The organism is Psychromonas sp. KJ10-5 (genome assembly GCF_055808325.1).
Window position 1 is genome coordinate 1,153,430 of the sequence record NZ_CM147864.1, and the last position, 57,671, is coordinate 1,211,100.

Annotated in this window: 50 protein-coding genes and 1 other annotated feature (1 of these 51 cut by a window edge); of the genes, 23 read left to right on the forward strand and 27 right to left on the reverse strand. The window is 35.5% G+C overall.

The annotated features are described in order from the left end of the window. Positions 1 to 26 precede the first annotated feature (26 nt). From AC0L3W_RS05235 to AC0L3W_RS05255, 5 genes are read left to right on the forward strand one after another with little or no spacing between them, the layout of a single operon-like run. On the forward strand, positions 27 to 485 hold the full coding sequence (locus tag AC0L3W_RS05235; RefSeq protein WP_290038164.1) for a nuclear transport factor 2 family protein: 459 nt from the start codon (positions 27 to 29) through the stop codon (positions 483 to 485). Further along, on the forward strand, positions 485 to 1,201 hold the full coding sequence (locus AC0L3W_RS05240; protein WP_409440423.1) for an SDR family NAD(P)-dependent oxidoreductase: 717 nt from the start codon (positions 485 to 487) through the stop codon (positions 1,199 to 1,201). Before AC0L3W_RS05235 ends, AC0L3W_RS05240 begins: the two co-directional genes overlap by 1 nt. Positions 1,202 to 1,205: 4 nt before the next feature. After that, entirely contained in the window at positions 1,206 to 2,480 is a 1,275-nt protein-coding gene (locus tag AC0L3W_RS05245) for an NAD(P)/FAD-dependent oxidoreductase (RefSeq protein WP_290038162.1), read from the forward strand. 4 nt (positions 2,481 to 2,484) lie between these two features. Further along, positions 2,485 to 3,279 carry a DUF1365 domain-containing protein gene (locus tag AC0L3W_RS05250; RefSeq protein ID WP_409439489.1) on the forward strand — a complete coding sequence of 265 codons (795 nt, stop codon included), beginning with the start codon at positions 2,485 to 2,487 and terminating at the stop codon, positions 3,277 to 3,279. Between the two features lie 35 nt (positions 3,280 to 3,314). Next, positions 3,315 to 4,553, forward strand: coding sequence for a class I SAM-dependent methyltransferase (locus AC0L3W_RS05255; protein WP_409439488.1), 1,239 nt, complete (start codon positions 3,315 to 3,317; stop codon positions 4,551 to 4,553). A gap of 99 nt (positions 4,554 to 4,652) precedes the next feature. Here AC0L3W_RS05255 and hisA read toward each other — a convergent pair whose 3' ends face one another. The 10 genes from hisA to AC0L3W_RS05305 form a co-directional block, all read right to left on the reverse strand. Then, positions 4,653 to 5,390: a 1-(5-phosphoribosyl)-5-[(5-phosphoribosylamino)methylideneamino]imidazole-4-carboxamide isomerase gene (hisA, locus tag AC0L3W_RS05260; protein WP_290038158.1), complete on the reverse strand. Its 738-nt coding sequence runs from the start codon at positions 5,388 to 5,390 to the stop codon at positions 4,653 to 4,655. A gap of 2 nt (positions 5,391 to 5,392) precedes the next feature. Continuing rightward, positions 5,393 to 5,992 (reverse strand): imidazole glycerol phosphate synthase subunit HisH, encoded by a 600-nt coding sequence (gene hisH / locus AC0L3W_RS05265; protein ID WP_290038157.1) that lies wholly within the window; start codon positions 5,990 to 5,992, stop codon positions 5,393 to 5,395. Further along, the gene (gene hisB / locus AC0L3W_RS05270) at positions 5,989 to 7,059 is read right to left on the reverse strand and encodes a bifunctional histidinol-phosphatase/imidazoleglycerol-phosphate dehydratase HisB (protein ID WP_290038156.1); all 1,071 of its coding nucleotides are present in this window, start codon (positions 7,057 to 7,059) and stop codon (positions 5,989 to 5,991) included. Before hisB ends, hisH begins: the two co-directional genes overlap by 4 nt. 10 nt (positions 7,060 to 7,069) lie before the next feature. After that, positions 7,070 to 8,140, reverse strand: a complete 1,071-nt coding sequence (gene hisC / locus AC0L3W_RS05275) for a histidinol-phosphate transaminase (RefSeq protein ID WP_409439487.1) — start codon at positions 8,138 to 8,140, stop codon at positions 7,070 to 7,072. Between the two features lie 57 nt (positions 8,141 to 8,197). Next, positions 8,198 to 9,487: a histidinol dehydrogenase gene (hisD, locus tag AC0L3W_RS05280; protein WP_290038330.1), complete on the reverse strand. Its 1,290-nt coding sequence runs from the start codon at positions 9,485 to 9,487 to the stop codon at positions 8,198 to 8,200. A 14-nt stretch (positions 9,488 to 9,501) separates the two neighbouring features. Next, on the reverse strand, positions 9,502 to 10,398 hold the full coding sequence (gene hisG, locus AC0L3W_RS05285) for an ATP phosphoribosyltransferase (protein ID WP_290038154.1): 897 nt from the start codon (positions 10,396 to 10,398) through the stop codon (positions 9,502 to 9,504). A 23-nt stretch (positions 10,399 to 10,421) separates the two neighbouring features. Continuing rightward, positions 10,422 to 10,537, reverse strand: a sequence feature (His leader region). 166 nt (positions 10,538 to 10,703) lie between these two features. After that, a complete protein-coding gene (locus tag AC0L3W_RS05290) occupies positions 10,704 to 11,249 on the reverse strand; it encodes a hypothetical protein (protein ID WP_409439486.1) in 546 nt (181 codons plus the stop codon). Beyond that, complete coding sequence (locus tag AC0L3W_RS05295; RefSeq protein WP_290038150.1) at positions 11,249 to 12,481, reverse strand: flagellar assembly protein T N-terminal domain-containing protein; 1,233 nt, start codon at positions 12,479 to 12,481, stop codon at positions 11,249 to 11,251. The genes AC0L3W_RS05290 and AC0L3W_RS05295 overlap by 1 nt, the downstream gene beginning before the upstream one ends. Before the next feature lie 10 nt (positions 12,482 to 12,491). Beyond that, the gene (locus tag AC0L3W_RS05300; protein WP_290038147.1) at positions 12,492 to 13,259 is read right to left on the reverse strand and encodes a flagellar basal body L-ring protein FlgH; all 768 of its coding nucleotides are present in this window, start codon (positions 13,257 to 13,259) and stop codon (positions 12,492 to 12,494) included. Between the two features lie 386 nt (positions 13,260 to 13,645). Then, positions 13,646 to 13,810, reverse strand: a complete 165-nt coding sequence (locus AC0L3W_RS05305; RefSeq protein WP_290038146.1) for a DUF2986 domain-containing protein — start codon at positions 13,808 to 13,810, stop codon at positions 13,646 to 13,648. Between the two features lie 266 nt (positions 13,811 to 14,076). On the opposite strand from AC0L3W_RS05305, the gene AC0L3W_RS05310 reads away from it, so the two are divergent. From AC0L3W_RS05310 to AC0L3W_RS05340, 7 genes are all read left to right on the forward strand, one after another. Further along, positions 14,077 to 15,999, forward strand: a complete 1,923-nt coding sequence (locus tag AC0L3W_RS05310; protein WP_409439485.1) for an ATP-dependent DNA helicase — start codon at positions 14,077 to 14,079, stop codon at positions 15,997 to 15,999. A 119-nt stretch (positions 16,000 to 16,118) separates the two neighbouring features. Beyond that, positions 16,119 to 16,835 (forward strand): tRNA (adenosine(37)-N6)-threonylcarbamoyltransferase complex dimerization subunit type 1 TsaB, encoded by a 717-nt coding sequence (gene tsaB / locus AC0L3W_RS05315; RefSeq protein ID WP_409439484.1) that lies wholly within the window; start codon positions 16,119 to 16,121, stop codon positions 16,833 to 16,835. Between the two features lie 51 nt (positions 16,836 to 16,886). Next, positions 16,887 to 17,186 (forward strand): hypothetical protein, encoded by a 300-nt coding sequence (locus tag AC0L3W_RS05320; RefSeq protein ID WP_290038142.1) that lies wholly within the window; start codon positions 16,887 to 16,889, stop codon positions 17,184 to 17,186. Positions 17,187 to 17,228: 42 nt separating this feature from the next. Beyond that, positions 17,229 to 18,116 (forward strand): hypothetical protein, encoded by an 888-nt coding sequence (locus tag AC0L3W_RS05325; RefSeq protein WP_290038141.1) that lies wholly within the window; start codon positions 17,229 to 17,231, stop codon positions 18,114 to 18,116. 266 nt (positions 18,117 to 18,382) lie between these two features. Next, complete coding sequence (gene pyrD, locus AC0L3W_RS05330) at positions 18,383 to 19,393, forward strand: quinone-dependent dihydroorotate dehydrogenase (protein ID WP_290038140.1); 1,011 nt, start codon at positions 18,383 to 18,385, stop codon at positions 19,391 to 19,393. Between the two features lie 26 nt (positions 19,394 to 19,419). Then, the gene (locus AC0L3W_RS05335; protein ID WP_290038139.1) at positions 19,420 to 19,974 is read left to right on the forward strand and encodes a cell division protein ZapC domain-containing protein; all 555 of its coding nucleotides are present in this window, start codon (positions 19,420 to 19,422) and stop codon (positions 19,972 to 19,974) included. A 276-nt stretch (positions 19,975 to 20,250) separates the two neighbouring features. After that, positions 20,251 to 21,645: a sodium-dependent transporter gene (locus tag AC0L3W_RS05340; protein WP_409439483.1), complete on the forward strand. Its 1,395-nt coding sequence runs from the start codon at positions 20,251 to 20,253 to the stop codon at positions 21,643 to 21,645. 68 nt (positions 21,646 to 21,713) lie between these two features. On the opposite strand, the gene AC0L3W_RS05345 is transcribed toward AC0L3W_RS05340, so the two are convergent. Next, positions 21,714 to 21,995: a peptidylprolyl isomerase gene (locus AC0L3W_RS05345; protein ID WP_290038136.1), complete on the reverse strand. Its 282-nt coding sequence runs from the start codon at positions 21,993 to 21,995 to the stop codon at positions 21,714 to 21,716. Between the two features lie 165 nt (positions 21,996 to 22,160). Here AC0L3W_RS05345 and htpX point away from each other — a divergent pair, with 165 nt between their 5' ends. The 7 genes from htpX (at position 22,161) to AC0L3W_RS05380 (ending at position 33,796) form a co-directional block, all read left to right on the forward strand. Next, complete coding sequence (htpX, locus tag AC0L3W_RS05350) at positions 22,161 to 23,036, forward strand: protease HtpX (protein WP_290038134.1); 876 nt, start codon at positions 22,161 to 22,163, stop codon at positions 23,034 to 23,036. Positions 23,037 to 23,170: 134 nt separating this feature from the next. Beyond that, positions 23,171 to 24,139, forward strand: a complete 969-nt coding sequence (locus AC0L3W_RS05355) for an ABC transporter substrate-binding protein (protein ID WP_409439482.1) — start codon at positions 23,171 to 23,173, stop codon at positions 24,137 to 24,139. After that, positions 24,132 to 25,838 (forward strand): PAS domain-containing protein, encoded by a 1,707-nt coding sequence (locus AC0L3W_RS05360; protein ID WP_290038131.1) that lies wholly within the window; start codon positions 24,132 to 24,134, stop codon positions 25,836 to 25,838. The genes AC0L3W_RS05355 and AC0L3W_RS05360 overlap by 8 nt, the downstream gene beginning before the upstream one ends. A gap of 300 nt (positions 25,839 to 26,138) precedes the next feature. Then, on the forward strand, positions 26,139 to 27,857 hold the full coding sequence (tamA, locus tag AC0L3W_RS05365; RefSeq protein ID WP_409439481.1) for an autotransporter assembly complex protein TamA: 1,719 nt from the start codon (positions 26,139 to 26,141) through the stop codon (positions 27,855 to 27,857). Continuing rightward, positions 27,854 to 31,783 (forward strand): translocation/assembly module TamB domain-containing protein, encoded by a 3,930-nt coding sequence (locus AC0L3W_RS05370; RefSeq protein ID WP_409439480.1) that lies wholly within the window; start codon positions 27,854 to 27,856, stop codon positions 31,781 to 31,783. Before tamA ends, AC0L3W_RS05370 begins: the two co-directional genes overlap by 4 nt. 346 nt (positions 31,784 to 32,129) lie before the next feature. Continuing rightward, on the forward strand, positions 32,130 to 32,540 hold the full coding sequence (locus AC0L3W_RS05375; RefSeq protein ID WP_409439479.1) for a LexA family protein: 411 nt from the start codon (positions 32,130 to 32,132) through the stop codon (positions 32,538 to 32,540). After that, a complete protein-coding gene (locus tag AC0L3W_RS05380) occupies positions 32,540 to 33,796 on the forward strand; it encodes a Y-family DNA polymerase (RefSeq protein ID WP_409439478.1) in 1,257 nt (418 codons plus the stop codon). The genes AC0L3W_RS05375 and AC0L3W_RS05380 overlap by 1 nt, the downstream gene beginning before the upstream one ends. Before the next feature lie 2 nt (positions 33,797 to 33,798). On the opposite strand, the gene AC0L3W_RS05385 is transcribed toward AC0L3W_RS05380, so the two are convergent. Further along, positions 33,799 to 34,164: a ribosome recycling factor family protein gene (locus tag AC0L3W_RS05385; RefSeq protein WP_409439477.1), complete on the reverse strand. Its 366-nt coding sequence runs from the start codon at positions 34,162 to 34,164 to the stop codon at positions 33,799 to 33,801. A gap of 219 nt (positions 34,165 to 34,383) precedes the next feature. Here AC0L3W_RS05385 and AC0L3W_RS05390 point away from each other — a divergent pair, with 219 nt between their 5' ends. Further along, entirely contained in the window at positions 34,384 to 34,539 is a 156-nt protein-coding gene (locus AC0L3W_RS05390; protein WP_290038122.1) for a hypothetical protein, read from the forward strand. Positions 34,540 to 35,450: 911 nt separating this feature from the next. Here AC0L3W_RS05390 and AC0L3W_RS05395 read toward each other — a convergent pair. The 5 genes from AC0L3W_RS05395 to AC0L3W_RS05415 form a co-directional block, all read right to left on the reverse strand. Beyond that, positions 35,451 to 35,849: a nitrous oxide-stimulated promoter family protein gene (locus AC0L3W_RS05395; protein ID WP_409439476.1), complete on the reverse strand. Its 399-nt coding sequence runs from the start codon at positions 35,847 to 35,849 to the stop codon at positions 35,451 to 35,453. A gap of 1,664 nt (positions 35,850 to 37,513) precedes the next feature. Beyond that, positions 37,514 to 39,598 (reverse strand): EAL domain-containing protein, encoded by a 2,085-nt coding sequence (locus AC0L3W_RS05400; protein WP_409439475.1) that lies wholly within the window; start codon positions 39,596 to 39,598, stop codon positions 37,514 to 37,516. Between the two features lie 30 nt (positions 39,599 to 39,628). Beyond that, the gene (locus AC0L3W_RS05405; RefSeq protein WP_409439474.1) at positions 39,629 to 42,439 is read right to left on the reverse strand and encodes a response regulator; all 2,811 of its coding nucleotides are present in this window, start codon (positions 42,437 to 42,439) and stop codon (positions 39,629 to 39,631) included. 10 nt (positions 42,440 to 42,449) lie between these two features. Then, complete coding sequence (locus tag AC0L3W_RS05410) at positions 42,450 to 42,992, reverse strand: YfiR family protein (protein WP_409439473.1); 543 nt, start codon at positions 42,990 to 42,992, stop codon at positions 42,450 to 42,452. Between the two features lie 20 nt (positions 42,993 to 43,012). Next, entirely contained in the window at positions 43,013 to 45,040 is a 2,028-nt protein-coding gene (locus tag AC0L3W_RS05415; RefSeq protein WP_409439472.1) for a TonB-dependent receptor plug domain-containing protein, read from the reverse strand. Between the two features lie 440 nt (positions 45,041 to 45,480). Here AC0L3W_RS05415 and AC0L3W_RS05420 point away from each other — a divergent pair, with 440 nt between their 5' ends. Continuing rightward, a complete protein-coding gene (locus tag AC0L3W_RS05420) occupies positions 45,481 to 45,807 on the forward strand; it encodes a hypothetical protein (RefSeq protein WP_409439471.1) in 327 nt (108 codons plus the stop codon). A gap of 657 nt (positions 45,808 to 46,464) precedes the next feature. Continuing rightward, positions 46,465 to 46,770 carry a cytochrome c family protein gene (locus AC0L3W_RS05425; protein WP_290038112.1) on the forward strand — a complete coding sequence of 102 codons (306 nt, stop codon included), beginning with the start codon at positions 46,465 to 46,467 and terminating at the stop codon, positions 46,768 to 46,770. 73 nt (positions 46,771 to 46,843) lie between these two features. On the opposite strand, the gene AC0L3W_RS05430 is transcribed toward AC0L3W_RS05425, so the two are convergent. The 9 genes from AC0L3W_RS05430 to AC0L3W_RS05470 form a co-directional block, all read right to left on the reverse strand. Further along, positions 46,844 to 47,176 (reverse strand): DUF202 domain-containing protein, encoded by a 333-nt coding sequence (locus tag AC0L3W_RS05430; RefSeq protein WP_473574721.1) that lies wholly within the window; start codon positions 47,174 to 47,176, stop codon positions 46,844 to 46,846. Continuing rightward, positions 47,173 to 47,541, reverse strand: a complete 369-nt coding sequence (locus AC0L3W_RS05435) for a YidH family protein (RefSeq protein ID WP_290038111.1) — start codon at positions 47,539 to 47,541, stop codon at positions 47,173 to 47,175. Before AC0L3W_RS05435 ends, AC0L3W_RS05430 begins: the two co-directional genes overlap by 4 nt. Positions 47,542 to 47,680: 139 nt before the next feature. After that, positions 47,681 to 48,259 carry a HupE/UreJ family protein gene (locus tag AC0L3W_RS05440; protein ID WP_290038110.1) on the reverse strand — a complete coding sequence of 193 codons (579 nt, stop codon included), beginning with the start codon at positions 48,257 to 48,259 and terminating at the stop codon, positions 47,681 to 47,683. Positions 48,260 to 48,463: 204 nt separating this feature from the next. Then, a complete protein-coding gene (locus AC0L3W_RS05445) occupies positions 48,464 to 50,617 on the reverse strand; it encodes a TonB-dependent siderophore receptor (RefSeq protein WP_409439470.1) in 2,154 nt (717 codons plus the stop codon). Positions 50,618 to 50,755: 138 nt separating this feature from the next. Beyond that, positions 50,756 to 51,625, reverse strand: coding sequence for a helix-turn-helix domain-containing protein (locus AC0L3W_RS05450; protein WP_409439469.1), 870 nt, complete (start codon positions 51,623 to 51,625; stop codon positions 50,756 to 50,758). A gap of 227 nt (positions 51,626 to 51,852) precedes the next feature. Then, positions 51,853 to 53,247, reverse strand: a complete 1,395-nt coding sequence (locus AC0L3W_RS05455) for an APC family permease (protein ID WP_409439468.1) — start codon at positions 53,245 to 53,247, stop codon at positions 51,853 to 51,855. Positions 53,248 to 53,284: 37 nt separating this feature from the next. After that, positions 53,285 to 54,580, reverse strand: coding sequence for an NAD(P)/FAD-dependent oxidoreductase (locus tag AC0L3W_RS05460; RefSeq protein ID WP_409439467.1), 1,296 nt, complete (start codon positions 54,578 to 54,580; stop codon positions 53,285 to 53,287). A 40-nt stretch (positions 54,581 to 54,620) separates the two neighbouring features. Then, positions 54,621 to 55,037 (reverse strand): Rid family hydrolase, encoded by a 417-nt coding sequence (locus AC0L3W_RS05465; protein WP_409439466.1) that lies wholly within the window; start codon positions 55,035 to 55,037, stop codon positions 54,621 to 54,623. Between the two features lie 115 nt (positions 55,038 to 55,152). Beyond that, positions 55,153 to 56,292 carry a tyramine oxidase subunit B gene (locus AC0L3W_RS05470; protein WP_290038103.1) on the reverse strand — a complete coding sequence of 380 codons (1,140 nt, stop codon included), beginning with the start codon at positions 56,290 to 56,292 and terminating at the stop codon, positions 55,153 to 55,155. A 226-nt stretch (positions 56,293 to 56,518) separates the two neighbouring features. On the opposite strand from AC0L3W_RS05470, the gene AC0L3W_RS05475 reads away from it, so the two are divergent. Beyond that, positions 56,519 to 57,352: a helix-turn-helix domain-containing protein gene (locus AC0L3W_RS05475; RefSeq protein ID WP_409439465.1), complete on the forward strand. Its 834-nt coding sequence runs from the start codon at positions 56,519 to 56,521 to the stop codon at positions 57,350 to 57,352. A 141-nt stretch (positions 57,353 to 57,493) separates the two neighbouring features. On the opposite strand, the gene AC0L3W_RS05480 is transcribed toward AC0L3W_RS05475, so the two are convergent. Continuing rightward, positions 57,494 to 57,671, reverse strand: the 3' portion of a protein-coding gene (locus tag AC0L3W_RS05480; protein WP_290038101.1) for a phosphatase domain-containing putative toxin. 317 nt of this gene lie beyond the right edge of the window; only the last 178 of its 495 coding nucleotides appear in the window; its start codon lies off the right edge, out of view; its stop codon occupies positions 57,494 to 57,496.

Consider the following 57,671-nt stretch of genomic DNA (forward strand, 5'->3'; position numbering starts at 1 on the left):
TAGGTGGATATATTTAAGGTAATACAATGGACAAAGATAGGTTAGCAGTAGTAAAGCAATATCCTGAGTGGTTAAATCGATTTATTTCTGTGTATCAGAAACTTTCAATTAATAACTTAGATTTATTAGATGAAATATACGCACAAGAAGTAACATTCATTGACCCTATCCATGAGATCAAAGGGCTGTCTAACTTACACGATTACTTTGATGGTCTATATAAAAATTTGAGTAGTTGTACTTTTACTATTAATGACGTCATTGTGAGTGGACAACAGGCCGCAGTTTATTGGGAAATGAACTATCAACATACCAAATTAAATAAAGGTGAAATAGTATCAGTTCAAGGTTCTTCTAAGTTGATTGCAAAAGATAATAAAATTGTATACCACCGTGATTTCTTAGATTTAGGTGCTATGTTATACGAGCAATTACCCTTGATTGGCAAATTGATTCACTGGATCAAAGTAAAGGCTGCACAATGATGACTGCTAAAAATATATTGATCACAGGTGCAACCTCCGGTATCGGCCATTCACTCTTCGACTATTATCATCAGCTGGGGAATAATGTCATCGCCTGTGGACGTAACCAAGAAAAGTTACAGGAAATGGCTGAGCAAGCATACATGACCGGTCAGTTTGATATGACTATTCCATCTGAAATTGAGGCTTTCTCAAAGTCCTTAGATAGCCTAGATATCCTAGTGTTAAATGCAGGCAATTGTCGTTATATTGATGATGCTAAACATTTTGATGGCGCATTATTTGCGGATGTTATACAAACAAATTTGATCTCTTTAGGTTGGTTATTACAGTATTTTTTACCAAAAGTACGTGAAGGTGGGCAAGTTGTATTTGTTAGCTCTAGTGCGACTTTAATGCCATTTCAACGGAGTGAAGCTTACGGCGCTTCAAAGTCTGGTGTTGACTACCTAGCCAACAGCCTAAGGTTAGATCTTATAAAATATAAGATTGATGTCACCTTAATACATCCAGGCTTTATTAAAACACCTTTAACTGAGAAAAATGATTTCCCGATGCCGTTTTTACTTACTAGTGAAGAAGCTGCTCAACATATCGCTAAAGCAATTGATAACCGTAGAGAGTATGCCCATTTTCCAAAGCGCCTAACAACGCTACTTAAATTTTTCTCAATTATGCCGAATTGGATTTGGCGTAAACTGATCGTCAAGGGATAACTTAATGAAAAATATTGCCATTATAGGTTCAGGAATCTCTGGATTAACAGCTGCTTACCTATTATCTAAAAAACACCAAGTTACTGTGTTCGAAAAAAATGATTATATTGGTGGGCATACAGCTACTGTCGATATTGAAAAAAATGGTATCCCTTATGCTATTGATACAGGCTTTATTGTATTTAATGATAAAACCTATCCAAATTATCTCGCTTTATTAGATGAAATAGGTATCGGTAAGCAAGCCACTGAAATGAGTTTTTCAGTACATAACTGCCAAACTGGGCTTGAATACAATGGTCATAATCTTGATACCCTATTTGCACAACGCAGTAATATATTTAAACCTAAATTCTGGGTATTAGTTAAAGAAATTTTGAGGTTTAATAAATTATGTAAAGCCATCTTTGAACAGAACAGTTATCAACCTGGCGATACACTTGGTGATTTCTTGAAATCGAATCATTTTAGTGCTTTTTTTGCTGAGCATTACATATTACCTATGGGCGCTGCTATTTGGTCAAGCTCCTTAGCGCAAATGGAAAGCTTTGAATTCAGATTTTTTGTACAGTTTTTTCATCACCACGGTTTACTAAATATAGCAGATAGGCCGCAATGGTATGTTATCCCCAATGGATCAAGAAGCTATATACCCCCTTTGTGTGAACCTTTTAAGCAGCGAATTCATTTAAATTCGAAACTCATTGGTATTACAAGACAAGAAGATAAAGTTCATATTCATTTTGAAGATGAAAATGAAATGCAAACCTTTGATGAAATAGTAATTGCATGTCATTCAGATCAAGCTTTAAAACTATTAAGTGACGCCACTGATGATGAACAAAGGGTGTTATCTGGGATGCCATATAGTGAGAACTCAGTTGTTTTACATACTGATATAAAGCTCTTACCTGATAGGGAAAAAGCCTGGGCTAGCTGGAATTATCAATTAAGTGATGACAGAGAAAAAGCCGCGAGTGTTACCTATAATATGAATATATTGCAGGGAATAGACAGTGATGAAACATTTTGTGTAACCTTGAATCAAAAAGAGGAGATAGACGCAGATAAAATATTAAGAGAGTTTACTTATTATCATCCAGTTTTTTCATTGCAGTCGATTCGATCTCAACAGCAAAGAGATACCATATGCGGTAAGCGACATACTCATTTCGCAGGTGCTTATTGGCATAATGGTTTTCATGAAGATGGAGTAAAAAGTGCGGTTGAAGTCGCACAACGTTTTGATTGCTACCTTGATGCCTTTGCAAGGAAGTAATGCTATGGAAAGTCAGGTCTTACACACTACAAGATTCGAGCATAGTGCAATTTATGTAGGTAATGTTATTCATCATCGCTTTGTACCTAAAAAACATCACTTTAATGCTAAGCTATTTATGTTGGCGTTGGATGTAGATAAATTAGCAGAAGAGGAACAAGGTGTTGGTGTTTTTGGTTATGCATGGTTCCATCCATTACGATTTGTAGAGAAAGATTACCTGAGAAGTGAACCGAACAAACTTTCACAACGTATTAGAAACAAAGTAAAAAGTCTTGATGGTCATGAAGATATTACACGTATCTTAATGTTAGTTCAGGTGCGTTGTTTTGGATTATACTTTAGTCCGGTAAATTTCTATTTTTGTTACGATGTAAATGACCAATGTACACAAATGTTAGCTGAAGTCAGTAATACACCATGGAATGAAAGACATTATTACCTGGTTGATTTAACGAAAGTTAAGCAACCAAAAATAACGAATAAGGTATTTCAAGTATCGCCATTTATGGACCTTAACATGAGTTATATTTGGCAAGTAAAAGCGCCAAGTGCTGAGACTGAACGTTTAATGGTTAAGATTGAAAACAGGCGCTATGAGCAAAACAATCAAGACTTTTTAAAATTATTTGAAGCAAGCCTATGTTTAAAAAAACAGGCTTTCAATAAGCAAAATTTATTTAAAATTTGGGCCCAAATTCCAATCATGACGGGCAAGATTGTATTAGGTATATATTGGCAAGCCCTCAAGTTATTTGTAAAACGAATTCCTTTTGTAGGTTATCAAAAAGCCACTTAGTATCTATTACAGGCTTTATATTTTAGGAGACATTAATGGAAGAAGTACAAAAGGTGGTAGCTGTAGAGACAAATAGTTGGTTTGATAAACGCTGTCGAGAACTTGTTCATTCTGTATTCTCAAAGTTAAGTTATGGTCAATTAGAGGTTGTTGAAGGTTCTCAACATTACTTTTTTCCTGAAGTAATTGAAGCAGAACATCAAGATAGTTTAATCAAAGCGAAAATTCATATCCATGATATTGCTGTTTATAAACAATTTGTTAAGGGAGGCAGTATTGGTGTCTCTGAAGCGTTTATTGCAGGAAAATGGACCAGTCCAAACTTAACTAATGTCATTAGGATTTTTGCTAAGGCACAGCAACAAACTGATCAATTAGATTCCAACAAGTCTTTATTCAATAAGATTAAAAACAGTTTTTCACATTGGCAAAATAGAAACACTCAGTCTGGTTCGAAGCGAAATATACTTGCGCATTACGATTTAGGTAATGAGCTCTATACGCGTTTTTTAGACCCAGAAATGATGTACTCATCTGCCATTTATCCATCTGAAACAACAACGTTACAATATGCACAACTTTACAAATTAAAAACAATTTGTGAACGTTTATCATTAAAAAAAGATGAGCATTTATTGGAGATTGGCACTGGGTGGGGTGGACTTGCTATTTACGCAGCTCAACATGTTGGTTGTAAAGTCACCACAACAACTATTTCAGATGCTCAATATGCTTATGCCGAAACACGTGTTAAAGCATTAGGGCTTGAAGATAAAATTACCTTATTGAAAAAAGATTATCGCGATTTAACTGGCACCTTTGATAAAGTGGTTTCGGTGGAGATGATCGAAGCGGTAGGTTATGAATTCTTACCAAGCTTTTTTGAACAGTGTAATGCAAGGTTGAAACCAGGTGGTAAATTACTAATACAGTCTATTACCATTGCGGATCAACGTTTTGAACACTACAAGAGTAATGTAGATTTTATTCAGCGTTACATATTCCCTGGAGGTTTTTTACCTTCTATTAATATTCTTTCACAACAGCTAACAAAAAGCAGTGAGATGGTGATTGAAGGTTTGCATGATATAGGTCTAGATTACGCAAAAACGCTAGCAGATTGGCGTACTAATTTCTTAGCATCTTGGAGTGAATTAACTCAGCATGGTTATGATGAAGAGTTTAAACGTTTATGGTTATATTACTTTTCTTACTGTGAAGGCGCATTCTTAGAACGTTCGATTAGCACAGTACACCTTGTCGCAAGAAAGTAGTTAATAAACACTGTGTTTTTTACAAAAAGGCGCTATTAAAAATAGCGCCTTTTTTTAGCTTTTCTTTTCATATAACAGAAAGAATATAACAAAAACTACTTAAGCGTTCTGCCAGCAATTAATTGCTTCTTCTACCGTAAATTTGCCTTCTAATAAAGCGCGTCCCACAATCATTCCTTGAGCACCTGAGCGGGCAACATCAGCAATATCGTCTAATGATCCGATACCGCCAGAAGCTTGCCAAGACACACTCGGAAAAGCGACAGCCATCTCTTTATACAAATCAACATTAGAGCCTGTTAATGTTCCATCTTTAGAAATATCTGTGCAGAGAACGTGTTTTAAACCAACTTTAAGGTAGATGTCCAATAGCGACTCAATCGTTTGGCCACTGTCTTCTTGCCAACCTGATACAGCAACAATTTTGTTACCCTGTTGATCAATATTAATGTCTAGTGCTAGTACAATATGCTCTGGTCCATATTTTTCCATCCATCCAGCAACCATTTCAGGCTCTTTAACAGCTGTTGAACCAATTACCACACGGTGAGCACCTGTATCTAAAAGACCTTTAACATCTTCTTCAGTGCGCACGCCTCCACCTACTTGTACTTTAGCAGGCGTATTTTTGATTAAGCTTTCAATGACAGATAGTTGACGCTTAGTAATATCTTTAGCACCATCTAAATCAACAAGGTGCAACCAGTTTGCACCTTGTTCGTTATAAATGGTGTATAAGCTTTGTGGGTCATCGCTGTAAACGGTTTTTTGATCGTAATCGCCTTGGTATAAACGAACGACTTTACCGTCAATTAGGTCGAGTGCTGGAATTATCATGTTTAAAGCTCCAAAAAGTTTTTAATAAGTTGTGCGCCTGCTTTCCCTGAACGCTCTGGGTGGAATTGAACACCATAAAAGTTATCTTTATTCACTGCTGCAGTGAAAGGTGTACCGTACTCACAGCTAGCAATAGTATTTTCATTCACAGGCAAAGCATAACTATGAACAAAATAGAAATAACTACCGGCAGGAATATCTTTGAATAAAGGTTCATCTAACTTAGGTGTAATTTGATTCCAGCCCATATGTGGTGAACGTAATGGAGCAACATCCATTTTTTCGACAAAACCGTCCACTAAACCAAGAGTGTTGATCACAGTTTCTTCAGCAAAACCTTCTTCGCTTCCTTCTGCTAACATTTGCATACCTAAACAAATGCCTAACACAGGTTGAGTTAACTTTTTAATTTCTTCTACTAAATCACGCTCAATTAAGTTATTCATCGCTTCTTTAGCAGTACCTACACCAGGCAAGAATAACTTATCTGCTTGTTGCAATACCGCTGGATCTTTACTGATGGTTACTTCGTAACCTAAACGTTCAATGGCAAATAATACCGAAGATAAGTTAGCGCAACCTGTATCAATGATAACTATCATAAAACACCTTTACTTGAAGGAAGATCTGTTCCAATAATTTGTATGCTTTGACGTAATGTACGACCAAATGTTTTGAATAATCCTTCAACCATGTGGTGTGCATTACCATTTTCAACTTCTAAGTGTAAAGTTGCACGCATTGCCTGTGATAATGAGTAGAAAAAATGTTCAACCATTTCAGTTGACATAGTACCCACTAACTCACGTGGAAAATCAGCTTTAAACTTCAGGAAAGGACGACCAGATAAATCTAAAGTACAACTGGCTTTTGTTTCATCCATAGGTAGTACGAAACCAAAACGGCCAATACCACGCTTATCACCTAATGCCTTATCTAGCGCATCACCTAGTGCTAATGCTGTGTCTTCAACACTGTGATGATCATCAATATGCAAATCGCCTTTAACACTGACATTCATTTGGAAACCACCATGAGTGGCAATTTGATCTAGCATATGGTCAAAGAATCCCATACCAGTATCAATCTTATTTTCACCCGTTTTGTCTAAATCAACGAATACGTTGATATCAGTCTCTTTTGTGGTACGAGTAACCGAAGCAGTGCGGCCACGTGACGTTAGTTGATGAACAATATCTTTCCAGCCATTAGTTTCTTTATTATAAAGAATTCCAGTAATCGCCATATTTTCAGCTAAACCAATATCGGTTTCACGGTCACCGATTACATAAGAGTTTTTATGGTCAATGCGGCCAGACTGTAAGTACTCTTTAACCATACCAAGGTGTGGTTTACGGCAATGACAGTTGTCTTCAGGAAAGTGTGGACATAACAAAGTAGATTCAAATTTAACACCTTGAGAAGCGAAAATATCCATCATTTTATTTTGTGGAATATCGAAGTCACTTTGTGGATAGCTGTCTGTTCCTAAACCATCTTGGTTAGATACAATGACCAAGATGAAACCGGCATCTTGTAATGCTAATAGACTTGGAATCACGAAAGGTTCAAAAACCAGTTTTTCAAGGCTATCTACTTGTTTATCACTGATAGGCTCATCAATTAATGTCCCATCTCGGTCGATGAATAGAAATTTTTGTGTACTCATAATGGGGTTCCTACAGTGCTCTTAATGTATTTAAAGTTTTGTTCATTTCTTCGCTAGTACCGATAGTAATGCGAATACAATTTTCTAAACGTGGTTTATTGGCAAAGTCGCGCATAATAATACCGTCATCTGCAAAAGCCTTAAACACTTTAGCTGAATTTTTAAAACGTACTAATAGAAAATTACCTGTAGTAGGGAATACTTCGGTGACGCAGTCTAGTTGATTGACTGCATTAGCAAGTACTTGTCGGTTATTATTTAATACGACTACTCTGTCACGCATCACTTCTAAACCCTGAGCAGAGAGTGCTTGTGCAGCAATCTGTGCAACGGGACCAGGTACTGGATAAGGAGCAATAACCTTAGCCATCATTTCGATTACACTTGCTTGCGCTAAGGTAAAACCACAACGAATTGATGCAAGTGCAAATGCTTTAGAAAGGGTACGTGTAATAACTAAGTTTTCATGTTTCGTAATTAAGCTGGTTTGGGTAAACTCAGGACAGAATTCGATATAAGCTTCATCGGCAACGATTAATGCTTTGCCTTCGGTTGCAGTTAATAGAGCGGCTAACTTCCGTTGATCTAGCATATTACCAGTTGGATTATTCGGTGCACAAAGGAAAACGATTTTAATGTGTCCTTCAGAGTCTAATACCGCTTGTTTAACTGCTTCATAATCAACATCATAATTAGTTTGTAGTGCAACTTCTTTAACACCTACACCACATGTTTCAGCGCTGATCGCATACATTCCATAAGTAGGAGGACAAATTAAGATGCTATCTAGATCTGCTTCGCAAAATGTTCTTATTAACACTTCGATACTCTCATCGGCACCGCGAGTTGTTAATATTTGGTCTGTATTAAGCTTGGAATAAGCTGCGTAGGCATTAATGATTTGAGGTGGTTGAAATTCTGGGTAACGATTGAGGTGTGATGAATCTAGTTGGTAGTCACTGCAGTCAGGAGCTTCATTCGCATTTAACCAAACATCTCCTTTGCCACCAATACGGCGGGCTGAAAGGTAAGGGGTTAACGCTTGTACGGTTTTTCTAGCAAGCTTTATTATATTACTCATCGTGATCCTTCTTCCCTAACGAATGCCTGAGCAGCGAACTACTCAGGCGATAGTCTATTACTTATCTAATTTTTCCATGCGAATGGTTACTGCACGTTTGTGTGCAGTTAATCCTTCAGCCGCTGCTAAGCGAGTTACTGCTGGCGCTAGATTACGCAAACCTTGTTGTGTTAGTTCTTGAACTGTGTAACGTTTTACAAAGTCAGCTAAGCCTAAACTTGAATAGGTTTTAGTGTAACCGTAAGTCGGCAATACATGATTAGTGCCGCTTGCATAATCACCTACTGATTCAGGTGTCCATGCGCCTAAGAAGATAGAACCCGCATTTTTAAGTTGCGGTTGAATCTCTCTTGGATTTTCAGTTTGTACGATCAAATGCTCAGGTGCATAACGATTTGAAATTTTAATCGCTTGCTGAATATCTTTGCAAACAATACTAACACTATTAGCAATGGCTTTTTCAGCGATCTCACGTCTCTCTAATACCGCTAATTGACTATCGATTTCAATCGCAGTTTGCTCTGCAATAAATGCACTTGGTGTGACTAAAATAGTTTGTGAGTCATGGCCATGTTCTGCTTGTGATAACAAGTCAGATGCAATGAAAGCAGGATCTGCATCTTCATCTGCAATAACTAATACTTCTGATGGTCCGGCAGGCATATCGATAGCTGCACCAGCAAAATCATTACTTACTTGACGTTTTGCTTCGGTAACAAATGAGTTACCTGGACCGAATATTTTATCAACCGCTTTGATTGTTTCTGTTCCGTAAGCTAATGCCGCAATAGCTTGTGCACCGCCTACAGAGTAGATTTCTGTAACACCACATAGTGACGCTGCATATAGTATCTCATCAGCTAATGGCGGTGGAGAACACAGTACTAAACGTGAGCAGCCTGCAATTTGTGCTGGTGCACCGGTCATAATTACTGTTGAAGGTAGCGGGGCACTTCCACCAGGGATATACAAGCCAACTGATTCAATTGCTTGCGTATGCATTTCACATACTACGCCTGGCATGGTTTCAACACGAATAACATCCTGCTGTTGTGCCTGATGAAATTTAACAACTTGTTGATAAGCTACTTTAATTGCATCTTTAATATCATCATCTAAACGTGCGGTTGCTGCTTCAATATCACTCGTGTTCAGGGTGATATTATCACCCTCTAATTTGTCAAAACGTTTAGTGTATTCCAATAAAGCTTGGTCACCTTGTTGACGAATATTAGCGATGATATCAGCAACAGTCCCCGTTAAACCTGATGAATCTGCCATTGCTGGTCGAGCAAGCAATTCTGCTTGCTGATCAGATGTTAATTGTTCCCAGTTGACTGTTTGCATTCCCATGGTTTGGACTACTCCATCATTTTTTCAATAGGTAATACGAGAATTGAACTTGCACCTAGTGCTTTCAATTGTTCCATTGTTTCCCAGAAAAGGTTTTCTTTACTTACTACATGCAGTGCTACGTGATCTGTGCTGCCTGCTAATTCCATTACCGTTGGTAAATCAGAACCAGGTAGTAGGTTAGTAATCTCAGTTAAATTCGCTTTTGGAGCATTAAGCATGATGTATTTTGATTCTTTAGCTGTTTGTACTCCGTCAATACGAGTAAGAATTCGGTTTACTAGTTCTTGCTTGTCATCACTCAGAGCTTCATCACGTTGCATTAATACTGCGGTAGAGCGATAGATGACTTCTACTTCTTTAAGACCGTTTGCTTCTAACGTTGCACCTGTAGAAACAAGGTCACAAATCGCATCAGCTAAACCAGCGCGCGGAGCAACTTCTACAGAACCTGTTAACATACAAGATGTGTAAGGTACGTTAGCTTCTTCCATAAAACGTTTTAGGATGTGAACGTAAGTAGTTGCAATACGCATGTTTGCTAATGATTGAACACCTTGGTAATCAAAATCATTGTCTACAGCTAGTGAGAAACGACATTCCCCAAAAGCTAGTTCTTTCACTACTTTATGAGCAGTTGGTTCATTAGCTACTTGGCGCATCATGCTTTCTTCTTCAAGTACATTTTGACCAATAAAACCTAAATCAACGACACCATCCATCACTAAACCTGGAATATCGTCATCACGAACACGAAGAATATCAATTGGCATGTTTTCACTGTGTGCAATTAAACGTTGAGTGTTCAGATTAACTTTGATTCCACATGCTTTTAATAATTTAACCGTATCATCACTTAAACGGCCTTTCTTCTGTATCGCAATTCTTAAACGTTGCTCTGGCATAACTATTTTTCCTTCCTTTTAAAACTAAAAAACCCCCGGGATTTTACTTCCGAGGGTTTGTATTTGGTTAACCACTGGAAGCACGTAACATCTCTTCCAAGAAAAAATCCTGAAAGATTAGGTAATATGATGATGATGTGCTTTCAGAATGTCATTATTCATTGTGATTTAAAACTCTTTAAAATTTAATTGCGATTAGAGTACCAATCTAAACTTTAAATGTGAACTGTTTTTTGTGTATATCTAAGATATATTTAATATAAAAGAGCAGTTTATAATTAAATCACTACTCATTGCATGCTCATCTATTTACCTTCCATGCTTTCACGCAGCTTTTCTTGCAACATTGAAATGGCATTTTTAGTCTCTGATTCAATTGAGATGCTATCAAGGGCTGCTGATTGTAAAGTGTCTACAGCATCATCTGCTGTTTGTTGAATATCTAATGCACTTAATTCTGATTCTTCAGCAGTTGTTTCATCTTGTTCAGAATCAGAATCAGAATCAGAAGCTAGTGCCTCAGAACTTTCCGTATTAGTAGCTTGTTCAAGCGTACTATCTGTTTTTGCTGTGTCAGTACTTTCTCCGGTTGATGTCGCGCTATCATCACCAGAAAGCCCAGCAACAAAAGAGGTGGCAATACCTAATTTTAGTTCATTAAATACACCTTCAAGGCTGTCTTTAATGTTACCTGTACTTGCTGTTAATAGTGATTCTTTACCTTGTATTTCCGAAGACAAGATGTTTTCAAAGTTCTCTCCAAGTAACTGACTAGCAGTCGCAGTACCTTTTGAATCTAAACTACTGGATAAGCTTTGCAGGCTGCTTGCTGCACTGTTGATTGTTGACATTAGTATACACTCCTGTTGGTAGGATTATTTGCCGTAATTTTGTGTTGCAAGCGCTGCAGCGTCATTTGATCTGCAGGGGTTAACATATCTCTTATTTGAATATTGCTCATATCAATAGGGTCGTTGGTTTTTAATATGGCACGATCTGCTTGTACTGATACAACAGACAATAATATGTCATCAGGCATAAAAATTGAGTTTGGAAGTTGTGATGTTTGATGAGAAAGAAATTGGCTACGGATTAGCTGAAATTTATCTCCTTTTTTAACACCATTGCGATGTCCTAGGTTCATCACTAGTTGATCGTTGTATTTAGCGATAATTGTCGCCATCGTTGGCTGACAATAAAGTGCTTGTCTCACATCCCTTACTGCTTCATTTATTTTAAGATCGATAGCATACCCATAATCTGTTTGCCAAAAAGATAAACTGTTAGGATCAAAACGTTGTGTTAATTCATAAGGCCATTGACTAATCGCTGCATATTCTTTTTGGAATAGAGTAAGCTGATTAATTGCATCAACTAAATAGACCTGCATTTTAAAGTTACGTTTATGTACCGTCTCTTCGCTGAATGTGTAAGTCGTTGTTTCATAGTAGTCTGACATATCTTTTAATACACCAAAGACCAGATATTGAACATCATATTTAGCGGCTACATCTTTGGCTACTTTTAATGTTTGTAATTCAACATCACCTTCACTGTTATTAGTAAAGGCGATTTGTTGTGTCATGACATGTCTAGGATCTAATTTATTTGATTCTCCTTTTAGCTCTTTAAATAGCCGTTTTGTAATGACTTCATCACTATTATAAATGGCACCTAGTTGAGCATCTTTGCGATCTTCTAAATTAAATGGGCCAACAAAAATGCTTTTTGCATATTTCTCTTGCGGGCAAGTCGAAAAAGGGTAGATATCAGCTTCTACTTCGACCGTATAATAACCACCAATGATCTCTTCGTGAACAATACGCATATCGTGGATTTCACCATTGGTCTTAAGCATTAGCTTATCAACTTCTAAAACACCTTCTTGTATTACTTGTACACTCTCTGCACTGGTGCCTGCCGAACGCAAAACCGTCACCATCGCATCAGAGATGGCATTGGTACGCGATTGGTCTATATCTTGTTCATTTAATACTGCTCTACCTTCACTTGAATACCATTGTGCATTAGCAGTAAAAGAGCTAAGTATAAGTAGCGGCAATAGTTTTTTAGTCAATTTCATTTAATTACCTCTAGATTGGCCATAAACTGCCGCTAAATAAAGATGATAACCAACCACGTGTTTGCATTTCAGCATGTTCCCCAGTTGCACTAAACTCTATCCGACTGTCTGCCACTTGATAAGAGTCGACGGAATTATCTTCCGTTACATCTCTTGGTCTTATAATGCCTGTAAGACGGATATATTCTTTACCGTTATTGATTAACAACCATTTTTCACCACGTACTAATAAATTACCGTTATTTAATACTTCAATTACCGATACCGTTATTTGCGCACTTAAACTATGGCTTTGACTGCTGCCCGATTCACCACCAAAGCTTTGGTCTTGGCTAACTCCTAACTCCACTTCTTTGTCATTGACCGTGAGGTTACCACCCGGTATTTTAATCGGATCAAGGTTGTAAGTATTATCATTAGAGAGGTTAGTGCTGGCCGATTTAGTGGCAACTGTTTCCTCTTCTAATACAACATTGATGATGTCACCCACGTTAAACTTTGGTGAGTAGCTATACAAGTCAGTAGAAGTACTGTCATTGAATAAAGAGCCTGTAATTTGTACTGGTATCGGTGCTTTGCTAGGCTCCACTGGAGAGTAATAGGGGTCACCGGGTACTGGCGTTTCGTCTTTATCTCTTTGTGTTATTTGACGGCCAGTTTCTTCTGGAATTATCTCTGTTGTTTCTGAGTTTTCATCTACAACCACCTCTTGTTGACCAAAGTTGGCACAACCAGACAAGATGGCGACAGATAATAAAGCTGTGATTTTTTTCATCATTAATCATCCATGCGTTTAGCATTGATAAGGATAATGCAAGCATTATCACTCTATGTATGCGTTAAATTCGCGACATCTTTAAAAACTATTTTAAAATAGGGTGACTTAAATTTGTCGTTATATATCTAACTAAATACTAGCAATTAACAAGCCAAAAATTAAAATTGATTGGTTTTTAGTTGAAAATGTGGATTATTTGTAAAATAAGAAGTGTCGATTTGGTGTTAAGCAATTTAAAAAAATAGCTTAAACATTATATGTAAGAAAAAATGGGTTTATTAACAAACAGGGGGGAATATCTAGAAGAGCCTTGATTGAAAAAGTTAATCATTCAATGAAAGCTCCCCAGCAAAATCTAGGTGGTATATCTGTGGCAACTATTGATGTTAATTAGCCGTTGCTTCAATGTCCGTAGTCGTTTGTTCTTCTGCTTCTAATTTAGCTCTCTCTGCTTTAGAGATATATTTCTCTTTGCTTGCAGGTGCATTTTTAGCATTAATTTTCTTCAGACGTTTCTTTAAAATGCTATTTATCTTCTTTTTACGGTTCATTGTGATTCCTCTTATCAATGACGGCTATTGTAAAGACTCTGAGAAAAAATAAAAAGCGTTAATCATCATGAATAAAGTATTAAAAACTAATTATTTACTGCGTATTATACGGTTTAAAATTAAAGTAATACTTTGAAGTAAATTATTTGTTAATACGTTGCAATAGATATTCAGTGAGGATGAAATAACGTAGAATCAAGTTTATTAATCTATGTTGAAAATTATAATCAACATTTTAAATCGCTATTACTGAAGAGCTTATTGATTTGATTGCATCATTTTTTTCACCTACAGGCGCGCTTGCCGCTATCTTGCCACATCTCCGAGGACGTGATGCACAAGTAAAAATGGCGGAATCCATTGATACTGCGATTAAACAAAAACAATCAGTGGTAGTTGAAGCTGAGACGGGGACAGGCAAAACCTTTGCTTATTTAGCTCCGGCTTTATTAAATCTTGATAAAAGCCTGTCACAAAAGTTAATCATTTCCACTGGAAGCAAAGCATTACAAGAGCAACTCTATTTTAAAGACCTGCCTACTTTATTAAAAGCGACTCAATTTACTGGTCATTGCACTTTGTTGAAAGGTCGTGGCAATTATTTATGTACTGAACGTTTAAATCGGTACATGCTTGAAACACGGTTTAAACAACCGAACCTTCACAGTGAATTAGTCGCCATTAAAGAATGGTCTGTGAGCACGGTTACAGGGGATATTGCTGAAGTAAATAATTTACCTGAAGATGCAATGATTATACCTTCAATTACTAGTAGTAATGACAACTGTTTAGGGCGTGAATGTCCAAGTTTTGAAGACTGTTTTGTAGTAAAAGCAAGGACCAAGGCTATGGATGCCGATGTAATCGTTATCAATCACCATCTGTTTTTTGCTGATCTTGCCGTTAAAGAAACGGGGTTCGGCAAGTTAATTCCGGATGCAGATACTTACATTTTTGATGAAGCGCATCAGTTACCTGATATTGCGAGTCAATATTTTGGCGAAATGCTTTCTAGTAAGCAATTAACCGAATTAGCTAAAGAGATTGATTTTGTTTATCGCACAGAATTAAAAGAAGCGAAACAAATGGCTAAAGCTGCTGAACAGTTAAGAGCCGCATCTTTGGATTTCAGATTAGCCTTTGCCATGGAGAAAGGTTCAGGAAGCTGGCGAGATAAAAGTAAAGATCGCGCGATGCAAATGCATGTAACGCGGTTACGCCAAGTTTTAACGTTTTTAAAGCAAGTAGTGACTGAGCGTTTGGGTAAGAGTGAAGTATTAGACCATTGCTTTGAAAAAATTAATCAATATATTTTGCTTTTTGAAAAACTAAACAGCACCAATGAAAGTGGATTCAGCTATTGGTACGAATGCACTAAACAACATTTTTCATTAAACATTACGCCTTTAAGTGTGGCACAACGTTTTCAATCTGAATGTCAGAAAAAACAAGCCAGTTGGATTTTTACGTCTGCGACTTTATCGGTAAAAGGGGAGTTTTCGCATTTTACAGAATTACTCGGTTTAACCGGAGCACAGTGTTTACAATTAGGCAGTCCTTTTAACTATCAACAGCAAAGCTTATTTGTCGTTCCTCGATTATTACCCGAGCCAGGGACTCCTGGTTTAGCAAATAAGTTAGCTGAAACTTTATCTCCGGTTATCAGGGCGAGTAAAGGGCGATGTTTTTTTCTGTGTACTAGTCACTCTATGATGAATCAATTAGCAACTGCTTTTAGGGAATCTTTAACCTTGCCAGTGCTACTCCAAGGAGAGAAAAGTAAACAAGCTTTATTAGATGAGTTTGTCAGTCACGGTAATGCGTTGTTAGTGGCCACGGGCAGTTTTTGGGAAGGTGTTGACGTAAGAGGACAAGCTTTGTCCTGTGTGATTATCGACAAAATTCCTTTTGCGTCACCAGAAGAACCATTACTAAAAGCGCGCATGGAAGATGCCGAGTTAAGAGGTAAAGACCCATTCTTTGACGTACAATTACCGCAAGCTGTAATTACCTTAAAGCAAGGTGTTGGACGTTTGATTCGTGCAGAGCAAGATAAAGGGGTATTAATCGTCTGTGATACACGATTAGTCAGCCGGAAATATGGCAATCTATTTCTTAATAGTTTACCTTGCATGCCGCGTACCAGAGATATTGATAAAGCGATCGATTTTCTAAGATTAATCGAATAATATACCCAGCCATTTCAAAGTTGGTTATTAATCACAAAGTCATTTTATGTTTAATTCTGCTATGCAATGACTTCTTATGAGTAACAATATTATTTTCATATTTATAAAATAGGCGATTTATGTCATCTTCATTAAACATTCTGTGTATCGACTCATCAACAGAAGCTTGCTCTGTTGCATTATCAACAAGTGATACAACGACCCATCACTTTATGTTAGCGCCTAGAGAACATACCCAAAAAATACTTCCAACAGTGAATGATGTAGTGAAACAAGCGAATCTAACTTTAGCCGATATTGATGTGATTGCGTATGGGCAAGGGCCTGGAAGTTTTACTGGTGTAAGAATTGGTATCAGTATTGCTCAAGGACTAGCTTATGGTCTAGAGAAAAAAATGGTCGGTGTTTCTACATTACAAGCAATGGCTCAACAAGCATTAGTCAATGATCCAACTTGTAATAACGTTTATGCAGCGATAGATGCACGCATGGGTGAGGTGTACTTTGCGCAATATTGTAACCAAGATGGTGTGATGACACTACAAGAAAAAGAAGTGGTGATAAAGCCCGAGACTTTAATAGAAACGTATCAAACACAAGGGTTAAGTGTACAAAAGGCTAGTACTTTAGTGGGTACCGGCTGGGTAGCTTATCCTGAGCTATTAACTTTCTTTGAAGGATGCCAACAAACTGAAATATTATATCCAGATGCACAATTTATGCTTAAGGCTGCAACATTATTGATTAATGATAACCAAGCAGTTGAACCTGAATCGGCAACGCCAGTGTATTTACGTGACACGGTGACGTGGAAAAAGCTGCCAGGAAGAGAATAATTGTCTATAATGTAAACTCTTATTTTAGTTTACTGTTAATGTGAGTGATAGATGGCTATATACAATAATCTTGCGACTAATAACATTCCTGCTAATACGGGGAATGTGTCGCAATTAAAAAAAAGTGATAAGCCATCACCTTCACAAGACATTGTACCTGTCAGTGCTAAAGAAAATACCTCATTTTCTTTAGCACTTTCTGAACAACAAGAGCAATCAATTAACGATACTATCGGCTATGACCAACCTTCAGCGAAAGAGCGTGATGCGCTTGATGCTTACCGCCAGGTTTCAACACAAGAAAAACGTGAGCGACTCATTGACAGTATGAGTTTTCATTTTGTTGTCTAGATAATTCCTTTCTTACTCCTTATTAACCAATTGATTAACTAAATGATTAAATATTTAGACTTATTGAACTTTCTCGATAGAGCTGCCTCTAATTTCAACTTATTAGTTAAATCAGGCTTTTTATCCGTGCGTATTTTGTTATTAATTTTGTCCCTTACGGCGCCACTTTTTATTTTCGTTCCAATGAAATTATTAGCGCAACAATATTCAATTACTCTTTCTAAATCGCAAATAGATAAGTTAGCGACCTTAATTTGGAAGAATGAAGGTGCTGGTAAAAAAGAGTACCTTACCGTATGGAATAGAAATGAAGCTTTTCCTTCTCTAGGAATAGGTCATTTCATTTGGTATCCAAGTGAAGAAAAAGGGCCTTATGTAGAGCAGTTTCCAGCCTTATTAAACTATTTAGTTGATAATAATATTGCCGTTCCTGATTGGTTATTAACAGCTAAAACTGCGCCATGGAAAAATAGGGCTGACTTTTATGAAAAATTTGATAATGAACAATTAACCGAATTAAGAGACTTAATGGAATCGACCCTATCCCTTCAAGCAACCTTTATTATAAAACGTCTTGAAAGGGGCGTTCCGGTTATCTTAGATTCAAGCACTGACACAGAAAAGCAAAAGATCAGTCAAATAGTAAATGAACTTAGTGCCACACCAGAAGGCACGTTTGCTTTATTAGATTATATTAATTTCAAAGGTGAAGGAGTGGCTGAAGATGAACGTTACCAAGGAGAAGGCTGGGGATTAAAACAAGTTTTACTGAACATGCCCGACCAACGTTCAGATTTGCTTCTTAACTTTGCCGTCTCCGCAGATCAGATGCTCACCAGAAGAGTGGATAATGCACCGCGTGATGAAAGTGCGTGGTTAAAAGGGTGGCGCGCCCGTATTTACCAATATCCTGCTTTAAGTATTAATTAACCTCCAACAACGTCTTCTTTTAGCAATAAACCTATTGAATAGGTTTATTTGCTTTTTTGATTTTTTTAAACCATTCAACTTATCTTTATTTAATCGTTTTCAATATGCACTATGGATTACTGTGACAGGTATTAATGCAGGAATATCACAAAGTTGTATGCTTAGCACATGGCTATTTGTTATTATGGCCCTACAATTTGCTAGTTTATGCTAGACAACGAGTTAAGTGTTAATCATCAGTTACCTACTACTTATAAGGCCTTACTATGTTATATCGAATTATGCGCAGTTTTTTATTCAAAATGAATCCAGAAAAGGCGCACGATCTTTCAATCAAGCAGCTTAAATTAACTCACGGTACCGTATTAGATCTTTTCTACCGACAACGAGTTCAACAACGACCTGTAACAGTAATGGGACTTACCTTTCCAAACTCAGTTGGCTTAGCGGCTGGTTTAGATAAAAATGCAGAGTGTATCGATGCTTTCGGTGCAATGGGGTTTGGTCATGTTGAAGTAGGTACAGTGACTCCCGTTGGTCAACCAGGCAATCCTTCACCGCGTTTATTCCGAGTATTAGAAGGTGAAGGGATTATTAACCGCATGGGCTTTAATAATGATGGTGTTGATAATTTAATCGAGAATGTTAAAAACAGCGAATTCAAAGGTGTTATTGGGATTAATATTGGTAAAAATATCCATACACCTGTTGAACAAGGTAAAGAAGATTATTTAATATGCATGGAAAAGGTCTATCCACATGCAGGTTATATTGCTGTAAATATTTCTTCGCCTAATACGCCTGGATTAAGAAGTTTACAATACGGTGAAGCATTAGATGATCTGCTTATGTCGTTAAAAGAACGCCAACAAGCTCTAGCTAAGAAGCACGAAAAATATGTACCTATCGCGTTAAAAGTTGCTCCTGACCTAAATGATGAAGAGATTGAATCTATTGCACAATCTTTACTAAAATATAAAATTGATGGTTTAATCGCAACCAATACAACCCTTGATAGGGAGATGATTAAAGGTATGTCACATGCAGCAGAAGCAGGTGGCTTAAGTGGTCGTCCAGTACAACATAAAAGCACTGAAGTTATCGCCAAGTTTGCTGCACACCTTAAAGGTGAAATTCCAATTATTGGTGTAGGTGGTATTGATAGCGTAATGGCAGCAAAAGAAAAAATAAATGCTGGAGCAAGCTTAGTACAAGTTTATTCTGGTTTTATTTATCAAGGTCCTGGCTTGATCAAAAATATCGTTAATCATATTTAATACGTTAACATAAAGAGGTAAACAAGATGGATTTTATTCCAAAGGCAGAGTGGCAATGGGTATTTGATCAAGAGCAGGGTAAATTGTCTGTTGTTGATCGTGACCGCACTTTTCCAATTGTTTATCAATCGAATATGCTGCGTTTACAAGAAAGCCAAGTTATCTCTTTTACGGTTGAGGATGTGACGCGCTATATCGAGTTATTTGAAAGTGATTCTTTAAGTCATTTTGAAGAATCACTTCGTTGTAAAATTATCTTACATTTAATTGCGATAGATGTGTTCCACAAACCTATTATGCCTAAAAGCTGGTTGTTTCAAACATCTGAACAGGCCATCAACCATTACAATAATGGTGAGTTGGCGATGTTAACCACAACAGGCGAAATGGAATCAGCAAAATATATGGTATTAGAACAACAAGATAATTTCTGCTTATGCATGTTATTTGACCAATGCCACCACTTTTCTAATGGTAAAGAGTTCAAACAATTTCAAATCATTAAGGTCACTGTAGATAAGTTAACGCCTTGCCTTTCTTCTCAACCTCAAGAGTGGGTATCGTTTCAAAACGCTGGGTAATGTTTCTACATAGTTAGCTTATTGCTCAACGAAATAAATGCAGCGATGATATATCCTATTTTGGTTACTATAATTATTTTTTATAAAATCAAACTGATGGCTTACTCATTCTGCGTTTTATTCGCTCAATAAGTTGAAAATATCTTCCTTTCTCCACTTTTTTACTTTAACGCCAGAATTTTTATGCTTTATTACCTTTAGTTATCCATACTCTACTTGTAATTGTTATTCGATATGTCTATAAAGGCCACCTTTTTAATTACATATGGTTTTTTGATGACTACTGCCTCAAATGTATCTAATCGATGGTCAAGTCGATACGCGTATATTCTTGCTGCTACAGGCGCAGCCGTTGGACTCGGTAATATTTGGAAGTTTCCATATATCATGGGAGAAAACGGTGGTGGTGCGTTTGTGCTGGTTTATCTACTTTGTATTCTGTTTATTGGTATACCTGTGATGATGGCTGAAGTGGTGATCGGGAAACGTGGTCGCTCTTCACCTGCTAATGCCGCAGCGCATTGTGCCATTGAATCACAAAGGTCTTCGTATTGGTCAATCATTGGTAGTATGGGCGTTGTTGCTGGTTTCTTGGTATTAAGTTTCTATGTCGTCATTGCAGGTTGGGCTGCTGCTTATGTTTATTTTGCAGCATCCGGTGAGTTAAGTGCTGCAGCGGCAAACCCAAGTACACATACTGACGCAATTCAACAACTATTTATTGGTTTGATTACTGATAGTCATCAATTACTGTTCTGGACTACCTTGATTGTGATTGGCGTGGTAATAGTTATTACTAGAGGTGTAAAAGCAGGTTTAGAGAAAGCGGTAAGCTATTTAATGCCTGCACTGTTATTCTTACTGGTTGGCATAATGATTTATTCATCGATAGTAGGAAACTTCAATGCAGCATTCTCCTTTATGTTTGATGTCGACTTTTCTAAACTAACCATTGAAGGTGTGTTAGTTGCTCTTGGACATGCGTTTTTCACCTTGAGCTTGGCTTCTGGTATCATGATGGTATTCGGTGCTTATTTACCTCAGGACGTTTCAATTGTTAAATCCTCAGTGATGATTGCCATTGCAGATACTATTGTTGCACTCATTGCAGGTTTAGCCATTTATCCAATTGTATTTGCCAGTGGATTAGAGCCCACTGCTGGCCCTGGTTTATTATTCCAATCTTTATCAGTGGCTTTTGGTAACATGCCTTTTGGCGATCTGTTTGGCACGCTATTTTTTATCATGATTGTGTTTGCTGCATTTACTTCAGCAATTGCAATGCTTGAACCCACTGCAGCTTATCTAGCAGAAAGGCAAGGACTTTCCCGTTTTAAAGCTGGTTGTGTTGCGGGTCTGTGTATTTGGTTGGTCTCGCTACTCACGATATTTTCTTTTTCAGGAGAAGACTGGACTAAAATATCTTTTGGTATGGGCAATAATCTATTTGAATTTTTAGATTATGTTACTGCTAACATCTTACTTCCTTTAGGCGGTTTATTTATTGCGTTGTTTGTCGGTTGGAAAATGAATAAAGAGATGGTTAAAGAAGAGCTCAATTTGAGTGGTGTTCAATTTACTATAGTCATTAATTTATTACGTTGGATCGCACCGGTTGCTATTTTATGTGTTTTTGTTAACTCTATTGGGTTACTTAATTTTGTTAACTAATACTTAGAATTTAATTTTATAAAAAAACCGCCAATGGCGGTTTTTTTATATTGCATATCCGATAAATATTAATCGTTACGTTTAGTTACTTCTAATAAGTGGTAACCAAATTGTGTTTTTACTGGACCTTGTACTTCACCAACTGGTGCACTAAAAACAACTTTATCGAACTCTGGTACCATCATTCCTGGACCAAATTCACCTAGATCACCACCTTGCGCACCAGATGGGCATGAAGAGTGTTGTTTTGCTGCTGAACCAAAATCAGTGCCTGCTTCAATCTCATTTTTTAATGCAATGCATTGTTCTTCTGAGCTTACTAAAATATGACGCGCTTGAGCTAAAGCCATGGTAATTCCTTAAGTATTAAAAAAGTGGGAAGGGATTGTAACGGCAGAATTTACAAGGTGCAAATTCCACTGACAAATCTGCGCATTTTTGATAAATATTTACTTGCATCTTTTTAATAAAGTCATATTATGTCGATAAATCGTTATTTATAAGTTGAGGTCAACATGAAACGTATTGCATTATTCCTATTAACTAACTTAGCCGTGGTATTAGTGCTAGGTATTGTATTAAGTATTGTTTTCTCTGTTACTGGATTAAACTCTAGAAGCATGGGCGGTTTATTAGTATTAGCGACAGTATTTGGTTTTGGTGGTTCTTTTATTTCACTTGCGATGTCAAAATGGATGGCGAAAAAAAGCACTGGTGCAGTAGTCATCACTAATCCAAGCAACGCGAGAGAGCGTTGGTTACTCGATACAGTTAAACAGCAAGCATCTAAAGCAGGCATTGCTATGCCAGAAGTTGCTATTTATCCTGCACCAGATATGAATGCATTTGCAACAGGAATGAAGAAAAATAGTGCATTAGTAGCAGTGAGTACTGGGTTGCTTGAGCAAATGACTCAAGATGAAGCTGAAGCGGTATTGGCACATGAAATTAGTCATGTTGCCAACGGCGATATGGTGACACTTGCATTAATTCAAGGTGTAGTAAATACCTTCGTTATCTTCCTAGCTCGTGTAATTGGTGGGTTTATCGATAACGCGATGCGTAGTAATGACGATGAAAGTTCTGGTCACGGTTTCTCTTACTTTATTATTGTATTCATCTTAGAGATGGTGTTCGGTATTTTAGCAAGTACCATTGTCATGTATTACTCTCGTAAACGTGAATTTAGTGCTGATTCAGGATCTGCTGCTTTGGTAGGTAAAGAAAAAATGATCGCGGCGTTAAAACGATTACAACTTAATTCAGAGCCTAAATTAGAAGGCAGTTTAATGGCCTTTGGTATTTCAGGTAAGAAGAAAAGTAGTTTATTTATGTCACATCCGCCTTTGGAAGATCGCATAAAAGCGTTGCAAAACAGTCAAATGATGTAATTATTCTCCATAACACGGTTTAACTCTCAATAATTTATTAAAATAGCGTGTAAATCTTTACACGCTATTTTTTATGCGCATTACTATGTAAAATCATCCTTCCTCTATTAAACATCTTTATTACTAATGGTTTTATGAACTTTATTACTTATAGATTAATCTCGACTTTTATTTTGTTTTTTACCTTGGTAAGTTGTGCTCCATATCAAAAGCCATTAACAGTGGGCGCAGCCCCTTGGCCAAATTTTGAATTTGCCTTTTTGGCAGATGAATTAGGGTACTTGGATGAGCGACAATATTCATTATTAGAATTAACTTCTTCTACTAGTGTGATTCAAGCATTTCAGACAGGAAAGTTAGACTTGGCTTTTTTATCTTTAGATGAAGTTTTAACTTTGGTTGCACTCGGTATCGATTTAAAAATAATATCAGTGATTGATCGTTCTAAAGGTGGCGATGCGATGATGGCCAAACCCCATATTAAATCATTAAACGATTTAAAATGGCATTCTATTGGTTATGAAAATAAAGCGGCTGGGGCATTGTTGCTTGATGAAGTGTTTACGTTGACAGACCTTAATAATCAAACTGTTCAACTCTATGAAGTTAAACAAAATGAAGTAAAAGATGCCTATTTACTCAGTAATATTGATGCACTCATCGTGCGAGAGCCAGTGAAGCAACAATTGATTAGTTTAGGAGCACATGAGCTGATTAATTCAAATCAATTATCTTTGCCAATAGTTAATGTACTGGTTGCACGTGGTGATCTATTTAATGAAAAAGAGCTACAAATTTCAGAATTCTTAAGGCAGTTTTATCGTGCACATCTGTTTTATCAAAAACATACAGCAGAAGCACTAACGTCTATGTCAGTTCGCTTACAGTTGTATCCTTATATTCTTAAAAATGCGTTGGCTAACACCCAATTTATTGATGCTAAACAAGCCTTATTCCGTTTATCAGGTTCCCCTTCAAGTATTGAATTACAAGCACAACAACTGAGCGATCTCATGATTGAAAAACGTATGCTTGGTAGTTTTAAAACAGATATCTCTAGCCTTATTTCAACACGTATTTTAGAGAGAGCGATTTATGAATAAATTACGTTCCCTTTCTTTGATTATTCTATTGCCAGCACTGTTAATTGTTATCTTTATTGTGCTACAGGGCAGTGTGTTGTTTATGGAGTATCGTCAACAACAAGCCAACCTTTATATAAAGTCAGAACAGGATTTAAAAGGCCTTGCCGGTCAGTTACAAACCTCGTTATCTAACTCATTAATGCGATTAGAAAAGTCTCAGGCACAAGATTTTGTTTCCACAGCAGCACTGAATGAAAACGTTAAAACCGTTGCTGTTGTTGATAACAATCAACAAGTAGTTTTGAGTAATCGTTTCCGTGAAAAATACATGTTTGCAAAGCTGCAACTGCAAGAATATCAAGGTGAGTTATTAGATCGGGTTATTAATAAAAATGAAATTATAGTTAAACTATTCAAAGAAAATGAAGAGTTAGTAGTATACGCACCACTACAGATGATATCCAAAGGTAATAGTTTAAACCGTAAATTTAATGGTGTGATATTTATTCGTTATTCTCTTAAAAGTGCATTCAGTGCCTTAGCATATGAGAGTATTTTAAGGTTAATTAAATTTACCTTGGTATTATTGGCGACCCTATGTTTATTTGTCTATCTCATTAATATTTTAGTGGTTACTCCATTAAAGCGTTTTATCGCTTCGGTTAATTCCATCGATATTAACAATCCAGGTAGTATCGATGTTTCCGGCTTAGGTGAAGTTGGCTTATTGCAACGTGCTTTTATACGGCTAGTGGCAGATGTTTCTAGTAATACTCACCGTTTAGAAGTTCGCGAACAACGTTGGGCGAATGCCTTAAATGGTGCAAGAGACGGCGTATGGGATTGGGATGTCGATAGTGGTGAAGTTTACTTTTCAAAACGTTGGAAGGAGATGCTTGGATTTCATAAAGAAAATATTTCTAATGATATTACAGAGTGGGAACATCGCGTTCATCCCGATGATTTATATAAAGTTTTTGAAGATTTATCTGCACACTTTTCAGGTTCTCATTCTTTCTTCGAAAATATCCATCGAATGAAATGTTACAATGGCGAATACCGTTGGATCCTAAGTCGTGGACAAACTGTATCATGGGATACTCAAGGTAACCCTAAACGTGTAATTGGTACGCATATAGATCTTTCTTTATACAAAGATATGTTAGCGGATATTAAAGTCGAGAGTGAAATCATTGAACAAAAATCTGACTTGCCTGATCGTGAGCAATTGTTGTTACATATTGAGGTAGAAAATAAACGTTTATACCAACAAGGACAGCAAGGGGTGTTAATTGCATTCAATTGTGACCGCTTTAAACATATTGCTCAACTGTCTGATTCAAATAAAATTAATGAACTTCTTTACCTTGTTGCACGTAGATTAGAAAAACATAAGCTAGATGGAAACTTTGTTGCTCATATTCAAGAATTTCAATTTGCCATCTTTTATGAAGATATTGCCACTGAATATGAAAAAGCGGCTGATGTTGCTTTAGCATTAACCAAGCAATTAGAGTTTGCTTTACAGATACCTTTTAAAGTATTGGATGAGCAATTTATTGTTAATTGTGCTTTTGGATTAACGTTACTCCCAAGTAAAGATCTTGAAGCCAGAACTATACTGCATCAAGCTGTTAGAGCATTAAAGTTAGTAGAACAGGGAAAGGACAATAACATTCAGTTTTATGATAAGTCATTATCAAAACTAGTTGATTGATCTTACGCCAAAGAAATTGTCATTAAGATATAGTTTCTGTCAAACTGCATTATAGATTTTGCAATAGTAAAAACTTTATGGATTGCTATTAGTCATAAGAAAACCAATAACACTAATAAAAATGTTCTAACTTACTTGTTGTAATGACTTACTAATTTTGTTGATAGTGAATGTAAAGCTGCACAGCTTACTCTTATTAACTTTATCCAGTAAGTTATTTTACAGTGCAACTTTTAGTTCATCTATTTTATGTTATGGATATATTCTAGCCACTCTGTCGACATGAAAATTAGAGAGTTAATGAAAAAATTACACAGACTATGCTTTTATAGCTTATTAATGTCTTCCTCTTTAGCTGCTAACGCAGCAGTTAATTATGATATTAAAGGAAGTGACGACGAACAAGCCACCGCAAACATAAAAGTCTATTTAAGCGGCATTTCTGCACCTGAAAGTATTGATAATGTAAGTTATTTGAGTGAAGTCATAGAGACCGCTAAAGAGAGTGTTACTGCGCTAGGTTATTATCAGTCACAATTTACAACCAGCATTAATGAAGATGGCGATAACCAGACGGTGACACTTAAAGTAGATTTAGGCGATCGAATTAAGATCACTGAAGTTGATCTACGTATTACCGGCGAAGCACTTCAAGATAAGAACTTCCAACAGTTTATGTTAAATTTCCCACTCAAAGAGGGGAGTTATTTAAATCACAGTGAATATGCCGCTGCTAAAAGTCGTTTTAATAGTTTAGCCCAACGTTATGGTTATTTTGATGCTGAATTTAGTAAATCTTCCGTAGAGGTGACACAAAAAAATAACACCGCAATCGTTCATCTATGGTTTGATAGTGGTATTCGCTATCAATTTGGTGAATTAATCTTTGACCTTGATACACCTGCAGAAAAATATATCCGTTCTTTAGTTAACTTTAATGTTAATGACCCTTTTGACACTAATATTCTGAACAGCTATAACCAAGAACTGAACCAAACCGGTTACTTTAAAAGTATTTCTATTTTACCTAATATGGAGAAGAAGCAAGGTAGAAGTATTCCATTACATGTTATTACCTATATGAACCCAGAAGATTCGTTTACTGCAGGTTTAGGCTTTAGTACTGATGAAGGGATAAGGGGCACATTTGGATGGAAACGGCCTTGGATTAATCAATATGGACACTCGATTGAAGCCAGCTTAACAGCATCAGAGCCAAAACAAGAAGCTTCTATCGTTTATAAAATGCCCATTGACGACCCGCTTTACAATTATTATTCCATTCAAAGTGGCTATAAAATGCTTGACCAAAATGACACTGATACTAAACAGTATGTAGTCAGCTTTAATCGCCATTGGCGATTAGATAATGACTGGTTACGTACTATTTATATTCGATACGATAATGAATCTGGTATACAAGGTCAGCAAGACTTTTCTACTGCTTTAGTACTACCTGGTATTAGCTTTAGCAAAACCAGGAGTCGTGGTGGAATTAATATCGATTGGGGTGATAAAAAATTGGTGTTCTTTGAATTTGCCGAAGATAGCCTGTTGTCTACAGATGATGTGGTTAAGGTTTATGGGCAAACTAAGTTTATTAGAACCTATTCTGGACATCAATTTGTTGCTTCGGCGGAGGTCGGAGCTATTCTTTCTGAGTCTATTTATGACGTTCCTTCATCTATGCGTTTTTTCACTGGGGGAGACCAAAGTATTCGTGGTTATGATTATGAAGAAATTGCACCAGAAGACTCCGATGGATATTTAATTGGTGGTTCTTATTTAGCAACAGCTAGTTTGGAATATCGTTTCCCTTTAACAGATAGTTGGAAATTTGCTGTTTTCTCTGATATCGGTACTGCAACAGATGATTTTTCAGAAGAACTTTCTAAAAGTGTAGGTGCTGGGGTTGTGTGGGCCTCGCCTGTTGGCCCAATTCGTTTATATGTTGCAGCTCCGCTAACCGATACCGGTGATTCCTATAAAATTCATTTCATGATTGGGCCTGAGTTATGAGTATTCTTTCTTCCTCTTTTAAAATATTTAAATATCTGTTTTTTATTACCTTTGTATTGATTGTTTTAGTTATTTGGTTATTGAATACACATTCAGGTAATAGTTTAATTATCAACATTGCACAAAAAGTTGAACCTCGTTTACAAGTAATACTCAGTGAAGGCAGCCTATTATACTCACCAACCTATGAATTAATTCGTTGGCAAGATGAACAAACGCTAATTGAATTAAACGATGTGAGTTATCAATTTGATTGGCAATGTATTATTGAAGAATTTTGTATAGATTCACTTAAAGTAGGTAGTGCAACAGTTAATATACCAGAATCGACTGATCCTGCTGTTGAAGAAGAAGCATCGGAGCCTTTAGTCGTTGAGTTTCCTATTCCCGTACATATTCGTGGTTTAGATATTAACAACACCTTGGTTAATGTGGCTGGCCTTAAGATAGAATTATCTAAATTACTCTTAGCCGTTGACGGTGAAAATAGCGATGTAACTATTGATACCATTATTGACGGTTTAACGGTTACTTTAGCTGATAGCGAAGAAGAACCGACGAAGGCTAACAGTCGCACGAATGAACCACTGGTTATTCCTGACACAATACCTGCTATTTTAAAAGAGGGCGACCTTCCCGAAGTTGTTTTACCCGTTAATTTATTAGTTAAGAAACTAGATGTTAATCGATTTACTCTGATTCAAAACCAGCAAAATCTGGCAAAGATTAACAGCCTGCAAAGTCAATTTGATTATATTGGATCAGCGATTTCAGTGCATAAGTTTGCATTAGACATACCAGAAGCCAATTTAGATTTAAAGGGTAATATTGACATCAGCAAACGCTATCCAATGGACTTGCAAGCTGCCATTGAAGTTAAGGAAGTGCAGCAATTAGATCCCGTTACCTTATTAAAGGGGCAGCAAGTCACTTTAACTTCAAAAGGGGACTTGAGCGATTTATCAACTCAGATTAATTTAAGCAACTTAATTAACGCTACTATCGATAATCAAGTAGATTTGTATAGCCCTGATTTACCACACAAACTTGAAGTGCAATGGGATAAATTAGCTTGGCCATTAACCGGAGAACCTCAAATTACCACAAATAATGGGCATATCTCCAGTCAAGGTAACTTGAATAATTACACTATCGATATTGCTGCCGATTATGCGATACCTGATTTACCCGAAGGTGATTTATCGCTAAAGGGCCAAGGGAGTCTTAGTGGTTTAACATTATCTCAACTATTGGTTGAAACTTTGCAAGGACAAGTCTTGTTAGCAGGCAAGTTAAATTGGAAAGAGCAAATAACTTGGTTAGGAGATCTTAACCTCAAAGGCCTCGATTTTAAAGAGTTAAGTAAAGATTACCCAGCTACGTTGAACGGTCATATTAAGCAATCTGTTAAGGTGTCTCTTGAAGATCCTACGCAATGGGTATTTGATTTTCCTATTATCGACTTAGCAGGAGAGTTTTTAGAACGACCATTAACTATTAATGGGGCTGCAAATGGGTCAGCATCTAATGGTATAAATGTTAACAATTTAAACATCATTAATGGAGATAATCGAATTTCAGCAAATGGTAAAGTTGCTGAAGTCAATGATTTAGCATTGACCTTAGATGTACAAGATTTAAGTAAAATATTGGTCGATAGCGCAGGTAAGATTCAAGGCCAAGTTAATTTAGCAGGTAGTTTCGATAATATTAAAGTCAATACCAACCTTACCGCTAAAAATCTAAGCTATTTAAAAGACAGTGTGGGAAATCTTACTGTACAAGGTGATGCAACCATTGCCGAATTGCCTTTTGCAAACTTAAAGGTAAGTGCTAATAATATTGTTGCTAGTGAGCAAAAAATTCAATCTGTTAATGTCTCTATCAGCCCTGAAAATGTGTCTAACAAAGCAGTCACACATAGTATAAATGTTGACCTTGAAAGCAGTATGGCGAACAGTGATTTAACACTGGCATTTACGCAACGCATTAATGATTGGCAAGCACAACTAAAAGAAGCAGTAATCGATAGCGAGCAGGGTAAATTAATACTTGAGTCTCCATTTATTGTGACAATAGAGCAACAAACAGTGAACGTGACAGAGCATTGTTGGTTAGCTAGTGATAAGGCAGAGTCGAAAAATGGTCAACTTTGTGTTAACAAACTAAGTGCCGGTGAAGACGGTGATATTGATATCAGTATTAATGAGTTCTTAATGGCTAGCATTAATCCATTCATACCAGATACTTTGACGCTTGAAGGTTCGTTAGACGCAGATGTTAATTTATCTTGGGTTAATAATGAGAAGCCAAATATTGATCTATCGGTCGATGGCAACAAAATAGCACTAAATATTCAAGATACAGAGGTACAGCAACAACCAATAAATTACCCTGTAGAGCAGTTACATATTGAAGTTAAAGCAGATCAAAAAAATGCTGATTTTTCTGTTCAAGCTATCTCTGACGGTTTAATTAATGCAAATATATCTGGTCAAGTGAGCCCTTATGACAGTTCACCTTCCATCGATGCTAAATTGAATCTACAAGTACCAAATTTTAATGCATTTTCGATATTGATTCCGCAAGTTGAACAACTATCGGGACATCTTGAGTCAGATATTAATGTAACTGGTACATTAGATAAGCCCGTTTTAGAAGGGCAGATATTAATTGCAGATACCGCCATGAAGGCACCGTCTTCACCAGTACAAGTATCTGACCTAAATACACAAATTAAAATTGAACAAAATAAGGCTGATATCGCTGGATTCTTTTTCACTAATAACCAAAAGACACCTAAGAAAAAATCTAATAGTTTCGTGGATACTTTAGTAGCCATTAAAGATACAGCCATCAAAAACACCATTAGCATTCCGCAACGTATTGCTAATATCCAAAACGATGACAAAAAAGAACAATCAAAGGGTCGCGTAGATATTTCAGGAGTATTAGATTGGGCAGATGAGTTTAAAGCTGATGTACATCTAGAAGCTGACCAAATGTTGATCCAAGATTATTCTCAAATTGAGTTGTATATTAGTCCTAATATTGACCTGATTTACGATAAAAGTATCAGCGTAGACGGTGTCATTAACATCGACAAAGGTAAGATAACGGTAAAAGAATTACCTGAAGGTGCAGTAAGTACTTCTAGTGATGTGATTGTTGTTGATGCAGAAGAAAAAACCGATAGTGCTGATCTACCTATGAAACTTAATGTAAAAATATCAATGGGGGATAAGTTACGTATTCAAGCACTAGGTTTAGACTCATTGATTAAAGGTGATTTACTAGTTCGTAAGGAACTAACCAAAGAGTTGACGGTAAATGGTGAATTAACTTTCTCGGAAGGGAGTTATCGTGCTTTTTCACAGGAGCTAGTTTTACAGAACAGTCGTGTTGTATTTCAGGGGCTAGCGGATGCACCCTATTTAAATATCGAAGCCATTCGAGATCCTTCAGATATCGAAGATAATGTCACAGCCGGCGTGCGTGTAACAGGTACTCCCGACGAAATTCAGTTAACGATTTTCTCTGATCCATCGATGTCGCAACAGAATGCACTCTCGTATATTACTCGTGGTTACTCCATTGAAAGTGCTTCGGGTGATGATAGTACCAGTCAACTAGCTGCGATATTAATTGACTTAGGCGCGGGACAAACAGACGGTGTGATGAATAATATTGGTGAAAGCGTCGGGATCAAAGATCTGTCTCTTGCATCCAGCGGCCAAGGTAGTGAACAATCAGTTGGTTTGAAAGGTACTATTGCACCTGGTGTGGAAGTAAGTTACGGCGTAGGCGTTTTTGACTCTTTTACTATATTTGCTATTCGTTATGAGTTATTCAAACAGTTCTATATTGAAGCATCAAGCGGGCTATCACAAGCCGTAGATGCTTACTATGAATGGGATTGGGACTAATCGAATAGTCGTTTTTGATTAAAAAATCACTAGCAAGATATTGTTTTCTTGCTAGTGAATAATCATTCAACTTATAACTACAACATGAATCAAACTCGCTACTACACAAAGTACTTACCTAGTAATTTTCTTTCTTAGTTAATATTTAATTACATTAAATATTCTATATTTTTCACACTTATATCGCTTAGTTTAAAGACTAAGTTATATAAGTGAATGATACTTTAATTAAAGTAATGAAAAATTTCCCATTTAAACCCACCATTTCATCTTCTACTTGTACTTATACTAAAGTCGCCTATAATTTAACTGTGTTTTTATACAGTTAAATTATATTAAGATAGTTATGAAATTTATCCCCATTACAGCAAGTGCCGGTATTACCGGATTCGAAAGTCCTGCAAGTGATTACTTACAGCTCCCATTAAGCTTGGATGCTTTATTAATAGAGCATCCAAGTGCAACTTTTATTGGCAAAGCAGATGGTCATTCTATGCAAGGTGTTGGTATATACAGTGGTGATATTCTGATTGTAGATAGGCACCTGACAGCCAAAAATAATGATGTGATCGTGGCAAATTACAATGGAGAGTTCATCTGTAAACTCATTGATATTGTCGGTCGCCAATTATTATCTGCCAATCCTAGATATAAAGCTATTGCGATAAATGAAGATGATCAATTTACCATAGAAGGGGTCGTCATTCGCTCTATTCGCTGTCACCGTGATAGCCTGTTATTAGCGACAACCTTTTAATGTTTGCCTTAGTCGATGCCAATTCCTTTTATTGCAGCGCAGAGCAAGTCTTTCGTCCGGAGTGGCGAGACAAAGCCATCATTGTTTTATCTAATAATGATGGCTGTATCGTTGCAGCCAATAAAGCTGCAATTGCATTAGGTGTTAAAAAGTTTCAACCTTATTTTAAAGCACGCGCTCTGTGCGAACGATCTGGCGTTATTGTTTGCTCCTCAAACTATGAATTATATGCCGATCTCTCGCATAAAATGATGCAAGTAATAGGACGGTTTGCTCCTGAGCAACATATCTATTCCATTGATGAAACTTTTTTAGATTTTAATCACTGCGTTCAAACAATACCAAACTTAGCGCTTCATGCACAAAAAATTCGCCGAGCCGTTTGGAAAGAAACACGATTACCTGTTTGCGTTGGTATAGGAAAAACCCTTACCCTAGCAAAAGTAGCGAACCACGTTGCTAAAAAATGGCCTGGGTTTCAAGGTGTATGTGTACTTGATGACTCTAGCTTTATACAACAAGTCTTTAATCAATTATCTCCTATTGATGTTTGGGGAATAGGTCGTAAAACTAATAAGAAACTCCTCGAACAAGGTATTAACACCATACAAAAACTCAGAGAAGCTAATCTAAAACGACTACCTAGATCCTTATTTAATGTAGAGTTACAAAGGACCATCAATGAATTGAATGGGATTCCTTGCAAGTTGTGGGATGGGATAAGAGCCGATAAGCTACAAATTTTTTCAACACGTAGTATGGGAAAACGCATTACGGATATCGAGGATTTACATCAAGCCTTAGCTAAACATATTACCATTGCAGCAGCAAAAGCCAGGCAACAAGGTTCCCTATGCGGCACATTATTAGCCTTTGCATCCAGCAGCCCCTTTGACCAAACGCCAGCAAGTTATAAAGTAATTATTCATTTTTGCCACGCAACAAATGATACTTCACAATTGCTTAATGCTCTAAGTGAATGCATAGAGCAGCTATTTAATGCCAGTGTTCGATACTATAAAGTGGGTGTTGGATTGTTAAATTTAAGCAGCGCAAAGCATCAACAATTTGATCTGTTTAATGCTGTTCATAACCCATCCTTAATGAATGTGGTAGATGGAATTAACCAGCGTTATGGTACTAATAGCGTATTTTTTGCAGCGCAGGGAATACAAGAAAGTTGGGCAATGCGCAGAGAATTATTGACACCTCAATACACTACTCAATGGCCGCATATTCCGAAAATAGGGTGTTGATACTAATCACTAAAATCCTCTGCAAGATCAAAAGCAATTCGAGCCTCGCTCAGGGAGCAGCCTGTTTGTGCAATCAATTTATTTAATGTCATATCAGGATAAGAGCTAATCAACTGCTGTAAATTAACTTTAGGCTTAGGGAGACCTTTTACAATTGCCTGGTTAATCCAAAGTAATTGAAGATCGGTTAACAAAAGCATCAACGATGTTAATTGTGTTTCACTGCCACTTAGTAACCAGTTTTTAGAACGACGAATACGTTTTAAAGTACATTGCTGTTGGGTAACTAATGCTAAAACTTGTTGTTTATCATCAACACGACGCACGAAACTATTTAACTGTATTGATAGTATTTTAGAGTGACTCACTAACAAGCAATCTCCAATTAAAAGACGAATAATGACAGATTCAATGATAAATCATGAACAAGTAGATATATGTATCGTTATATTGTAAAGGATTTATAACGGCCAAATGAGTGATTTGATAACTGTTTTTCTCAGTAATAAATTGGTCATTGCTTGATCTGTTAAGAACCTGAATTGACAAGTTAACATGAAGCTTATTTATACTATAAGGATAATAAATTGAAACATTATGTCGGTCATAACATCAATTTACCTATCTTAATGTTAACTGCTGAGCATGATTTTCCATTAGAAAACGGCTGGCACAAAAGAACAGTTGATGTAGTCATAAATAGAATTATAGGTAAACAAAAAATCATTTTAAACGGTGGTTAATGCAGGGCATTTTTGATTTTTAAGCCCATTTCCAAAATCAATCTCTAGCCCTCATTTTCTACCTTCTACAGATCCAGTAGGTTTCAATAGAGTCGATTTTCATAAACAATTAAATAAAGAAATAAAAGCGTTTTTAGATGTGAATATATAAAAAAATACCAATAAAAATATTTTATAACAGATGCTTAGGTGGTTTTTATTAATAGTGAAACACTATGCATTTATCTAACCCAATTCATTGATTGAACAATAACTACAAATAAAAAGATATAAATAGAATGTGTTAGGTTTGAGAAAAAACCAATTGAAATTGATATTTAATCGAGTAAATAAAGCAATTTACAGGCTAAAAGTAATTAAAAATTAAAATAATATCGAGTGTAAAATATCATGTAAATATCTTTTTCGTGGAGTGAAAAACAGTTAACAGCGTTGATTTATATAATACTAAGATAGAATATTTAAAGTCGCCATAATTAGAAATAGGCCTTAATTTAAGCTAGAGATATGAAATTTAAACACAAGATAAACGTAAAATTGCTCTATTTAATCAAAAAATATAACTGATAAATAACAGAAAATGATTATTTTATATGCAATAAAAACACTATAAATTTTATATTAGATTTCTAGATTAGTTAGATAAAAGGGCATTCAACACCTAAAATTAAGTTAAACCGAATGCTTTTATAGCATTATTCAATACTAAAAATTTTTAAAAATATTTATAAATCAATGAATTAAGTAGAATATATATAAATAGGGTGCTTGTGAATGGTTAGCATATTATGCTTCATAATAAACACTTACAATATACTTTATAACAAAACTAATTATTTCTGTTACTCATAAATATATGGTTGATTTAAATGCTTAGTAAGTGAAGGCGATTATTTATAAACAAAAATAATCTAATTTTTAATACGCTTTATTCTTATATGCCTGTTTGATTGCTCTTTAGGAACAGAACTTGGAACTGGGTTTCGTTCTGATAATAAATGTCTTATTGCCAATAATGGATGAGAGAAAATCATTCTTGGGCCAGAAAATAACATTATCTTTTTAGCTTGTGAACGTATTTCCGTTTTATAGCAATGTATAGGGCATTTATTACATGTTGGCTTAATCTCTCCATAAGGACAACGATCTAATTTTTCGTTGGCATAACGAATAAAGTCAGCACACTCATTACACATATCGTTTATTTTAATTGAGCTATGGTGATGATGTTTACAATAAATCTTAATCATCATCTGAATAGTTTTAAATTCTAAAGCTAATTTTCCTGATAATAAATGTAAGCCTGACATAGATAAATTCACTGATGTAATTGTTATTAGTAACCTTAATAAGGTTAACATCTATATTGAATAGAGATACAAGTGATTACATGTTAGTTGATTAAGGTTAATTAAAATAGAAATAGAAATATAATAAAAGGTAAAAGTAACAAGATAAAAGTAACAAGGTAAAAGTAACAAGGTAAAAGTAACAAGGTAAAAGTAACAAGATAAAAGTAACAAGGTAAAAGTAACAAGGTAAAAGTAACAAGGTAAAAGTAACAAGGTAAAAGTAACAAGGTAAAAGTAACAAGGTAAAAGTAACAAGGTAAAAGTAACAAGGTAAAAGTAACAAGGTAAAAGTAACAAGGTAAAAGTAACAAGGTAAAAGTAACAAGGTAAAAGTAACAAGGTAAAAGTAACAAGGTAAAAGTAACAAGGTAAAAGTAACAAGGTAAAAGTAACAAGGTAAAAGTAACAAGGTAAAAGTAACAAGGTAAAAGTAACAAGGTAAAAGTAACAAGGTAAAAGTAATAAGGTAAAAGTAATAAGGTAAAAGTAATAAGGTAAAAGTTAGCTGTAAGTGGTTATAGAGATATAAAATGCCAAGTTACATAGATTAGTTAAATTAAATCAGTCCAAAACATGATTTAAATAGGCGTCTGAGATTTTATAGTTAAAGGAAATACCTTAAAAAACTCTCAGATTTTAACACAGAGCGCCTAAATAACGTTCAAATTGAGGTTGTTAACAGTTAAAAGTAACTTAACAGCGTTAAATTAGTTAAAAACATTAATTCATGACGTGCCATGTATAACTACAAATATTATAAATTTGGTTCGGTTTTTATTATAAAACAATTAGTTACGGGGTTCATAGGTATAAATGAAAGTATCAGATAAACGACCAAGTGCTGATGAGCAGATACTTAATGAAGTAATTTAAATTGGAAAGTAATTAACGATGAATTTAATGGTTAACAGAATAACAAACTAGTTAAATAAGGCTTAAGGAATAATAGTAACTAAACCCAAAAGATTATGTAGTAAGAGATAATAGATACAGTTGTAGAAACTAAAAGTTAAGTGAACTAAGAGTTAAAAGAACTTAGAGCTAATAAAATTAAAGAACATATAATAAATTGTGATACCAGGAATAGTAACCAATAGTTATAGTAAAAACTAAATAATATAAGTGAATAGTATTAAATATGACTGATCTAATACAATAAACGCAACTGCGCATAATGTATATTATGTTAAATAGAATATTTAATATAGAAGTACGCTTACATATAGATAATAAATAACATGGGATTTACCATAATTCTATTTAACATAAAATGTATAACATACTGTTATCCTTTATGCGGTTTTCACTTTTTATGTAAAGCATGAAAATATTAAAGTTTAGTGCTGCATTATGAATAATATATAGAATTTTATTAATAGGAATAAATACGAAATTAATATTAAATTACCTTAAACAACAATTTGAAGGTTAAGTTTATTAAAGATAATCCGGTGTTATCTCGTTTAACATTATTTAAAAACCCATAAAGTATTGATTAATATTATTAAAACAAGCTTATAGCACGTTTATTAAACGCTGTGTGTTGTAATCTGTGAAGATAACAAGGTATTTGGTCTAATTATTAAATATAGAGCCGTCTATTTAACAGTGAAATAAAAAACTTAATCTGTATTCCATGGATTATTAACAACCAATTCTTCTATTTCAATATGACTAATTGGTTTAGAAAAATAATAACCTTGAATCATTTCACAGTCATATTCACGCAAAGATACTAGTTGTTCAATAGTTTCAACGCCTTCAGCAACTACTTGTAGATTTAGATTCTTAGCCAAACTGATAATGGATTTGATAATAGCAACGTTCTGTTTATTTTCTGGAATATAATCTATAAATGACTTATCTATTTTTAAAGTAGAAATGGGCATTTCCTTCAACTGTGATAATGATGAGTAACCTGTTCCAAAATCATCAATTGAAATCTTAATACCAATATTAGTTAGTATGCTTAATGTTTTCTTTATCGTTTTCTGTTGATTAGTCGGCGCCAAATGTTCTTCAGTTATTTCCATCTCTAACTTACTAGCAGGAATATTATATTTTTTTAAGGCCCCTATTACATACTCCGTAAAACCATCGCTATATAATTGACGGCTGGAAACATTAACTGCGATTGATAATTTATGACAGTCAGTATTTTTCCATTTTCTTAACTGCTCGATCGCTTGTTCAATAACCCACTTACCTAGAGGAATAATTAAACCAGTTTCTTCTGCAATGGGAATAAATTCTGATGGATATACTGGAGTTTCTTTTCCACGAGGCCAACGAATTAACGCTTCAACTCCTACTATGACTTGAGTTTTGCTACAAACTTTAGGTTGATATAAAAGAATAAAATTATTATTTTCTAAAGATTCTCTAAGACTGTTCTCTAATGACCAACGTTTAATTGTTTTTTCTGTTAAATCACTAGAATAAAAATAAAAATTATCTTGTTCAGATTTTTTAGCTTGATACATAGCAGTATCTGCATTTCGTAACAGATCACTACTATCTGTTCCATTATCTGGATATATACTAATACCCACACTTGAACCAATATAAATAACTTCGTCATTTATATAAAAAGCATCGTTAAAAAGTTTTTGAAAGCGATTAACAAATACAGGAATTTTATCTAGGTTATCTATAGAATCCAGTAATATTGCAAACTCATCTCCACCAAATCTTGCAACAATATCTGCTTTTTGAGTCACAGCACTAAAACGTTCAGCGACTTCTTTTAATAAAAAATCACCAACTTCATGACCAAGAGAATCATTAACTTGTTTAAATCTATTTAAATCAATAAATAAAAGTGCAATTTTATTTCCATTACGATCAGCCCGTTGTATTGAACGCTCTAACCTTTGGGTAAAAAGGACTCGATTGGGAAGATTAGTAAGCGCATCATGGTGGGCAACATGTATCAGTTTTTTTTGTGACTCTTTCAGCTCACTTATATCTTGCATCACACCAGAAATAATAGGTACTGTATCATTAGTGTTCTCTAATAACTTCCCCTGTAATTTCAAATATAATAAATCATTATTAGGTAACTGTACGCGTATATCTAAGTTAAAAGCTTCACCGTCTTCGAATGCTTTTAATAAAATATTTTGGACATAAAAGCGATCAGATTGATGAATAAGGTTAAGAAAAAATGATTTCCCATGCTCAAATTTTAAAGATGTTAAGCCAAGCATTCCAGAAAGTTGCTTTGATAATAGCAGATGCCCTTTCTCACCTTCTAACTCCCAGTACCCTAAACGCGCAATCTTTTGAGCATGTTCTAAACGCATTTCACTTTTTTTCAATGACTTATAATAATGACTGTTACGTAATATATAGCGTAAATTATGACTAAATAAAGACCAATTAATCGGTTTAATCATGAAATCAGTCGCGCCTAAACTATATGCATGCTCTATCGATTTTGTATCATCCATTCCTGTTACCATAATGATAGGTACCCTTTCTGACTTCTCAGATGCTCGGATTAACTGACAAACTTCAAAGCCATTTAATTTAGGGAGCTCAACATCAAGTAAAACTAAGTCCGGCGAATATTTATTAAATAAGAAAACACCTTCAGCACCATCTTTAGCTTCAATAACATGATAGTTATTAGATGAAAGTACTTGGTTTATTAATAACCGAGTCATTTCATCATCATCAATCACTAATATTGATTTCATATTCATAGAAAACCTCATTACTGGTCTTAATAATTGCTATATTTCATTTATATTATTTAATTGTTTTGTATTAAAATAAGCAATAACATTGATGGATTCTAAATCTATCTCTTTGATCAACTCTGAAACAGAAGTTAATGAACTAGAAATTAGCGCTTTTTCTAAGCTGCTCGTTAATTTTGCAAGTTGATTTGCCCCTACATGTGCACTACTGGATTTTAAGCTATGAGCTGACTTTCTAATGTCATCATTATTGGAACTTGGGTCTTTAAATACAATTAAGCTTTCTTTTAAAGTTTCTAGATAAAGGTTAATGACTTTATTAATCAAAACAGATGAATCACCTTGTTGTAACATCGATAAATTATCTAATAAAGTTGGGTCGACTGAGATATTACTCAAAATAACATTACTCTTTTTCGCCACAATCTCATCACTTTCATTACATTCATTTATGTCATACTCATCATGACGAGGAATGTGCAACCATGGAACTAACTGTTCATATAACTGAATAACAGAATATGGTTTACTCAGATAAGCATCCATACCTGATTGAAGGCAACGTTGCATATCTCCATCAATTGCATTGGCTGTTAAAGCGATGATGATATTTCCTTTTGAAATTACGCCTGTTGATTCCATTTCTCTAATCGTACGAGTCGCTTCTAAGCCATCCATTTCTGGCATCTGCATATCCATTAGTATGACGTCAAAATTTTTGTTTTTAACTGACTCGACTGCCATTAATCCATTATCAGCAAGTTCAACATGCAACCCAAATGACTCTAACATGAAAGATGCAACTTGTTGATTTACTGGGTTATCTTCAGCAATCAACACTCTATATGGGTAATTAAAATGATAGGCTTCATTTTGATCTTTCTGAGGTTCTATATTAATACTCTTATCCTGTGACACTGTGAACACAGAGCTTAAGCACTGATAAAATTCTTTTTGTAGAACAGGTTTATTTAGAAAATAAGTTATCTTATTTTGTTTTAATAAATTAGAATCGGTTGTAACGGAACTCAACATAATCATGATGGGTTGTTTCCATATTGGATTTTTTCTAATTGCATTCGCTAATTCTAATCCATTAAAACCTGGCATATGCATATCTAGTATTAATAAGTCATAAGGTGTATTTCGGGAATGTGCTATTTCTAATAGAGACAAGGCTTGCTCACCGCCTTCCGCTAAATCACATGAAAGATTAATTTCTTTAAGTTGTTCTTTAATAATAAAACGATTTGTTGAGTTATCGTCTACAACAAGAATATGTTTGTTCTGTAATTTCGAGGATTCTGGTAACAAATCAAATGTTTTATTGATTAAACTGTTGGAATTGTTTTCGACGGGTTTAAGTTCAATTTCAAATGAAAAACAACTACCAACAGATTTATCAGAGGTGACGGACAATATTCCCCCCATTAAACTAACTAATTGTTTTGCAATAGGAAGCCCTAAACCTGAACCACCATACTTCCTTGTCGTTGAACTATCTTCTTGAACGAAAGATTCAAATATATGGCTAATTTTATATTGATCAATACCAATGCCAGTATCGATAACATTAAAGTGTATTTGTCCTTTTTCAATTTCATGCACTCTTAAAGTTACCTGTCCATGCTCAGTAAACTTTAACGCATTACTCAATAAATTGGTTAACACTTGACGTAATTTTACAGGGTCACCTATGTAGGTATCGGCAAAACTAGGCGGTATAGAAAGTATTAACTCTATATTTTTATTATAAGCGGTTTCGCCATATAATGAGCCAAACTCCTCTATCAAAGAACGTAAATTAAATTCAATTAATTCAAGTTCCATCTTGCCTGACTCTATTTTAGAAAAATCCAATATATCATTGATAATACTCAGCAAGTTTATTCCAGACTGATGTGCTGTTTCTGTAAAACGTTTTTGTCTTGGTTGCAGCGAAGTACTGAGCAACAACTCAGTCATACCTAATATGCCATTCATTGGTGTACGTATTTCATGACTCATTGTTGCCAAAAATTCACTTTTTGCTTTGCTTGCCGCCTCGGCATTTTCTTTTGCAATGGTCAACTCTTCAGTACGTTTTAAAATTTTTGTTTCAAGATTATCTCTATGATCTTGTAGGGATTTATCTCTTTTTGCAATTTGATCTAGCATTAGATTAAATCCATTAATCAACACTCCGATTTCATCAGACCGACGACCTGGAATACGCAAATTGTAATCTTTTTGTGTTGAAACTTTATCGATAACCTTGGTGATCACTAGTAAAGGAGTTGATATAAACTTTTGCATGCGTAAAGAAATTAATAAAGCAAATAGTGTCCCTAAAATAAAAATCACAGGTATGATAATTAATTGTTTTAACAGCCGTTGATTCAATACACTAAAGTCATCAACTAATAATATATAACCTAATATATTTCCTTCATATATTATCGGTTCAACATGTGTTAAAACCTCTTCTAACTGCCCTTTTTGTAACTCAGTTACATTCATTTTTATTAGTGGAAAATACAGAGCTTGATCAAAATCTGGTTGGATATACTCCGCCAAGATCTGTTTGTTTTGGTCATAAATTCTAGCCAATATAATTTCTCTTTTAGCATAAAGACTGTCCAAACTTTCTTTAGCTGCTTCTCGATCTTTGAATTGAGCCGTTGCTGTATTTTGACTAGCCATTAACCTTGCTAACGTTTTTAGTTCACTTTCAGAGTCTAGATGGCTATAGTGGTTTTGAACAAAACTTATAAATATAATAATAACAATAGTTGCTATTACACCTGGTAATAAACCTATTGCTATAAGCTGACTTCTTAATGAAAAATTTTTTATTTTAAACACAAACACACCTTTAATTATCTACAAGAATAGAAAGTTTTAATAACTTTGAGCTTAAAACCAATTTAGTTGTCGACAATTGTTGATTGGAAACTTGGAAACGTAGTCTATTATTTTTTTCAATTAAATTAATAAAGCCACTAGATTCAAAAAATGGACTTTGATCAGTTATCGTTAAAACTACCTGAAGGTTTATTTTTGAAAGTAAATAACGATATAGATTTCGGTCGTCAGTACTGATATAAAATGCATTACAATGTTGATAGTCTTGATCATTTTTAACTTCAACAACTGAAATTGGATGTGTATCAATTTTTTTATTAGTTAAAATACTTAATTCATTAATCACTTCATCTTGACCATAAGTACATAAAATAAATGGATCATTTGTATTATTCCAAGACGAATCCGGCCATCGAGTGAACTTCGCAATGTTATATATATAGGCAACTTTTAAACTACTTATTTTATTTTGTTCAGCTAACGCTGCATTGTTCGAAAACAAGCTAAAAAATAAAAGTATAAATAGGTATCTGATTAATAAGCTACTTATCATATGGATGTATCTAAACACTGTTACCAACGATAAAGCGCATTAAAAAAGATGCTACGCTCTATCAGTGAGTCAGTGGTTGATGACTCTGTAATGAATTGCTGGTTATCATCGTGTAAAAGGTGTTGAGCGATGATTGATAAATTCAATGAAGGAGTGGCTTGCCATGCAATACGTAAATCACTATCAACTGAATCTGATATATATTGGTCACCATTATTGCTATCCCAACTGCGCTCTGAGGTATAATAAAAACGTAGATCTAGTTCGACAGAATCATACAAATCTGTACTCGCCCAAATAGAGGCTTGGTGTTCTAAAGAACGATCAACCGATAATGAGATCACATTATTAGTATAGGCGTTAGATTGAGTATCTTCTAAGTTGATATCTAAATAACTATAGGTAAATCGTAATCTAGAATTAGGCGTGACTTGCCATGTTGCTAACCATTCTGTGCCATAACTGTACCCTTTAATATTATTATCAAGGTTAATAGGAATAACATAGAAGGTATTCCCATTAACTGTTTTGATTTCAGCATCACCTATGTCATAGCTCAATAAATTATCGTATTGGTTATAAAATGCGGTTATATCAAATGATACATAAGGAGATGCTAACCAACGATAACCAATTTCGTATGCAGTTAACTCTTCTGATTCAAATTGATTATTACCAACTAATTGTAATAAACCTGGTGTACCTGTTGGGTCAAAGGCACTTGGAGCTAGCACTTGAATATTAATAGTTGAATCATTCTCAACTTGCGAAGGGATTCTAATCGCCCGAGAAATAGCAGCCCATAACGTCATTTCTTTAGTGGCCAACCAACTTAGACGGATATTAGGTTGTAATTCTGTACTACTATAGTTATTCCCCTCTGCTTTTGCGCCGAAGGTTAAGGACAATTTTTTTTCTGGAATATTCCATGTATCTTGGATAAATAGATTCCAAATTCGGGTCGTTTCAATAGAAGAAGAGGTAGTAAAAGAGTCTGAACCATCCAGGTCATTTTGGCTTACTCGATACCCAGCCCCCCATATTAGTGAATGGTTTTTGATTGGTGTTAGTTGATGCTCTATATCGAGATTAAAAGTCGTGCGTAATTCTTCAAATTGCAGATCATTGTGTTCGTAAAAATCAACACTAGCACGGATGTTTACCTCTGAATCAATGCTTGTTTTCATACCCCATCGTAAAGCGATATTTCCACCCATAAGGTCTACATCATCACTTACAATGGATGATGTGTACGGTTCAGAATAGTTAGAGATAGAGAACTGTTGACGAAGTTCATGTTTATATAAATCACCTTGTAAAGTGAGCCATTCACCATCTCCGTAATCTATATCGAAACGAGCACCTGTCTGTAAATATCTCCCTTCGTTATCCTGACTTTTTCCACTAAGATCTTTCGATTCATCCAATTTTTTACTGTTAACATAAGCCCTAAACTTGCTCTTTTCGCCAATTTCACCACCTTGTTTAACGCCCAAAGCCTGATATTGATTACCTATAGAGGCAACTATCTCACCTTCATTACCAGTAGATTGTTTAGTTATTATGTTAACAACACCATTAACAGCATTGGTTCCCCAAAGCGTAGCACCAGGTCCTCTTATTACTTCAATTCTGCTGATATCAGACATTAAATAGTTCAAATTTTCCCAGAAAACACCAGATGATGTGGGTGTATAAATACTGCGACCATCAATCATTACTAATAATTTGTTAGAAAAACGACCATTAAATCCTCTAATAGTTACAGCCCATTTATTCGTATCAATTTTAGCGACATCCACGCCAGGTACTAAAAATAAAGCTTCAGGTATACTAGTTGCCCCTGACCGTCTAATTTCATCCTCTGTTACAACATAAATAGCGGCTGCTGATTCTGATAGTTTCTCGTTTTTTTTACTAACAGAAATCACTTCAATTTCCATTAACTCCTCAAAATCAATATCAATGAACTGCTGATCAACAGAATCAGCTTGACTATGTAAAGAAATAAGAGAAAAAGATAAAATAAATCGGTTTAAGATATTCATACACATCCTTGTATTAAAATCCGAAATAGAAAGTATTCAGCACAAATTAATTACTTATCCAGGGTAATTAAAATTAGTAATGAATCACTTTAAAAATTAAAAGTGATTTTTATGACCATTACTAGGTATAAACTATATGATTTTTCATCTTTGATTAATACTAATAAGATCAAGATATGGGTGTTTAATCAAACAATCCTAGAATTTTCCTATTCATTATTAATACTGACCGCATAAATTAACGTTTATTTAATAAAGTTAAATGCATAAATGATTTAGCAGATCTCAATAAAGAGCGGTGATGTGATATTAAAATTTAATAAATTCGGTATTTTCAAACTCCATACTTTCTACAAACTTACTCCATATTTGAGCAGTATAGTTTAGTTATTGAAACAAACTTTGAATTTAAAAATAAAGTAGAACACTTGGAGAAGATGATGAAAAAGCCATTATTAGTATTAGCAACTGCCCTATTAACTGCAAGTTTTTCATTTAATGCATCGGCAAACTCAAGAGGACATGAACAGTCTTCACATCAAAAAAATACACAGCATGTAACGGTAGTGACAAATACCGTTAAGCATAATGATAAACAACAACAAAACAGAAAAGATAAAAAAAATCAGAAGGTTGTCATAGTAAAGCATAACAATCATGCTAAAAAAACACACCAAAAAGGAGTTAAAAGCCAACCAAGTACTAGTTTTAGTATTTCATTTGGTAACGGTGTAAACACATCAATTATCATCGCGAATGCTCATTAATTGGCAAGGCTCAATCAACCTAAATGTGTGTAGATAATAAACCGCATAAAAGAATCAATTCACTAGGATTGATGAATCTAAAAGCATGTTAACTTAAGGCTAACATGCTTTTTTTGTGTAGATAATATGAAACAGATAAAAAGTAAGAATGAGAAAAGTATTATTTTAAATAGGAGTAAGAAAAGTATTCACATGCTGAGACGCTAGGATCACCACATAATATTAAAGATGAAATTTAATCATACGATTTAAAAGCTCTCTTTTAACCTTCTAAAACTAAACTAACAACTCCTCTGGCAAATCGATATGTTGGTGATTCAAACTAAATATACTATTAAGTGTCTTACTCTTAAATATTGATTCAAATTATAAAGATAGGTAGCAGACTAATATAAGGTCGATTAATAGGAATTTTTAGTATTTAAGGGCAATAGAATAAGTATTTTTTAACGGTAATCTTATGGTTTTTTGATAACATTTTATCTCTTTAAATATGCTTACCTTAACAATAAATCATTAGGGTATTGAAATAAAACGACTTTTAATATTTTAAATTTGTTATTTAATCTCCATAATTTCTGCAAATTTACTACATAGTTACCTTTTATAGTTTAGTCACTGAAACAAAGTCAATATTGACTTTACGAGGAGATTAACATGAAAAAGACATTATCATTATTAACGGCAGGTCTATTTACCTTTAGTTTTGCATTAACAACACCTGCTTATGCAAGTAATCATCATGGAGCATCTGCTCATCATAAACATAAAGTTAGCCACCAGAAAAATGTTCGTCAAGTACAGAAAATTAAGAAAAGAAGAGCAATTAAAAATAGAGTGAAACACCGTTCCCCAGGGCCTGTTATTCAATTAGGGTTGCATGGGCCTGTTATATCTTTATTCTTTTCGCCTCGACATAGTCAACAACATAATAGAAAACATCATGGCCATCGTGGTCATTAAGATTTATCAGCTAAATAGGTAAAGTGTCTAAATTGTCTAGACACTTTATTATATTTAATATTATGACTGACTGTTAATTAGAGAATATTTTAATCATTAGAAATATTGAATAACTCAATGACGTCAAAGTAACACAACAAGAAAGTATAACTTTAGCGATGACTTCGTGATATGTAACAGTCTCATTTCGTATAGCGTAATGTTTAAATCGTTTAATTTGTAAAATCAAACTAATGGTAGTGAATAAAATCAAGCCTAAAGCAAATAACTTAAACAGTACTAAATCAACTTTTGCATTAACAAACAATAATATAAAACTGATAATAATAAGTAAGAGATAGGTTCTGAACCATGACATCAAGGTTCTTTCTGGTTGTAGACCTGGATCCCCTACTTCTATACTCATAAAAATACAGCCAATATCACCACACCACTAAAAATAAATACCACGCTACTAATTACCTTGATGAAGCTGGTATAACTCAATGCCTTTTTATGTCGCATAGAAGCTTCATTCGCCGCCCAACGTCGATATGCAAAAATAGCTAACAATGCTGAGCAGATACAAAGAAATGCAGACAAAGCATAACGTATTTGAGGATTTGCTAGATCAGGTGTTAATTGGTCTAAGCCAATTGCACCAGCTAATAACGCTAAAGCAGTTCTGATCCAAGCTAAGTAAGTTCGTTCATTGGCAAGAGAAAAACGATAATCAGGCGCTTCCCCCTGTTTACGCCAATTTTTTTTTATCTCTTTAGGTAATTTATTCATTAATTAAACTTTTCAACGCAGTAAGTAATGAATTAAATATAACGTATACAATTAATTTAGAAAGGAAAAATATGTAAAGAAATAAAAGATGAGTAATATAACAGCACTTTAAGAAGATTAAAGCGCTGTTATATTTGCTTTACATCATTACTAGATGGAAACCAACACCCGCAATACCAGCACCTAGATACCGAAGTAATTGATCACCTTGCTTGATTCTTTTTAATATAAGCGCAATAAACACACCTGCAATATGGATAGTGGCAGTACCGACAACAAAACCAGCTGCATACATTTCAGGTTTCGCTAGGTATGGCATTTCTACCCCGTGAGCAAAACCGTGGAAAATAGCAAAAAAGCCAACGAATAACATAGCGATAAAATGTGGTAGCTTTTTCTCAGTAGTAATAGAGATACCTAGTGCAAGTACTGAAATGGCTATGCCTAATTCCACAGAAAACATTTCAACGCCTTTAATACCTAGAATGCCACCAATCAGCATAACAATAACAAATGTAACAGGTACTCTCCAAATTGCTTTCCCGCCCATTTGAGCACTTAAAATACCGACACTTAACATAGCCAGTAAGTGATCAAGACCTAAAACAGGATGTGAAAAACCTGACATGAATCCACCTCCGCCAGGCATAACGTGTGCATAAGCTAAGTTGGGAAGGGTTAATAAAATGGCTAAGATAGCCAATACTGACTTTTTCATTGAAGTTCCTATTATTATTATTATCGTTAAAACATCTAAATATTCACGACTATACTTTACATTATTAAGGTTATTACAAGGTTAAAATTATTTTTAAATGATAATTAATCTTAATTGTAATTACAATTAAGATTAATTAATGGATATAAAAAAACCTCATAATATATAAATATTATGAGGTTTATATTAGAGGCTATTATTCATTTAAAGTGTAAAGTTTACACCCAACTCAATGGTTCTTTCATCACCGTACCAACAGTTTTGATCGTCATAACAAGAGAAATATTCCGTATCAAATACATTATTAGCAGATAGGTTTACATTCATACCTGATAGTGATTTGCTAATATTACTCATATCGTAACCAATAGATAAGTCCGCAATGGTATAATCTGGCACTTTACCTTGTGTATTGGTCGCATCCATTTGCATTTCACCCACGTAACGTAAACCTGCACTTAAACGAGTCCCACGTAAATATTGATCGTCAAAGTGGTAATTTGCCCATAGGTTACCCGCATGTGTAGGTACATAAATTGGTGTTGTACCTTCTAAACCATTATCACTGTCTTTGGTTATTTCCATATCAGTGTAAGTGTACGATGCAGAAACGTCTACATTATCAGTGATAAACCAATTCCCTTCAAATTCAACACCTTGAGATCGTACTTCACCCACTTGTAATTGACCTTGATAATCTGCTGAGCTCGGGTCAGAAATAACAACATTACTTTTGATAATTTGGAAAGCAGATACAGTAGCTGTTTTACTGAAATCAGATGAATTGAATTTTAAACCTACTTCAATCTGTTCACCTGTCTCGGCAACAAAAGCTTCACCAAAATCACTTTGACCAGCAACAGGTTCAAAGCTAGTTGCATAGTTAATAAATGGAGAGAGTCCATTATCAAATTCATATAATGCACCTAAGCGGTAAGAAAACTCTGTTTCATCCGCTTCAGTAACAGATCCAGAGTAATCACTTTTACTTTTATAAGTATCTAAACGTCCACCAGCAATCAACACTAATTTATTCAAGCGTACTTGATCTTGGAAGTAACCTCCTAACTGCTTAACAGAGATTTCATCATTATAAGTAGCTAATGAAGTTAATGCATCACGATCAATTAAGTTGTTGTCAGGACTAAAGATATTAAAAGTGCCGAACTGACTCGTCGTGCCATAGTAATCATATGCTGAATCGCCTTTCAGTTGACGATAATCGATACCTAACAATACATTGTGTTTGATACCTGAAATATCAATCACACCAGCTAATTGATTGTCAATAGCATAAGCTTCAGAGCTTTCATCAGTAGAATATATATAGCGGTCAAGATCTCCTGTTGTTTCATCATAACTCGCATAATGATAAGTATTTTCTTGGTACAAATCCGCTTTGGTATAACGTGCATTTTGCAAGAAAGTCCAGTTGTCATTAAAGTCATGACTAAATTTATAACCTAACATAAGTACTTCACGTTCAAAGGTACTCCAGTTATCATCTCCCACAAATGTACTTGCACTGGTGGTCCCGTTAACATTGTCGAATACAGAGCCAGATGAAGGTATGGCTGAATTCATCCCCATATCTGGATCATTTTGATAATACACGTTCAAATTAAGTGATGTTCTATCAGTCATGTCCCAAGTAATCGAAGGTGCTAATAAGTATCGTTCTTCATCTGTTGTATCAACCTGGCCATCCTTTTGACGGGCAAGACCAATAAAACGATAAGAAACATCGCTATTGGGAATTTGACCTGTAGAATCAATAGATATTTGTTTTAAATCACTCGTGCCCACTTTTAATCCAAGCTTTGTTTTAGATTCAACTTGTGGGGCTTTAGCTATCATATTCACCATACCGCCAGGTGGCATAGAACCATATAATACTGATGTGGGACCTTTAAACACTTCAACTTGTTGTAAGGCGATAGGATCTATCTGCGGTTGTAGATTCCAACCATTTAATTGCTGAAGTATTAATCCGTCGTAATAACTTTGACTAGTAGAAAAGCCTCGGATAGTAAAGGTGTCGTACATAGTCACAGCACCACCTTTCGTTTCAGTAACAACACCAGGTGTATAACGTAAAGATTCATTCAATGACTGAGCTCCACGCTCTTGTAATAACTCACCATCAATAACATTAATAGCTTGCGGTGTTTCTTCTGGAGCAAGAGAAGTCTTGGTTGCCGTATTACGATATGCTTTTCCCATTACAGACATTGTCTCTAACTCGGTTGCATTATCATACTCTTCATCGGCCGCTAAATGAGGGCTAAATAGTGCAATGGCAATCACTGATGCTAAGGTAGTTGGTTTGAAATACTTGGTTCCATTTGAAGTGGTCATGATAATCTGTTTCTTCCATTTAAATTGATAATGATTATTATTTAGATATTACCAATTTAAAAATGAAAAACTTAACAATTTGGTGCAAAGTGCATTTTTAAATGCACTATTTTATTTTTTGTTATACCACTTTTTTCTCTAACTTCTTTGTGAGATAGGAAGCCAATACTCAACTTCTAACCTCGATTTATCAATTTGCTTCTTATAAACCTCCAACTCATGGCTTTCGCACAATTCGTATTCAGAGTTAGGTAACCAAAAAAATACAAACCACTCGACAATCTTTGCAAACTTATTGGTAGGCCCCTCAAAAGAAACAACCGCGTAATGTTGATCCGATAAGTCAATTTGACTCGCTCCTTTTATCGGTTGTAGCGTACCTGCAAGGTAGGATAACTGCCCTTCTTGTTCTGACTCATCAACACTGATCACTCCAAAGTATTGTTCAACATCGATTTTTTGTGCATTAGAAAATGTTTCGAATTGTCGCCAAGTATCCGGAACGGTTTGCATGTAATCAGGAACAACGGAAGCAATCCCTTTAATTTTACTTTGCACACCATAAATAGTCATTTTAGGTAGATGATCAATTCGGATTTGAACAAATAAGGAGTTTAATTCAGTTTCAGTGAAGGGGCTTTTAATTAATGGCTTTTTTATGCCCATCCGTAAACCGCGTTTCTGATATTGCTTAGGGCTCATATTAAAATAGGATTTAAATGCTCGACTAAATGACATTTCTGAACCAAAGCCAAGCATATAGGCAATATCGATCATTCTCTTATTATTTAGTAATACAAGTTCAGCTGCTTTAGATAGCTTCTGTTGGCGTACATAGTGAGCGACATTTTGTTGGGTATATTCTTGAAAGATGCGTTGTAATTGCCAACGTGACCAACAGCTTTTACTAGCGAGATCTTCTAATGACAAAGGCAAGTGTAATGAGTTTTCGATATATTCAAGTACCGACTCAATACGATTCAATGAATTGTTAGTTGATCCTTTCACGAGAAACCTAGCTTCCTTATTAACATCAATAGCATTTGTAATGAATTAAAAACATAAATACAAATAACTATCATTTAGAACTTGTTAACTATACAGGCTAAGGTTAGCAGGGTTAAATAAAATTTTAATCTAGGAAGGTTACCTATGGTAATAATCAAGGAATATTATAAGCGGAGTAAGAAAATTAGCCCTTATCTTTATAATCAATAAAGGCTAAACGACTTTTCTTAATCCATGTCAGGTGTAAATAAATCACGTTTCATATAAAACTTAACCCATAATGCACCTATGATACTGATAATACATAAAATAGTACCGCTGATAGTAAATACTGCTTGCGTCATTTCAGGCGATGGCGAGTTATTAATAGCCACATAAACCATAGCGACAATACCCAGTACCTGTGGAATAGGAAAAAAAGGACTACGGTACGGACGATTATGATTAGGCATACGTTTGCGTAAAACCATCACATTAATATGGGCAACGATATAAGCCAGTAGCCAACTTGTAGTTGCAGCAATTACCAGCAGGATTAATGAATCTATGCCTAATAATAAAAATGGAATTGATGTTAATACGGCAATCATTATAATCGCCACCCATGGTGCCTGGTAACGGTTTTTAATATTTAATTGAGGAAATGCTTGTTTATTGTCAGCCATACCACTCAACATTCTTGGTACTGACGCTAAAACGGTATTAATCGTACTGCAGGTTGCAGCAATACCCATGATAGTCGCAATTAATAAACCACTTTTCCCGAACACCGCGCTTGAATAATCAAGATATGGGATAGGTGACCCCGTTAATGTTTCGACATCTAAGTACAAACTTGCGCCGTACACAAATGCTAAGAAGATAGTAAAGATTAAAAATAAAGATCCGTGCATGGCTTTAGGGATATTTCTTTCAGGATTTTTAACATCATTGATCATAGGACAGATATATTCCACTCCAACCATTAACCACATTGCTAATGCAACTAAACCAATAAAGCTTCCATCTAAAACACCATCAAAACTCCAATCCACTACAGTACCTGTTAATTGCGGGTGGGGTTCAGCGATACCCGTGATAGATAATCCACCAATTAAAACTAAAGCTGTAACCAAAACAAAGGCTAATAAGTTTTGAATTTTAGCAAAGATATCTGTACCGATTAAATTAGTAACTGTTAATACCGCTAAAATAATGAGCGGGACTATTTTTCCAGGCATCACACCAGGAATCAACTCTCCTAACATGGCATCAATTAAAAACATTTCAACTGGAATTGCTAAAACAGCAACAACAACGTAACCAGCAAAAACTGACACAATGGCAGGAAAGTGACCAATTGCTTTTTGAGTATAAGTGGCTAGTGTCCCCTCCTGTGGGAACATAAGTGATAATTCAGCAAAGCTCATTGCATTAAACTGAGAGATAATTAAAGCAACAAACATCGCAGCAATAAAGGATGTACCTCCAATACCGATCCCTTGAGTTGCCGAAATCATTGCGCCTTGTACTATCACTAAACCAATACAAATACCCATCATGGTTGGTAAACCCAATTTGTTAGATTTAGGTTTATGCTGCTTGGCTGTAAAGGCCAATGCAGAATGTGCTATATCATTCATATCTAAATTCCTTTTATAGTGTTAAATATTGACCGTCTTAGAGACGACTAAAACGGTACGGGGTTGGATCAATAATTGGTGAAGTATTAGCAACGAGATCAGCGGCTAAATACCCTGCAGCAGGCCCAGTCCCAAAACCATGACCAGAAAATCCTGTGGCAATAGTTAAACCGGGAATCTGACTAATATGATCAATGACTGGGTTTGAGTCGGGTGTAACGTCTATAATCCCTGCCCATTCTTCGTCAAACTCTGCTTTTTCAAAGGCTGGCCACGCATTACTTAAGTTAGTTAATGCTTCCAAATTTAATGCAGAATTGACGGCTGGGTTAGAGATCCTAATTTGTTCGAAGGGAGACATCTGATTGCACTTCCAACGGCGCTTTATCGCCAGGTCATCAAAAAAGTGTTTACCCATCGACACACGCAAAAAACTCCGTTGAGTACGTAGTTGTGCTAAGTACTTCCAGCCGATCGTTAAATGATCTAAGGTGATGAGAGCATCTAACGCGCCACGTTGCGTGATAATAAAACCACCGTTTTGATGCTTTCTAAAGGAGAAGTCTGGCCCACCCACAGAAATATCCGTTGGCCCTTGCATCTCTTTAGTACGCATCACTGAACAAACCAATGGTAAAGTAGGTAAAGACACGCCATGGTGACCTAACAGTCTTCTTGACCAAGCACCACCAGCCAGCAGCACTTGTTCACACTTGATCCCTCCATGTTCAGTCATTACGCCTGAAACTTGTCCGCCAGACGTGGTAATTTCTCGTACAGCAGAATGTTCAATAATAGTAGCGCCCTTGGCAATAGCTGCTTTGGCCATTTGCGTAGTTGCTATTGCAGGTTCAGCACGACCATCTGAAGGGGTATAAATGCCACCTGCCCACTGTTGTTCTCCACCTGGTACGTGATTATTGACCTCTTTGGTTGAAACAAGGCGAGAATCAAGATTTAGATCTTGAACAGATCTAAGCCAAGTTTCATGCGTGGCCATTTGTTCCTCAGTTTTCGCAAGAAACATAATACCGCACTGGTTATAACCGAGGTCATGTCCGACTCGGTCAGGCATACCTGCCCATAATTTGTCTGCTGCTAATGCCAAGGGCACATCATCAAAATGGCGGCTAGTTTTTCGTATCCAACCTAAATTACGAGAAGACTGTTCGCCTGCAATATGCCCTTTTTCAATCAATACAACCGGAATATTTCGTTCCGCTAAAGTTAAAGCAGCTGATACGCCAACAATCCCACCACCAATAATCACTACTTTAGTAGCCTCTGGCATTGCTTGTTGTGTGGTTAATCTTTCTAGTGTTTTTGTCATCATGACTCTCCTGGCAGTGACGCAGCGAATTTAATATCTAAAATTAGATTGAAATCTGCTGTACTGTTGAATTACCAGCGCCACGGTAAGCAGTGACTTCAAGTTCAACTTTATAAGCCTGTGAGCCTAATGAAGGATTAGTCACTGTTGTTGCAGGGTTTACTCCTTTAAATTTAGTGCCAATATATTCCATGACTTGATGTGTATCTGCAGGGTTTTGAATAAATACACGTGACATAACCACATCTTGTAGACTTGCATTGACCACCTTTAAAGCTTTTTCGATATTGCTAAATACTTGCTCTGTTTGTTCGATAAGGTCATCAGGAATAAGCTTAGTTTCAGGGTTTCTTCCCGCTGTATTTGACACATATATCCAATTATCAACGACTATGAGGCGTGAATAACTGGCTACTTTTTCTAATGGTGATGCGGTGTTTACTTTAATAATGTTAGTCATGTTGTTACCTGTTAATGTGTATAATTTATTTGCTCAGTTTTAAGCTGAACAAATGATCATTAAACTTGAAATATTGACACTGAAAATAGTGACAAATCTGATGATTAAGCTAGTGCTAGCGAAGTTCAGGTGTTTCCCAAAGGTTTAACGGCACACCAATTTTATTGGCTAATGCATTACGATAAACTTTAGTTGCCCACGCTACGTCTTCTACAGGTAAACCACCTACTGATAAGATAATGATTTCTTCATCATTTTGACGTCCAGGAGCTTCTTCAGCAGTTATTTTCCCGAGATCTTCTAGTGAATCAGCGTCTATGGTCCCTTGCTCGACCATGTCTAAGAAGCGAACACCTATAATAGGGATATATTGGTGTGCAGGTTTTGGCACTTCACTAAACCAAGCTTCATAAAGGCCAGGGTTATCTAACACTTTTCTAACATCTGTTTTCTCTAATGCTTCATCTAAACGACAATAAGCAGGCATTGATAGGAATGCACCAGGTTTCACCCAGTCACGTTTTACTTCGGGATAAGTTGATACGTCCCCCGTTTCTCCAGAGTTACAATAAGTTACAATATCTGAATCACGGACAACGTCTTCCAACGTATCGACAACTGATACATTAGTGATTTGTGGGAATGTTTTACCAACCCATTCGATAAAATCGTTTAAGCTTTTTTGGCCACGGCCTTTTATCTTGAGGGTGTCGATATCAGGGCAAACAGACATAAATGCAGCAACAGATGTCTTCCCCATTACGCCAGGTCCTAGTAAACCAATAACTTTGGCGTCTTTACGGGCTAAATGACGAGCACCAACACCTGGTACAGCACCAGTACGATAAGCCGATAACAGGTTTGCCGACATATAAGCTAATGGAGCACCGGTATGAACATCATTAAGAATAAACATCAAGATCGAGCGAGGGAGGCCTTTTTCTCTATTTTCAATGTTAGAGCCGTACCACTTAACTCCACAGGTTTGATAATCTCCACCTAAATAAGCAGGCATTGCCATTAAACGACGATCGGCTGTATGACGAGGCATAGTATCGAATTTTGGTTTTTCAGGAAAAGTGATCATGGCACCATGAGAATCATTATTTTCACCAGCCATTCGGTAGTCACCTTTGTAAAGTAACTTAAACATATCTTCCATTGTATCGACACAACTCGGCATATCAGTAACACCCGCTTTAATCATGTCTTGCTCAGATAAATAAATAAAATCAATTTTCGTATCGTTGTCCATTTCAGTACCTATTATTGAAAGTGATAGATTGCTGAACATGCTTCGATTTTTGAAGCTTACATTTCAGCTGTTGCAAACGATAATAGAGCACTGTTTTGGGGGGGGATTGTATATTTACGACACGATTGAATATTTTTTAAGCATATATTCTGTTATTTATCGGAGCAGAATTTTGGCATCAAGCTTGCTGAGTATTAATTATCTTATTAACAATTCTGAGCATGTTATGGCTAATTTATCCATAGTGAATCAACTGGCGCATATCCATCATAAGCAACCTTGGTTAGTGATGAATGCAGAGCAAAAATTCTCGTTAGCAGGTGCGAATAATGACACTATTTCTCACTTTTATACCTTTGAAGCGAGCGATAGTAGTGAAGCACCATTTGCTATTCCAGATGGTTGCATTGATGTGCTATTTGATTGCAACGATAGTAGCCCTAATGCAGAAGTATTTGGCACACCATTAGAAGCCATCAACATCGAATTAACAGCACATAATCGTTACTTTGGTATCCGCTTTAAATCAGGAGTGATGCCAGATGTTCTTAATGTCTCTGCAAGTGAATTAATTGATAACCACTATAATTTATTAGATCTAATTCCAAAAGCAAATCAATTAGTTGAAGAGGTTTCAAACAGTAATAGTTTTAATCATCAAGTTGATCTTTTTAATCAGTTTATGATGGAAAAATCACAACGACAACAAACTTGTACAACGACTCAAATCATCCAGAATATTTGCCAACACCAAGGTAATATTAAAATAAAGGATTTAGAGGATTTAACTGGTTACAGTATTAGAACCTTACAGCGAAATTTTCACAATGATATGGGAATGTCACCTAAAACTTACAGTCGGATTATTCGTTGTCAATCTGCGATTTATCAAATAAATCACAGCGAAAATGTAACTTTTTCAAACCTTGCATATGATCTAGGTTTTACTGACCAACCACACTTTTTACGAGAGTTTAAAAGACTGGTAAAGGCCACGCCATTGAACTATCAACATCGTGTTAAAGACGAATCTTACCTAAACAAAATACAATATGTGTGAGCCGAAGAGGTGCAATAAGCGCATCTAAATAGCGCATTTTTTAATAAATAAGTACTAGATTAATAAAATAATCCCTCTAAATAGCAAAAAAGCACCTGAACAGTAGGTGCTTTTTAATTGTTACTTTAACTCTTGATTATATTAATTAGTGTAACGATTAAAATAATCAAGCTGAACAGGATGTGATAGTGCTTTAGGCCTCATTGATTGTACCGTTTTAATTACTTCTTTCGCGGGCCAGCCTAGCGTTGATAAGATTAGCCCTATTACTAAACCTGTTCGACCAGAGCCACCTTTACAATGTACAGCGATGGTACCT

Coding starts and splice junctions, on each gene's coding strand:
- AC0L3W_RS05235 (WP_290038164.1), top strand. CDS start 27: ATGGACAAAGATAGGTTAGCAGTAGTAAAGCAATATCCTGAGTGGTTA.
- AC0L3W_RS05240 (WP_409440423.1), top strand. CDS start 485: ATGACTGCTAAAAATATATTGATCACAGGTGCAACCTCCGGTATCGGC.
- AC0L3W_RS05245 (WP_290038162.1), top strand. CDS start 1,206: ATGAAAAATATTGCCATTATAGGTTCAGGAATCTCTGGATTAACAGCT.
- AC0L3W_RS05250 (WP_409439489.1), top strand. CDS start 2,485: ATGGAAAGTCAGGTCTTACACACTACAAGATTCGAGCATAGTGCAATT.
- AC0L3W_RS05255 (WP_409439488.1), top strand. CDS start 3,315: ATGGAAGAAGTACAAAAGGTGGTAGCTGTAGAGACAAATAGTTGGTTT.
- hisA (WP_290038158.1), bottom strand. CDS start 5,390: ATGATAATTCCAGCACTCGACCTAATTGACGGTAAAGTCGTTCGTTTA.
- hisH (WP_290038157.1), bottom strand. CDS start 5,992: ATGATAGTTATCATTGATACAGGTTGCGCTAACTTATCTTCGGTATTA.
- hisB (WP_290038156.1), bottom strand. CDS start 7,059: ATGAGTACACAAAAATTTCTATTCATCGACCGAGATGGGACATTAATT.
- hisC (WP_409439487.1), bottom strand. CDS start 8,140: ATGAGTAATATAATAAAGCTTGCTAGAAAAACCGTACAAGCGTTAACC.
- hisD (WP_290038330.1), bottom strand. CDS start 9,487: ATGCAAACAGTCAACTGGGAACAATTAACATCTGATCAGCAAGCAGAA.
- hisG (WP_290038154.1), bottom strand. CDS start 10,398: ATGCCAGAGCAACGTTTAAGAATTGCGATACAGAAGAAAGGCCGTTTA.
- AC0L3W_RS05290 (WP_409439486.1), bottom strand. CDS start 11,249: ATGTCAACAATCAACAGTGCAGCAAGCAGCCTGCAAAGCTTATCCAGT.
- AC0L3W_RS05295 (WP_290038150.1), bottom strand. CDS start 12,481: ATGAAATTGACTAAAAAACTATTGCCGCTACTTATACTTAGCTCTTTT.
- AC0L3W_RS05300 (WP_290038147.1), bottom strand. CDS start 13,259: ATGATGAAAAAAATCACAGCTTTATTATCTGTCGCCATCTTGTCTGGT.
- AC0L3W_RS05305 (WP_290038146.1), bottom strand. CDS start 13,810: ATGAACCGTAAAAAGAAGATAAATAGCATTTTAAAGAAACGTCTGAAG.
- tsaB (WP_409439484.1), top strand. CDS start 16,119: ATGTCATCTTCATTAAACATTCTGTGTATCGACTCATCAACAGAAGCT.
- AC0L3W_RS05320 (WP_290038142.1), top strand. CDS start 16,887: ATGGCTATATACAATAATCTTGCGACTAATAACATTCCTGCTAATACG.
- AC0L3W_RS05325 (WP_290038141.1), top strand. CDS start 17,229: ATGATTAAATATTTAGACTTATTGAACTTTCTCGATAGAGCTGCCTCT.
- pyrD (WP_290038140.1), top strand. CDS start 18,383: ATGTTATATCGAATTATGCGCAGTTTTTTATTCAAAATGAATCCAGAA.
- AC0L3W_RS05335 (WP_290038139.1), top strand. CDS start 19,420: ATGGATTTTATTCCAAAGGCAGAGTGGCAATGGGTATTTGATCAAGAG.
- AC0L3W_RS05340 (WP_409439483.1), top strand. CDS start 20,251: ATGACTACTGCCTCAAATGTATCTAATCGATGGTCAAGTCGATACGCG.
- AC0L3W_RS05345 (WP_290038136.1), bottom strand. CDS start 21,995: ATGGCTTTAGCTCAAGCGCGTCATATTTTAGTAAGCTCAGAAGAACAA.
- htpX (WP_290038134.1), top strand. CDS start 22,161: ATGAAACGTATTGCATTATTCCTATTAACTAACTTAGCCGTGGTATTA.
- AC0L3W_RS05355 (WP_409439482.1), top strand. CDS start 23,171: ATGAACTTTATTACTTATAGATTAATCTCGACTTTTATTTTGTTTTTT.
- AC0L3W_RS05360 (WP_290038131.1), top strand. CDS start 24,132: ATGAATAAATTACGTTCCCTTTCTTTGATTATTCTATTGCCAGCACTG.
- tamA (WP_409439481.1), top strand. CDS start 26,139: ATGAAAAAATTACACAGACTATGCTTTTATAGCTTATTAATGTCTTCC.
- AC0L3W_RS05370 (WP_409439480.1), top strand. CDS start 27,854: ATGAGTATTCTTTCTTCCTCTTTTAAAATATTTAAATATCTGTTTTTT.
- AC0L3W_RS05375 (WP_409439479.1), top strand. CDS start 32,130: ATGAAATTTATCCCCATTACAGCAAGTGCCGGTATTACCGGATTCGAA.
- AC0L3W_RS05380 (WP_409439478.1), top strand. CDS start 32,540: ATGTTTGCCTTAGTCGATGCCAATTCCTTTTATTGCAGCGCAGAGCAA.
- AC0L3W_RS05395 (WP_409439476.1), bottom strand. CDS start 35,849: ATGTCAGGCTTACATTTATTATCAGGAAAATTAGCTTTAGAATTTAAA.
- AC0L3W_RS05400 (WP_409439475.1), bottom strand. CDS start 39,598: ATGAATATGAAATCAATATTAGTGATTGATGATGATGAAATGACTCGG.
- AC0L3W_RS05410 (WP_409439473.1), bottom strand. CDS start 42,992: ATGATAAGTAGCTTATTAATCAGATACCTATTTATACTTTTATTTTTT.
- AC0L3W_RS05415 (WP_409439472.1), bottom strand. CDS start 45,040: ATGAATATCTTAAACCGATTTATTTTATCTTTTTCTCTTATTTCTTTA.
- AC0L3W_RS05420 (WP_409439471.1), top strand. CDS start 45,481: ATGAAAAAGCCATTATTAGTATTAGCAACTGCCCTATTAACTGCAAGT.
- AC0L3W_RS05425 (WP_290038112.1), top strand. CDS start 46,465: ATGAAAAAGACATTATCATTATTAACGGCAGGTCTATTTACCTTTAGT.
- AC0L3W_RS05430 (WP_473574721.1), bottom strand. CDS start 47,176: ATGAGTATAGAAGTAGGGGATCCAGGTCTACAACCAGAAAGAACCTTG.
- AC0L3W_RS05435 (WP_290038111.1), bottom strand. CDS start 47,541: ATGAATAAATTACCTAAAGAGATAAAAAAAAATTGGCGTAAACAGGGG.
- AC0L3W_RS05440 (WP_290038110.1), bottom strand. CDS start 48,259: ATGAAAAAGTCAGTATTGGCTATCTTAGCCATTTTATTAACCCTTCCC.
- AC0L3W_RS05445 (WP_409439470.1), bottom strand. CDS start 50,617: ATGACCACTTCAAATGGAACCAAGTATTTCAAACCAACTACCTTAGCA.
- AC0L3W_RS05455 (WP_409439468.1), bottom strand. CDS start 53,247: ATGAATGATATAGCACATTCTGCATTGGCCTTTACAGCCAAGCAGCAT.
- AC0L3W_RS05460 (WP_409439467.1), bottom strand. CDS start 54,580: ATGATGACAAAAACACTAGAAAGATTAACCACACAACAAGCAATGCCA.
- AC0L3W_RS05465 (WP_409439466.1), bottom strand. CDS start 55,037: ATGACTAACATTATTAAAGTAAACACCGCATCACCATTAGAAAAAGTA.
- AC0L3W_RS05470 (WP_290038103.1), bottom strand. CDS start 56,292: ATGGACAACGATACGAAAATTGATTTTATTTATTTATCTGAGCAAGAC.
- AC0L3W_RS05475 (WP_409439465.1), top strand. CDS start 56,519: ATGGCTAATTTATCCATAGTGAATCAACTGGCGCATATCCATCATAAG.